We start from the raw sequence: 57,671 nt of genomic DNA on the forward strand, positions 1-57,671 counted from the left end.
AACAAAACGGTTTGAAACCATGAAATCTGTAGGAGGAAACTTGTAAACTTTTTGAGGAAAATCCAAACGACTTCAATCTGATATAAAACGACAGAGGCCATCTCAATTCATTTTGAGACGGCCTCTTTTTTATTTGTGTCTTTTCACGTATACAGGGTATTCTCTTCATTTGATTTGCGAGACTAATAGTCATTTCCCGCGGCTTTAAGGAGAAATTATATAAGCCGTTAATGGTATTTTGATCTTTTTTCTTTCATCTGCCCTGTTGCACAGTTTTTATCGGAGACGCATACAAGACATTCAGTCGTATGCTCAAGAAATAAGAAGGTATCATTCCGTTGGATTTATTACCTTCCGGTATCAAATGCAGCAAAAGGCTGGGCTGTAGGTGTCGTATGGCCGAAAATCTCGGGTAAACACTTTCCAAAGGGAATGTAACTTGTCAAATGATATGCAAGTAGTAATAAATATGGATGGAAATGAGGCTTTATATTACAAAAGAATGAAAAAATTGTTCATTTTGATATTCCTTTCTTGATATACGTCAATAAATGATAGGGTGTAAGTGATTTTTTCTTTAGTTTGTTTTTATGTTGTTCAACATGTTCTTATATTTGCATCGGTAAAAAAAGAAAGCTCGAGCTAAGCTAGATTATTAAGGTAACAAAGTTTTTTAGGTAAAAGATTTAAAGGTATGAAAAGATTAGGATTAACATTGGTAGCCGCATTGGCATTCTCAGTTTCTATGTTTGCAGAAGGTGTAAACGAAAACAACAACGCACAGAAGTGGAATGGTTCAATCAACAAGTCTAAACTGACTCAGTATTTGAATCTGTCATCTACTCAGAACGAGAAAGTTGCTGACATTTGTGACTACTTTGAACAGGAAATGACTCGTGCCAATTATGCTAAGACTGATCACAAGGAAAAAGTTCGTAAGGCAGTCTATGGCAACCTGAAACTGATGAAACAGACACTGGATGACAAGCAGTACTCAAGCTATGTACGTTTGATGGCCATGACACTGCGCAATAAAGGCATCGACTTGAACGAAGCAAAATAATAAGAAGATATTTTGAACCAATCTGAAGTCCCGGAACTTGTAAAAGTTTGCGGGACTTTTTTTGTATGCAGATTTGTGATTGTTCAGAAGATGAGAACCTGATGGTATTTTTTGATGGGAAAATACATAAATATCCGATTACCAATATATTATAGGATGTCGTCAGAGTCTCGGAGAGGGAACTGAAAAAAACGTAAGTGCGTTTGGAATAAAACGCCTTTACGTTTTACTTCAAACGCACTTGCGTTTCAGACAAAACGCACTTACGTTTTAAATCAAACGCAAAGGCGTTTTTGGAAGGGTGGATTTTCATTCGTTATGATAGTCGTCTAACCGGTCATTCCAGAGATATTTTCGGGTCTCACTGACAATGACTCCCGAAAGCAATAGTAAGGAGATAAGGTTCGGAATGGCCATGAGCGCATTAAGTACATCGGCACAGTTCCATACGAGGGACAGGTTGACCACGGAACCGACATACACCATCACAATCCATATCACCCGATAGGTTCGCATGATTTTTCTTCCTCCTAAGTATTCTACGGCCTTCTGTGAATAATAGGTCCAGCCCAAAATGGTACTGAAGGCAAAGGTGATGATGCCGAATGAAAGGATAGGGGTACCGATGTAAGGAATCTTGGCAAAGGCCATCTTGGTAAGAGCTGCATCACTTGTGTAGTCGATGTCTGGATAGGCCAGGATGCTGCTCACCAGTACCAGTCCGGTTAAGGCGCAGATGACCACTGTATCCCAGAAAGTACCCGTGGAAGAAACCAGTGCCTGACGCACCGGGTTGCGCGTCTGGGCGGCTGCAGCCACGATAGGTGCCGATCCCAGTCCTGATTCGTTGGAGAAAAGTCCCCGGGCAATGCCGTAACGGGCTGCCATCATCACCGTGGTGCCCACAAAACCGCTTCCTGCCGCACGGGCCGAAAAAGCAGATTCTAAAATAAGGCGGATGGAAGCGCCCAGGTAGGCATGATTCACCATCAGGATGTAAAGGCAACCTGCCACATAGAGGAACGCCATGAGCGGGACCAGTCCCATACATACTTTGGCGATGCTTTTGACACCGCCAATCACAACAAGGGCAGTCAGGACACTCATCAGTATTCCCGTCAGGTGGGGAGATACCCCATAGGATTCGTTTAGCAGCAAGGAGATAGAATTGGCCTGCACCGTATTGCCGATGCCAAAAGCCGCCAGTGCGGTGAAGATACAGAACAAGATGCCCAGCCATTTCATGCCCAGTCCGCGTTCCAGAGCGTACATGGGTCCGCCAATCATTTCGCCTGATTTGTTCTTCACGCGGTATTTCACAGCGAGCAATCCTTCCGCATATTTTGTCGACATGCCAAGGACACCTGTAAGCCAGCACCAGAACACAGCGCCCGGTCCACCCATCGCTACGGCCGTAGCTACTCCGATAATGTTACCCGTACCAATGGTGGCTGCCAGGGAAGTGGCCAGTGCACCGAACTGGCTGACATCACCGCCCGCATCCCGGTCTTTACTGACGGAAAGTCGCAAGGCCTTGAGAATGTGCAACTGCGGGAAGCGTAACCGGACGGTCAGGTAAAGATGTGTGCCTAAAAGGAGGATGATCATAGGCCATCCCCACATGAACGAACTAATTTCCTGTACAATCTTTGTAATCTGTTCCATTTTCTGTTTGTCTTGATTTTAATTGCAAAAGTATGAATAATAAATTAAAACAAACAAAAATGTGACAGAAATGAATGTGATATCAGGATTTTTCTTTCAATAAGTCCTCCATTTTCAGCAGTTCGTCGCGATATTGTGCCGCTTCGATGAAGTCCAGCTTCTTGGCTGCTTCCTGCATAAGCTTGCGGGTCCGGTCGATGCTCTTCTGCAACTGTTCCTTCGACATGTACTGTACCACCGGGTCGGCTGCCGCATGCAGCTGGGCTTCCGTCTCGGTGTATGCCTTCGGAGCTTTCGGCTTGCTGTCGGCCGTTGCGGCAGAAGAAGACCGTTCGATGTCGAGCAGGGCATTGTTGCGCGAGCGCGTAATCTGTTTCGGCGTGATGCCGTGTGCCTCGTTGTAGGCCAGCTGTTTTTCTCGTCGGCGGTTGGTCTCGTCAATGGTCTGCCGCATGCTGTCCGTAATATGGTCGGCATACATGATGACTTTTCCATTGACGTTTCGGGCGGCACGTCCGGCTGTCTGGGTAAGCGAACGATGCGAACGGAGGAAACCTTCCTTGTCGGCATCCAGAATGGCTACCAGGGAAACTTCCGGCAGGTCCAGTCCTTCACGCAGCAGGTTCACACCGACCAGTACGTCATAGATGCCCTGTCGCAGGTCGTCCATGATTTTGATACGTTCCAGTGTATCCACGTCGCTGTGGATATAGGCGCATTGGATGCCGTTGTTGAGCAGGTATTCCGTCAGTTCCTCTGCCATACGCTTGGTCAGGGTGGTAACCAGCACACGTTCTTTGCTTTCGATACGCTGCTGTATTTCTTCCATCAGGTCGTCTATCTGGTTCAGGCTGGGACGTACTTCAATTACCGGATCCAACAGGCCTGTGGGGCGGATCACCTGTTCCACCACGATACCCTCACTCTGTTGCAGTTCATATTCGGCCGGAGTGGCACTCACGTAAATCACCTGCTTGGCCATCTGTTGGAATTCTTCGAACGTAAGCGGGCGGTTGTCCATGGCTGCCGGCAGACGGAAGCCGTATTCTACTAGGTTGGTCTTGCGGGCCCGGTCGCCGCCATACATGGCCCGGATTTGCGGCACGCTGACGTGGCTTTCGTCGATGACAATTAGGAAATCCTCCGGGAAGAAGTCGAGTAGGCAGTAGGGACGAGTACCTGGGGCGCGTCCGTCGAAATAGCGAGAGTAGTTCTCAATGCCCGAGCAATGTCCCAGTTCGCGCAGCATCTCCATGTCGTAGGTTACACGCTCGTACAAGCGTTTGGCTTCATAGGGCTTTCCAATTTCCTCAAAATAGGCCACTTGTTTGGTCAGGTCGTCCTCAATCTGATGGATGGCCCGGAGCGTACTCTCCTTGGTTGTCATGAAGAGGTTGGCTGGATAAATCTTATATTCGTCGAACGTGCCGAGTCGGTGTCCCGAAATCGGGTCTACTTCTTCGATTCCGTCTATTTCATCATCCCAGAACATTACCCGGAGCACACTGTCGGTATAGGCCAGGGAGATGTCCACCGTATCCCCTTTTACGCGGAAGTTACCACGATTCAGTTCGATGTCGTTGCGCACGTACAGGCTGTCCACCAGCCGGCGTAGGAATACGTTGCGGTCCAGCAGTTTTCCTTTCTTGATTTCAATCACGTTGTTGTAGAAATCCGCCGGGTTTCCCATACCGTAGATGCACGACACGGACGATACGACGATGACGTCTTTCCGTCCGGAGAGCAGGGCAGAGGTAGCTGCCAGTCGCAGTTTGTCAATTTCCTCGTTGATGGCTAAGTCCTTTTCTATATAAGTGTCGGTCGAAGGGATGTATGCCTCCGGCTGGTAATAATCGTAGTAAGACACGTAGTATTCTACGGCGTTGTGCGGGAAGAAATTCTTGAACTCCCCGTAGAGTTGTGCTGCCAACGTCTTGTTGTGACTCAGAATCAAGGTCGGCTTGTTGACATTCTTGATGACATTGGCAATGGTAAAGGTCTTTCCGGACCCGGTGACTCCCAGCAACGTCTGTGCAGGTATGTGTTGCTTGACGCCTTCGGTCAGCTGGGCGATGGCTTCCGGCTGGTCGCCGGTGGGCTGGTAGTCGGATATCAGTTCGAAATTCATGAAATCAGGAAATTGTTAATTGAAAACGGATGTAAAATTACATATTATTTTACACAACACTTTGCCCGTCTTGAAAAATTACATTAAAATATGCCCTATAGTTGCATTATTCGCTGGAAAAGAGTAATTTTGCGCAACTATCTTGATAAATATGAAGAAATACATAGTAATGGCCCTCCTTTCTGCGGGATTCTTGTCGTCCTGTGGAGAGTATAATAAGGTGCTGAAAAGCACAGACTACGAATACAAATACGAGGCGGCAAAAGCTTATTTTGCCAAAGGACAGAGTTCACGTGCGGCTACCATTCTCGAGGAACTGATTCCTATTCTGAAAGGTACGACCAACGGAGAAGAGTCTTTGTACATGTTGGGTATGACCTATTATAATCAGGGCGACTATGTAACGGCTTCACATTATTTTAATACTTATTACACGACTTATCCACGAGGTACTTATACGGAACTGGCGCGTTTCTACAGTGGAAAGGCACTCTATCTTGATACTCCGGAACCCCGTTTGGACCAGAGTAGTACCTACAAGGCCATTCAGGAACTGCAGATGTTCATGGAATATTTCCCGACAAGCGACCGGAAGGAACTGGCTCAGAACATGATTTTCGAGTTGCAGGATAAGTTGGTCGAGAAGGAATATCTTTCTGCAAAGTTGTATTACGACTTGGGTTCCTATTCTGGAAATGCGGTGTACAGCAGTACGGGTAACAATTATCTGGCTGCCATCGTGACGGCACAGAATGTACTGAAGGAATATCCTTATACAAAGATGCGGGAAGACCTTTCCATTCTGATTCTTCGCGCTAAATATCACATGGCCAAGGAAAGTGTGCTTGAAAAACGGGATGACCGTATGCGTGAGACCGTGGACGAATACTATGCGTTCAAGAATGAGTTTCCGGAAAGCAAGTATATGAAGGAAGTGGAAGACATTTTTGCCGATGTCAGCAAGTATGTCTCTACGGATGAAGAGGAATAATAAACGTTTATAATTATAAATAAGGAATTATGGATTACAAAAAGACAAACGCTCCTACAACTACCGTTACTCGTAATTTGATGGAACTCTGTGAGGACACAGGCAATATCTATGAAACAGTAGCTATCATCGGCAAACGTGCCAACCAAATTGCTGCAGAGATGAAGAATGACCTCTCCAAGAAATTACAGGAGTTTGCTTCTTATAACGATAATCTGGAAGAGGTGTTTGAAAACAGAGAGCAGATTGAAATCTCTCGCTATTACGAAAAACTCCCGAAACCGACATTGATTGCCACTCAGGAGTACATCGAAGGAAAAGTTTACTATCGTAACCCTGCAAAGGAAAAAGAAAAATTGCAGTAATCCTTATCGGAAAGAATTGAATGAATGCGTATAAGCGCATTTGGGCTTGTCATTCTGAGCGCATCCGGCAGAAACCGTCGCCCTCAGAATGACATTTATTTTTGAAACCTTTTTTTGGACAATTAAATTATGATACAGAGAATACAAACTGTTTATTTGCTGGTGGTGGCCATCCTGATGGTGGTGATGATGTCTGCTTCTGTAGGAAGTTTTTATACAGACAAGAGTATTTGTGAGATGACCAATCTTTACTATATGCTTCCGGATGGGAATGTGAACTATACGCCGTGGGCTTTGTTTGCGGTGTTAGTGGTAGTGGCCGTAGTGGCATTGGGTACTATCTTTCTCTATCGGAAACGGATGCTGCAGATTCGTCTCACGATTTTTAATACGATTGTATTGATTGGTTACTATCTGGTACTGACTTATTTTGTGGTGAATCCGGAAAAGGCTTTCGATGACTATAGCTTTATGCCTTCTTGGTCTGTCTGTCTTCCGTTGGTGAGCATCATTTTGAACTGGCTGGCCATCCGCGCCATTGGTAAGGACGAAATGCTGGTGAAAGCTTACGAAAGATTGCGCTGATACAGGCGTTGCAATATATTTAAGACGAGAGACGCCCTTCTTCCTGCTTCGGGAAAAAGGACGCCTCTCGTCTTTTTGTTTTCTTTGAGATATTATTCAAAGACATACATTTCGGAAGGACTGGTACGTCTCAATGGTACGACTTCCACATCTTTGCCAACAAGGATGTTTTCCTGTCGAAAGGCCAGTTCCACGGTCTTAAAAGCCAGTTCCGGATGGTTGTTGTCTTTGCTGAGGTGGCAGAGCCACAAGTATTTCAGGTCTTTGGGAAAATTCTTGCTCAGGTAATCAGCCATTTCATGGTTGCTCATGTGTCCGTTGGGGCCGGCGATGCGTTCCTTCAGGTGCTGTGGATAAGGTCCCATTTTCAGCATGGTGTCATCGTAGTTGGCTTCCATAATCAGATAGTTGCTCTGTTGGATATAACGGGCTGCTGTCGGGGTGATGTGTCCGATATCCGTCAGGAAAGAGAAGGTTTTGTCGCCCGCCGTGATGCAATAACCCACGTTGTCGGTACCGTCGTGCGGTACCTCAAAGCAGGTAATCTGGAAGTCGCCTAAGGTGAAGGTTTCCTCTTTCTGGATGAAATGTGTATGTTCCGGGCTCAGTCGTTCGGTCATACAGTAACTATGCCGCATGCCTTCGTGTATCTCATGAGTGGTATAGATGGGAAGGCCGTGCCGTTCGCCCAGATGACCGACGGCCTTGATGTGGTCGGCATGGTCATGGGTGACGAGTACACCTTGTATGCTTTCCAGATTGAGCATACGGTCTTTGAATACTTTTTTGATGGTACGGATACCGATGCCGGCATCAATCAATATAGCGGTGTGGTCGGTAGCCAGGTAGTAGCAGTTACCGCTGCTTCCGCTGGCCAGACTCATGAATCTTACTTTCATCTTCTTTTCATTTTTTGCTAAAGGAACGCAAAGTTACGAAAAAAAAGATAGAAATCAAACAAGGCCGTTCCTTTAGGGACGGCCTTGCAAAGGGTTTTTATGCGTTTTTTTACTAAATGTGAGGACTTAGAACTGGAAGAAGTTCTTGGCGTTGTAGTAGCTGATGTCTTCCACCATCTGCTGTACGCGTGGCATTTCGCTGACAGGGATTTCTCCGTTTTCTACGTCTTTACCCAGCAGATTGCAGAGCGTACGGCGGAAATATTCATGACGCGGATAGGAGAGGAATGAACGGGAGTCGGTGAGCATGCCCACAAAGCGACTCAACAGACCTAACAGGGAGAGTGCGTTCATCTGTTTCTCCATACCGTCTTTCTGGTCGAGGAACCACCAGCCTGAACCGAACTGAATCTTGCCCGGTATCGTGCCGTCTTGGAAGTTGCCCAGCATGGTGGCAATCACTTCGTTGGCACAAGGGTTCAGGTTGTAGAGGATGGTCTTGGTAAGCTTGCCTTCTGTATTCAGGCGGTCAAGGAACTTCGACATGGATTTGGCGGTATTGAATTCACCGATAGAGTCGAAGCCGGTATCCGGTCCAATCAGCTTGAACATCTTCGTGTTGTTGTTGCGGATGGCGCCGTAGTGGTATTGTTGTGTCCAACCGGTTTCATAGTCCATCTCACCAAATACAACCAACATGGCTGATTTGTATTTCAGAATTTCTTCGTGGGTTAACGGAGTTCCACCATATACCTTGTTAAAGATGGCACGGATTTCCGCATCGGTATAGTCTTCTGCATAAAACTCTTCCAGACCGTGGTCAGACAGCTTGCAACCTTGTGCCGCAAAGAATTCATGACGTTTACGCAGAGCCTCCACCATATTGTCAAAGCTGGAGATGCTGACACCGCTTACTTCACTCAGCTTTTCTACATAGGCGCGGAAGTCAGCCGGCACTTCCACAGCCATGGCTTTGTCCGGACGCCATGTCGGCAGCATCTTGATTTCAAAACCGCTTTCACGGGTAGCAATATGGTATTCCAGTGAATCAACCGGGTCATCGGTCGTGCAGACCGTTTCTACGTGGTAACGGCGCATTAGGTTGCGGGCAGAATATTCCGGTGTAGCCAGTTTGGCATTGCATTCGTCAAAGATTTCGCGGGCGGTAGACGGATTCAGAATCTTTTCGATGCCGAAAGCAGTCTTCAATTCCAAGTGTGTCCAGTGGTACAATGGGTTGCGGAGCGTGTAGGGAACGGTCTCGGCCCATTTCTCAAATTTTTCCCAGTCGGATGCATCACCGGTACAATAACGTTCAGCTACGCCGTTGCTTCGCATGGCACGCCATTTATAGTGGTCACCTCCCAGCCAGATTTCGGTGATAGACTTGAATTGGTAATCGTCGGCCACCATTTTCGGACTCAGGTGGCAGTGGTAGTCGATAATCGGCATCTTGGCCGCATGGTTGTGATATAATTCCTGTGCGGTTTCAGTTTGCAGCAGGAAGTTTTCATCCATAAATTTCTTCATGACGAATATGTTTTAAATGTTTGTAGAGTTGAACTTGTGCGTAAGGTTACAATTTATTTATGTTGGGCAACATAAAATATCGATTGCCCTTCCGTTATCGAACACGAAAGTAGAAATTTTCTTTGGAATAACAAAATATTTATTACCTTTGCAACACTCATTTATGAAAATTAATGTTGTCGGAGTGAATTTAATTGGCTGAAAAATAAATATTTATAGTTCTCCCTTAATGGCCTGTACGCCTGTTTCTTCCATAGATGAGTGAAAGAGGAACAATTTTGTGCATTAAAGATATAGTATGAAAGCATTGAACAAAGAGACCGCTCATAAGACGGTCCGTCCGGAAAGAATCATCCAGTTTGGTGAGGGAAACTTCCTCCGTGCATTCGTAGATTGGATTATTTACAACATGAATGAAAAAGCCGACTTCAACAGCAGTGTGGTTGTGGTACAGCCTATTGAAAAGGGAATGATTGACAAACTGAACGCTCAAGATTGCTTGTATCATGTCAACCTACAGGGATTAGAGAAAGGGCAGGCCGTGAATAGCCTGACGATGATTGATGTCATCAGCCGTGCCCTGAATCCTTACCATCAGTTCCAGGATTTCCTGAAGCTGGCTGAACAACCTGAAATGCGTTTCGTGATTTCTAATACAACGGAAGCGGGTATTGCTTTCGACCCTTCTTGCAAGCTTGACGATGCGCCGGCTTCTTCATATCCCGGAAAGCTGACACAGCTTTTGTATCATCGCTATCAGACCTTCCAAGGCGATATGTCGAAAGGGTTGATTATCTTCCCGTGTGAATTGATTTTCCTGAACGGACACAAGCTGAAGGAAACCATCTACCAGTACATCGAACTTTGGAACTTGGGCGACGGTTTCAAGAATTGGTTTGAAAAAGCCTGTGGTGTATATGCTACCTTGGTCGATCGTATCGTACCGGGATTTCCACGCAAGGACATCGACGCCATTAAGGAAAAGTTGCAGTATGACGATAACATGGTGGTACAGGCCGAGATTTTCCACTTGTGGGTCATCGAGGCACCGAAGGAAGTCGCTGCTGAATTCCCTGCCGACAAGGCCGGATTGAACGTGCTGTTTGTGCCGTCGGAAGCCCCGTATCACGAAAGGAAGGTAACCTTGCTGAACGGCCCGCATACCGTACTTTCTCCGGTGGCTTATCTTTCCGGCATCAATATCGTGCGCGATGCCTGCCAGCATCCGGTAGTAGGTAAATTCATCCATAAGGTAATGTTTGACGAGCTGATGGAAACTTTAAACCTGCCGAAAGAGGAACTGGAGAAATTTGCCCACGACGTGCTGGAACGCTTCAACAATCCGTTTGTTGACCATCAGGTGACTTCCATCATGCTGAATTCCTTCCCGAAATATCAGACCCGTGATCTGCCTGGTTTGAAGACTTATCTGCAGCGCAAGGGTAAACTGCCTGAAGGATTAGTTTTGGGACTTGCTGCCATTATTACTTACTATAAAGGAGGCGTACGTGCCGACGGGGCTGAAATCGTGCCCAACGACGCACCGGAAATCATGGATTTGCTGAAACAGTTGTGGGCTACGGGTGATACGGCCAAGATTGCGGAAGGTGTGCTGGGAGCAACCTCTATCTGGGGCGAAGATTTGAATCTGATTCCGGGATTGAAGGACGCTGTGAAGAAAGATTTGGACAGCATTCAGGAAAAAGGCATGCTGGAAACCGTAAAGACCATTCTTTGATAATTAATTGTTAGAATTCCATAGTCTTTTGACGGGAGGAAAGGCGGACAAAGGGCCGTTTCCTCCCGTTTTGCTTGTATAAACTTGCATTTTTGATTCTTTTTTTATATCTTGCCTTTCAAAGAAGGAGGCAGGTATGGAGATTACCGCACAAATACAGAAGGAATTGGAGCTTTTCAACCGTGGACGCATGCGTGACAATGGAGCCTATCTTATCAGTATGGCGACTGAGTATCGCCCCTATTATGCGCTGTGGCGCGAATTTCTTTCTCCTCATTCGTATCTCTTTGTCCGCACGCTGGGGGTAACGCTGGATGTGGCTTCGGCTCGTGCATTCTCGATGTTGCAGAACTGTAATGTGAGGTTGGAAACGGCCGACAATGAACGGTTTGAACCGTATTACGGTCTTCTGGATGACCTGATGCCTTTTGGCAAGTACAAAGGAAAGCATCTGGCAGAGATTTATTACATTGATCCTTCGTATATACTTTGGCTGGCCAATAAGTTTGAACCGCACAACCCGCGCTATGAACGTACAGTGGAACTGGCCAAGCGTTTTGCCGTGGTACACTTTGAACTGACCGTGCGCAAGCCGCGTATTGCTTCCGTCAGCCGATTTGTGCGGGAAGTGGGGGATACGTTGAAAGATTTGCAGGTGACGGTACTTCACGTGCGGTTGCAGGTAGATACTTATAAACCTGATTTTTTTGTCGACCAGAACGTGCTGGCAGCTGACCGCGACGGCAACCGTTTTACGTTTCTCGTCAAGGCCCGTGCCCGTAGCCTGAGCCCCAATGTGCTGAGTTGCCGTAGTCGGGCGATTGAACCGCAGCAGTTTCTGCATTTGCTGTCAGCCAAGGTGATGTCGCACTATGAATCACACGGGGTACGCTATACCCGGTTGGGGTATGTGAAACTGGCGTGAAGGAAGGCCCGGCGTACGTATTCTTTTTTCAAATCCAAGGGTTTGAGCACCTGCTGGTCGTAGGTCAGCAAGTCGATGTCGAGGGGGATGCGTCCTTCCTCTTTGCTTTGGGGCGTCCTACCGTTGCTCTGTTCGATTTCTTTCAGCAAGCTCCGTACCTCCATTATGGCCAGTGAGGTATGAAAACGGGCTGCCCGGTTCAGAAACGGTTGCGGGTTGCTCATCCTTTCCGGCTGTGTTTCGACGATTTCCCCCCATTCAATTCCCGGGAAAAGTCGTTGCAGCGACTCTTCTGCATTCTTCAGATGAAGCTGGGCGTCCAGGTTGGAGCCCATGCAGAGCAGGCAGGTATGAGATACATCAGTTTCGGGCATGACGGGTATGTGTTTTATGGAATACAAAATACAATCCTATGGCGATGAAGGGGAGGCTCAGAATTTGTCCCATGTCTATCGGAAGAGCATTTTCAAAGTCCACTTGTCTTTCCTTCAGGAATTCCACGAAGAAACGGAAGGTAAAAATCAGGGTGATGCACAGACCGAAATAAAATCCTTTCTGCACACGGTCTTTCCGTGTCCGGTAGACGACCAGCATAATCAGGAAGAAGACGAAATACGCCAGTGCCTCGTAGAGCTGGGCCGGATGGCGGGGTTGCATGTCCACACGTTCAAAGACGAAGGCCCAAGGCACATTCGTGGGCATGCCGATGATTTCAGAGTTCATCAGATTGGCCAGACGGATGAATCCGGCCCCCAAAGGAGCCGCGATGCCCATCATGTCGAGAATATCAAGGAAATGGATTTTCGTTTTCCGGCAGAAAAGGACCAGAGCTAAAATCAGTCCCAGCGTACCACCGTGGCTGGCCAGTCCGGCATATCCGGTGAACACCCATCCCCCTTGTGGCAGGAAGTGAACCGGAAGGATGATTTCCAGCGGATGGCTCAGGAAATACTGCGGGTCATAAAAGAGACAGTGTCCCAATCGTGCTCCGGCAAAAATCCCGATGAAACTGTAAGTGAACAGGGTCTGAAATGTATCCAGCGGAAGCCCTTTCTGTTTGTACAAACGGTAGACCACTTGCGTGCCGCTCAGGATGGCGATAACCCAGCACACGCTATACCATCGGAGTGTAAACCCTCCAAGGTGAAACAGAGCCGGGTCCGGGTTCCAGTGTATATAAAGTAATTCCCTCATCTTTCCCTTTTTGAATTGGCGCAAAGGTAAGGAAAAATGAGGGAATATGCGAATGAAAAAATAACTTACGAATTTTCTGCAGTAGATTGTGCTTGTTGGTAGGCTTCCATTTCTTTCCGGCTACGGCTGGAAGTAACCAGATAGACCCCGCCGAAAATCAGTACTACGGCAATGATTTTGGTCAGGTTGAAGGAATCCATGCCCCAGCATACGGCCACGATGCAGGCTACCAGCGGCTGGATGTAGTTGTACATACCGGCTACCGTCGGGCGAAGGTTCTTCTGTCCCACCACAATCAACATGTAGCTTACGAATGTGGCACCTACCACGATGAAGATCAAGCTGCCGATTTCAGTGGCCTGCAATCCGGCCCAGTCGGAATTCATCAAATCGCGGGCCGAGAAGGGAAGTGTGCAGATAAAGGAATAGGTGAACATCCATTTCATGATGGTGATGAGCGAATACTTGTTCACGAAATCCTTGAAGCGCACGATGTAGAAAGCATAGCAGAACTGGGCGAACAGTACCAGCAAATCTCCCCAGATGGCCGTGTGGCTGACAGAAGAAGCGGCCGGCTGGTTCTGACTGCTTCCTAAGATAAGCAGCAAGGCACCTCCCGCACCACAGGCAATACCCAGCACTTTTTTCCCGGTTATCGGTTCTTTCAAGATGAAGGCGGCCAGTACCATAGCCCAAAGCGGCATACTTGTTGTAATGATGGACGCATCGCCCGGTGAGCTCAGGCTCACGCCGAAGATAAACGAACCCTGATTGAACACGATGGCAAACAGGGAGGCGAAAAACAGTGTAATCAAATCCTTGTGGTTGACGTGTTCCGGTTTTTGAAACAAGGAAGCAATCCAGAACAATACCATGGCTCCCCCGATACGCAAGTCTGTAACGACCAACGGTGTGACGGCCCCTCCGGCCATCAGCAGTTTGGACATAGGCGACATCAGTCCCCACATTGTGTTGGCTCCCAGCATGGAAGCATGTCCTTTCCAGCTAAATTTTTCCATATAGTCTGTGTCTTAATTATTTTCAAAAAACGTTGCAAAGTTAGGAAGGAGTGAGGGATTAATATTGTATTTTTGTGCTATAATCATGAAGAATACGACTATGTGGAAGGAAAATCTGTATCAGCAGGTGGAGATTCTTTTAAGGGAGCATGATGAATTTCCAATCGGGGAGCACCAGCACTCGTTTTTTGAGATGGCCTATATCCTGGAGGGGAGCGGCACTTTCTGTGCCCATACGGTGGGCAGCGAGCGGGAGTGTCATACCTACGAGGCGGGCGACCTCTTCCTGATTCCGCCCAGCCGGATACACGTGTACACCATCCGCACGCACAGCCGTTATGTGTTCATCCGCTTTACGGAGAATTATGTGTTCGACAGCATCGGCCACTACGTGGGGCGCGCGCTTGAGGTGCAGTCGGGGTTCCGGATGCAGCCGGCTGCGGCCGACCGTGAAGCCATCCGTCGGCTTATGGAACTGCTGGTGGAAGAAGCCTCCGGCAAGCGTGCCTTGTCCGAGATGCTTTTGTCGAACTATGTGAACAGCCTCATTTTGCTGACTGCCCGGGGACTGGATGCCACGGAGACAGGCGTGAGGCCGGAAGGCGACAAGGCCCGGAACCTGCTGCTCTACATCGAGCAGCACATTGACCAGCCCGATGAGCTCCGGCTGGAAGCCCTTGCCGCCCGCTTTCAGTTGTCGCCCACCTACATCGGACGTTTCTTCAAGCGGAATTTCGGTGAAGATTTCCGGCTTTATGTCTCCAAGAACCGCCTGAAGCGGGTGGAGGAGTTGCTCACGGGCACCCGCATGAGTGTGAAGGAGATAGCCAGTCGGATGGGATACATCGACTCCTGCTACCTGAACAAACTTTTCCGGCAGCACCATGGGATGACGCCCATGGACTACCGGAAAGCGCATACACCCGAAACCGGCGGGCATCAGTTGTAAGTAATCTCGAAAGTAAGCGTGTCGTAGGCCTCCTTAGCGGTTTCCTTCACGTTCTTTTCTTCGTATTGATATCCCCTGTCCGGATTTTTGGGGTCAATCAGTTCCGTACCTACCACCACATCATATTCCCGTGTCACGACTTCGAAGTAGTCTTTGAAGAGAATCGACTGCAGGTTCTGTTCGTTGTCGAACGTATAATTAAGGTCACTAGGTTTTTGAATTTCCCGGATATACTTGGATGATTCATGTTCCGTGACCCCCGGAGTCAGATAGGCCTTTTGTGTGCTGCTCGCCTGATTCATGGCTTGACCCGAGAAATGTTCAGGCAAGTAGTCTCCTGTTTTGCCCATACGTCCGAGGTGGAATAAGAAATCAAAATCGTCGTCCGTCAGTAGATAGCCCATGATGTCGATGGGACCGCGGTTTGGATACTGATGGGTAAAGTCAGTGGTGGCGTCAAAGGTGTAAGAATAATTATCATTCGTATATTTCCCGTTGTAGTATTTGAAGGAAGCCAGTTTCCCGTCTGCATACGTGAACGTGTATTCCGAGCCTTCCTCTCCAGCGTCGGCATCCTTCATTTGAGCCAGGCGTCCGTCGTCCGTATAGGTGAAATTGATATAAGGAGTATAGTTTCCTGTTTCTTTCTCATCATGGAGAACACTTGTGACATTGCCGGCTTCATTCAGTTTGATGATGTAATGGGTTTCATAAGAATATGAACTGTAGGTTTCTTTCTCGTCCAGTGTGATTTCATTCTCGGACGTGTAGGTAAAGGTCCGGTTTACTTGTTGGCCTTCCTTTTGTATGGAAGTACCTATCATCCGGTTTTGGTCATCGTAACTGAATTGCCAGATCGTCACTTCCGGGGTAGTGGTGATTCCTAACAGTGTATTTCTCTGCCAATCTGCGGTGTAACGTATTTCTTTTACCAGCTTGGTGGTTGTTACTCCTTCGGAGCTGTCGCTTCCGGCTTGTTCTACGGTAATGGTGAGCGACTGTCCTCCACATTCAATGGTAATCACAGCTTTCCGGCTCGTAGTGCTTGTGTTGGGAGAGATGGTCAGCGTGAGACTTTGCTCACCGGCAGGACCGCTGTACGCACTGAGCGTAAGCCAGTCCACCTCACTGCCACCGCTCCGTTGGTCAGTAGCTGCCTTAATCCATGCCGTCCATGCCGAAGTGGCGGTAAATTTGATTTGCTCCTGCGTGTTGGTCGATGTCTTTGAGTCGAGTACCAAGGTGGGAGAAGTTCCTTCTGCCAGTTGGATGGTCTTTCCGTTGTCTTCGTTTTCACTGCTACATGCTCCGCACAATAATGCGGCAGATAACATAAGGGGAATCCAAGTTTTCATAAGAGAGAAGTTTTTAAGATTTATAAAGCAAAGGTAGGTAATCGGGATATACTATTTCTCACTGAAAACCGTGATTTCCACTGTCTTCTGAAGGTTTTTCAAAGGGGAAAAAAGGCCTAAAAAAAACGCAAGTGCGTTTGGAACAAAACGCCTTTACGTTTTACTCAAAACACAAGTGCATTTTACTTGAAACGCACTTGCGTTTTATCTAAAACGTCCTTGCGTTTTTTTGACCATTCGCAAGGGATTCTTTTTCAGGATATTACTGATACAGGAAACGTTTGATACTCTTCTTGGCCGTCTTTTCGAATTCTTCCGGATAGAGTCGAATGTGAGTTATTTGCGCATAGGCCGGAAGCATCTTGTTCAGTTCATTTCGATTCTGGTCAAGGGCCACTTCCAGTTGCTGTTTGCTCATCCCGTGAGAAAGCGCGTCGTCCATGTCCGGATAAATCAGGGCCACCAGTTTGTTGTCCTTCAGGATGACCAGCGATTCGTTCACATACGGCATGTTGTTGAGGCGTGCCTCGATTTCCTCCGGATAAATGTTCTGTCCCGAAGCCGTGAGCAACATGTTCTTGCAGCGTCCCTTGATGAAGATGTTTCCGTCGGCATCCTTGATGGCCATGTCGCCCGTGTGCAGCCAGCCGTCCTTGTCGATGGTCTGTGCAGTGGCAGCCTCGTTTTTGTAGTAGCCCAGCATCACGTTCATCCCGCGGCACACCAGTTCTCCGGGCACACGCTCCGGATTGCCGGAGAGCACTTTCGTCTCCATGTTGGCTACTGTCTTTCCGCACGAAGTGTACAGAATCTCATCCCAGCGGCTGTGGCAGATGAGCGGGGCACATTCCGTCATGCCGTAGGCAATGGTGTAGGGGAAATTGATTTTCCGCAGGAAAGCCTCCACTTCGGCGTTGAACGGCGCACCTCCCACCACAATCTCGATGAAATTCCCGCCGAACACCTCCATGGCCTGCTGGCGGATTTGTTCCTTGATTTTGTCGCTGATGATGGGCAGGTTCAGCAGCAGCTTGCCCAGCCGGTTGTCCACCTTCGGCAGAATGTTTTTCTTGAAAATCTTCTCCACGATGAGCGGTACGCAGGCAATGACCCGCGGACGGATGACGGCAAACGATTCCGCAATGATTTTCGGACTCGGCATGCGGGTGAGGAACCACAAGTGTGCGCCCACGGTGATGCCGTAAAGAAAATCGAACACCAGTCCGAAGATATGTCCCAGCGGAAGCATGGATACGATGCTGTCGCCCGCCTTCAGTCCCACCTTGTGATGGATGTGTACGATGTTGGAAATAATGCTCCGGTAGGGCAGCATCACCCCTTTGGAATAGCCCGTAGTTCCTGAAGTATAGTTGATGACGGCCAGTTCTTCCGGTTCTTCCCGGCGGTAGGAAACCTGCTCGGCACGGAAGCGGCAGGGATATTTCTTCCCGAATTCCTCGTTCAGGTGTTCGCGTGCATACGTCAGCCTTTCCGAACGTGACACTACCAGGTCGAAGTTCTTCAGTTCGATGATTCCCTCCAGATTGGGCATGGCCGCCTCGTTGAACATCTCCCACACCTGGTCGCCTACAAAAAGCATACGTGCCTCCGAATGGTTGACGATGTGGTGCACGTTGTCGGCCTTGAACTCGTGAAGGATAGGAACGGCTACTGCCCCGTAAGTTACGATGCTCAGGAAAGTGGCTGTCCAGTTGGCACTGTTGCGCCCGCACAGCGCGATTTTGTCCCCTTTCCGGATTCCTGCATGTTCGAACAGGATATGCATTTTCTCTATCTTTCTGGCCACGTCCTTATATTGCAGCGTAGCTCCTTTGTAGTCTGTCAGTGCATCACGGTCCCAGTTGGCGCGGATGCTTTCTTCAAGAAGTTGTATAAAACTGTCTTGTATTTCCATTTTCAAATTGCACAATGTTTGACACAATGTGTGCAAAAGTAATAAAAGTTAATAGAATTATCTCTATGAAAGTCCTTTTTTTGCTGGAATCTGATGTTTGTGCTATTTTTTCTTCCTTATTTGTTATTCCTTGAAAAAAGAGATTGGTTACCCGATCAGTGCATAGATGGCTGCTGCCAATGCCGCACTTACCGGGATGGTAAGCACCCAGGCTGTCATCAGGCTTCGGGTAACTCCCCAGCGCACTGCGGACAGGCGACGGGTGGCGCCCACTCCGATGATGGCTCCTGATATGGTGTGGGTGGTGCTGACCGGAATTTTCAGATATTCCGTAAAATAAAGCGTAAATGCACCGGCTGTTTCGGCTATGACACCTTCCAGCGGAGTAACTCTGGTAATCCGGTTTCCCATGGTGCGCACTATTTTCCATCCTCCCGACATGGTTCCCAGTGAGATTGCGGTAAAGCAGGAAAAAGCGACCCAGTCGGGTAAATCGCCTACGTTGTTTACCCCCATGCCAATGCCTTGCGAATGGGCTGCTATCAGGGCAGCTGCAATGATACCCATTACCTTTTGCGAGTCGTTAAGTCCATGCCCGATGCTGAACAGGGCGGATGAGAGCAACTGTAGTCTTTTAAACCATTTCTCTGCGGTGTGGGGATGGGCCTTACGGCACAGATTCAGCACTATCAGAGTGAAGAGGAAGGCTACAAGCATACCTATGACTGGAGCCAGAAAAATGAAAAGCACGATTTTCAGGATAACCGAACTTTGAATGGCACCAAATCCATAAGCAGCAATGGCGGCTCCCGCAAACCCGCCGATAAGTGTATGGGATGAAGAAGAAGGAATTCCTCTCCACCAGGTCCACAGGTTCCAGATGATGGCTGCAATCACTCCAGACAAGATGACTGGCAAAGTAATGTATTGCTCATAGACTGTTTTTGACACAGTGTTGGCAATGCCGAAATCACCGATAAGGTATTTAGCGATGAAAAACGCCAGAAAATTGAAAAAGGCAGCCCAGATTACAGCCTGGAGCGGAGTCAGCACCTTGGTAGAAACAATGGTAGCTATTGCGTTGGCTGCATCATGAAAACCGTTGATATAGTCAAAAATCAGGGCCAGTACAATGATGGTGATGAGTAATTCCATGTGCAATTCTTTTTTCAGGCATATTTTACGATAATGTTTCTCAGGAGCTTTCCTACATGGTCGGCGGCATCTGTCGTCTTTTCCAGTTCCTGCATGATTTCTTTTGTCTTGATCAGTTCAATGCAGTCGGTTTCTTCATTAAACAGTTGCATGATGAAAAGGTCATAGACTTCATCCGCATGGTTTTCTATCTCATGGAGCTTCTGACAGTAATCTTTCAGTCTGGACGGATTTTTGCTGAAGGTTTCCAGCTCATCCATGGCCTTGCAGATGATGGAGGCTCCTTGTTGTATGAGGACAGCCAGCTCTTTTCCGCTGTCTGAAATGGCGTGCGGCTTGTAGATGGCAATCCGCTTCGAGGCACTGTGAATGCGGTCGGTCACGTCATCGATGGAAAAGGCCAGGTCATGTATGTCTTCCCGGTCAAAGGGGGTGATAAAGGTCTGGCCTAGCTCCATGAAAATCTGCTGTGTTATCTGGTCGCCTTTTCTTTCAGCCTCCTTCACTTTGTGATAATACTCCTGCCATGTCTCTGGTGTGTCATGGTTCATGCTGTCAATCAGAAGTTCAGAAGCATTGAGTACGGTTTGTGACAATTGGTTTAATAAAGGAAAGAATTTGCTTTCTTTGGGTACAAATCGGTTTAACAGGGAATTTTTCATTCTGTTGTTCGTTTATTTTTTATTCGTATATATTCAATGAGGGCAGGGCAGAGTGAAACCAGTACGATGCCCATCAAAAGTATTTTGAGGTTTTGCTGCACAAAAGGGATGTTTCCAAAGAAATAGCCTGTCATGCAAAAAAGTAAGACCCAGACAGCTGCCCCGACAAGGTTGTAAATCATAAACAAGTAATAATTCATGTGTCCCATTCCGGAGACAAACGGTGCAAAAGTGCGGACAATGGGGACAAAACGGGCAATGATTATGGTTTTTCCGCCATATTTCTGGAAGAAATGATGGGTTTTCTCCAAATGACTTTGCTTGAAGATCTTTGAGTCTGGTTTGGAGAACAGTTTTTTCCCGAAATAATGTCCAATCAGGTAGTTGCAGGAATCACCAAGCACGGCTGCGATGAAAATAACCATCATCAGCAGGCTTATTTCCAGTGGCATCCCCGGAAGGGATGCCACTGCACCGGAGACAAACAGAAGGGAGTCTCCGGGCAGAAAGGGGGTGACTACAAGTCCGGTTTCACAGAAAATGATTAAAAACAACAAGGCATATGTCCATTCATGGTATTCCTGCACGAGTGTAATCAGATGCTGGTCTATATGTAGGAAAATATCAATGAAGAAATCCATGTGACGTATGCAGGTTTTTCATGAATGTACTGGCTTTTTCTCCTTTCAGGCAGCACAGTTCTGTGACTGGTTTATACAAGAAAGAACTATAGGTCAGCAGTTGAAATGCGGCATATTGGTTGTCTTTTGAGTGAACAATCAGCAAATACAGCTGCGGCTCTTCTCTTGACATGGCAGGCAGGTCACAATAATCTGCCAGGTATTTTTTCAAGCCTTGGAACTGTTCTTTGCTGAATGTCAGGCTTTTTTTGCATACCATGCTGCCTGTTCCTGCATAGGCCTGATAGCGGGCACGGAAAATCAGAAAATAGAATGAAATGACTGCCAGCAAGCTTCCGGCAGCGATTTTCAGGGCATTAATATTGGATTCTGAGGTGCTTTCCGGTAAGAAAAACAGACTGATACCGGCAGCCAGCAAACAAATTGAAAGGCCTATGGTGAGGAAACTGGTGCGTTTCCGTATATCCTGTGTGGGATATGACTGTGATAGATTAAATGTTTCCATGAATTTCTTGTTTTTGTAGTTGAAAATTAAAGAGAACTATTGGGTAGCCTGAAGCCCTTGCAGGGCCTGTCTGGCCGTAGCGTTTTCCGGATCAAGTTCCAGAATTTTGTTCCAGTATGCTTTAGACTTTTCATAGTCCTTTTGCAGGAAATAATAGTATCCCAGGTAACTTTCACATTCGATGAGGAGTGATTTGGACGCGTCTGCTTTCTTTTCCAGCAAGGCCAGAGCCGATTCGTAATAAGGCTTGGCCAGTCCTTCCGTACTTTCAGGGTCGGCCATGGCATTGGTGCGGGCTCTCCAGAAATAGCCCAGGTAATTGTCGGGTACACGTTGAGATACTTCTGCAAAGATTTCGTCGGCTTTCTTCAAATAAGCTTCTTTTTCGGTTTCATTGGCGGTACTGCTTCCGGCCGCTATGTAATACAGTCTTCCCATCAAGAACATGTCGCTCACCTCGGCCTTTCCTTTCAGCCCGTCCAGATACACTTGGTACAGGCGGATGGCTTCAGGGTAATTTTGCAATTTTTCGTGGGCGGCAGACGCTTCCTTGGCTATTTCCGGATGCTCATGTGCCGCATCCGCTTCGAGGGCTTTTTCAAACCATTGCATTGCCTCGTCGTTCCTCTGGTCTGCCAATGACAGACGTCCACGGTATAGAAAGTCCAGGTAGACGTAGTCGCTTCCGTCCGGACGGTCAAAAAAAGCGTCAGCAGCTTCAAGCCCTTCTTTATAGGCGGCAATTTCATACAAATCGTACATACGCAGACGTTTCAGGAGATGGTTGTCCTTGTCTGTAGCAAGCCCTTTCTCTACGGCCTTCAGTGATTGCGCATAGTCTTTGTTCAAATATAGCAGCATGGCGTAATGCCCGTAGTCTTGCGCATCAGGAGTTCCTTGTTGCATGAATTCGTCGTAAGCAGATTTTGCTTTGCCATAGTACCCTGCCTGATAGTACGCATTGGCTAATTCACGGTTTACTTCCAGCAGTTCAGGATGGTTTGCCTTCAATTTTGTCAGCATGTCAATAGAGAGCTGAGGGTTCACCCCGATGTAGGCACGTGCGTATTTGTAATAGGCATCGTAGCAATCTGCATCGAACAAAATGGCCTGTTCGTAATATCCGCATGCCGTGCCTACATTTTTCTGTGCCAGGGCAATGTCACCTGCCAGCATATATACCGGAGCCGATTTGGAGTCTGTTTTCATGGCACGGTCAGCATAAACTTGTGCTTCAGCCGGGCGGTTATGATCCAGATAGGCGTTGCCTATGGCAACCAGCAAGGAGATGTTTTTCTTGTTTTTCCCCTTTAGTAACTCGCTGAATTCTTTGGCGGCTGTTTCCGGTGTTTCATTGATACCGGAAGCTATCTGTGTAATTAGCCTGTGGGTTTCAGCTGTAAGAGTTTCCTGGGCATAGCAGTATGAGGCAGAAAATATCATTCCGCTGCATACAAAGCATAAAATTTTATTTTTCATCATAAATTGCTCATTAAATTAGAAATCATCTTTTACGTTTACAATCCGGACTGGCTGTGTAGCCGGTATCAGTCCTGACTTGAGGATAATCCGTTGTCCGCGCTCTCCTGTCAGAAACGTCATCAGTCCGGTAGGGAGTGCTCCTTTGGGGTCATTGATAAGGATGTACACCTCATTCGTCAGCGGATATTGTTTTAAAGCCAGATAAGCCTGATAAGGTCTGTAACTGTTTTCTGGAGTAGCTTCACTGCTTTCCGAAACCGACATGACCCTGACTCTTTGGTTGAAGGAGAGCCGTGTCGTATCTGCCTTGTTGCCTATCCAGTTGGCACCGATAATGCCAATGGCATCCGGTGTGGCAGCTACATAATCAATTACTTCTTCATTGCTTTTCCGTGCCTTTAATGAGGAAGAAAGAGGTTTCCCTTGGCAGATGGAGTCGATGACATAATGTACGGTTCCTGAGTTCGGATTGTCGAACACTACTTGCATGCGTCCCAGCCTTGACTTTGGGTTTAACTCTTTCCATTCCGTGATTTCTCCGGTGGCGATGCGCCGGAAGTCTTCCACTGTAATGAGTGAGTCGGGATTGCAATGGTGGGTAATCAGTGCGATTCCGCTGGAAGCCATTTGAATGGATTCCGGAAAGAATTTGCGTGTATGAAAAGAAATTAATTCCTTTTCTGTCAGCCGGCGGTTGGTGATTGCCAGACGTACGCTGTCTTTCAGCAACAGGTTGACAGCTTCTACCTCACTGCAATAAACCGGGGTGATTGAAGCCTCGGGAGTCAGTGCCTGATATACTTGCAGCTCTTCTTCCATGATAGGCTTGAACGATTCGTCTACGGCAATGCGGATTTCTCCCGAATACAAGGTTTCCTCTTTACCGTTTTTCCCGGAGGAATTACAAGCCGAGAACGTGAGCATGCACAACAGATATAGCATTAATTTCTTTTTCATACACTTGGTGATTACTGTAATTTAAAAACAATAGGGCAGGTATAATAAACCGGTACGTTACGCCCGTTCTGTTTCCCGGGAATCCATTGTGGCAGCGATTTTACCACGCGTATCGCTTCTTTGTCGCAATAAGGATCCAGTGAACGGAGCACCTTGACATTTTCCACATGGCCTTGTGCATTGACAACAAAACGCAGAATGACTTTTCCTTGTATGCCATTCTCTTGTGCAATGACCGGATACTTCAGGTTTTTGGCTATGTATTTAAGAAGCTCTGCAGGCCCTCCCGGAAATTGTGGCATCTGTTCTACCATCATGTAAGGCTCTTCTTCTTGAGCTTCTGGTGCCTGGGTAATGACTTCCTGCAAGTCGGCAATGTCTTTTCCGTTCAGTTCGTCATTGCCTTTCACGTCGGCGATGGATATTTGTACCTTGGTCTCTGTCAGCTCATCCTGGCTCTTGAGCTCATCGTCATCGTGCACTTCCTCGTCTTTCTTGATGACCGGTACCGTGAATTTGATGGTACTCTTGAGAGCCGGAGGGGGTGGGGCAATGGGTTCTACCTTTTTCAATGTTTCTTCTTTCACTTCCGGCTCCTCCAGGGCAGAAAGCTGTGTCACTTCCACCATTTCTTCTTTCTGTTCCGGCATAACCATTTTGACAAGACGGGGTAAGGTGAATCCGGCAAATGCCACAACTGTGACAATAACCAGAGAGGCCGTCTGCCGTCTTCCCAGGTCACGGCGCATTTTATAGGCACCGTAATTTTTATTTCTGTCTTTGAAAATGAGTTCGCACCATTCCAAAGAAGTTAAATCAACCTTTGACATTTTTCCCTTTTTTGAAGTTATACATTCCTATCTGTCGCTTTTTGACTTAACTCACCATGAGAGAGGTAGTTGTCTATCAGGAAACGGTCGCCGTCCGTAATGTCGACAATTACGTATTTCCCTATGCTGCAAATCTGCATTTCGTCCAGCGCATCTATCAGATTCTTATAAGTCGACTTGTCCATTGCCTTAATGATGACGGTAGGAGTGTTTTTTCCCGATTTCACGCTGGCAATTTCCTTCTTACATTCCTCTTCGGTGATTTCAAGCCTTGCTTTCTTATCCTTAAGCTCACGTACTTTCTTGACTGCTTCGTAGTTTTTGCTGAGCAATAGTTTACGCAATCCGCTGGCTTCGTAGGTGGTTTCTTTTAGTGAAGCATAGTTCTTGTAGTCCGGTTCGCCTTCGTAATAATAGAGTTTTCCGTCCTCGCCCAGCAATAAAGTCAGTGCCTGAGAGGCCTTGACTTTATTCTGTTGCTCTTCGGTGATGTTTTTATCATTGGATGGCATGCTGATTTCCATTGTTTGCGGCTTGCTCAATGAAGTACACAGCATGAAAAAAGTAATCAGCAGCATATTCATGTCGACCATGGGAGTGAAATCCACGCGGATATTCATTTTTTTCTGCTTGTTACCTTTCTTTTCTTTATTGTTGTTTTCTTGAATTTCAGCCATATTTCTTTTTCTTTATTCTTCCGGACCCGATTTTAAGGAGGTAATCAGATTGTATCTGTTTTCCTTGAGGTCTTGAAGAGAGTTCATCACTTTTTTTATGACCGCGTAGGGTGTTTGCTGGTCGGCCTTGATGGCAATGCGCAAGTCATGGTTCGTGGCACGTGCATTGCGCACCCATGCTTTGAACTGGTTGTCGATACTGTCACAAGGGATTCCCTGGTTTTTTAAGGTGCGGTCCTGCTGTTCTGTGCTAAGGGCCAGGAAAGATTTCATGTGGCTTATTGGTACTCCGAAAGTCTGGCACAAAGAAAATTTCTTTATTTCTTGCGGGGTAAATGAAAGCCCGTATTCCTTTCCCATTGCTTCTAATGTGGCTGCCATGTCACTTTGCTTGTCAAGACTCATAAAGATTTTTCCATCAGGGCCTACCAGGATGGACATGATGTTTGTTTCGGGTATCTTTATTTCAGAAATTGATGCGGGAGTGACAACCTGCACAGGCTCTTTTTTCACAAAACTGGCTGTCAGCATGAAAAAAGTAAGCAGCAGTACGGTTACATCGCTCATGGCTGTCATGTCGATGAACATGCTTTTCTTCTGAATTTTAGCTCTACTCATAATTGAAAATTTTAAATCAAACTTCTGTTTCTGTCTGCATGAGGAAAACCTCGGCTGGCAGAATTAATGAGTAGCTGCGAAAGTCTGTACAATGGAGAAGCCCACTTCGTCAAGGCTGTACGTCAGCTTGTCTATCTTGTTGGTGTAATAGTTATAGGAAATAACGGCCAGTGCACCGGTCAAGATACCAAATGCGGTGTTAATCAAGGCTTCAGAGATACCTGTAGACAATGCAACTGAGTCAGTACCTCCTCCGGCAGAAAGCGCGGCAAATGAACGGATCATACCGATTACGGTTCCCAGCAATCCCATCAAGGTGCCTAAGGTAGTGATGGTAGCGATGATAGGCAAGTTCTGCTGCATCATGGGAAGCTCAAGTGCGGTGGCTTCTTCCAGCTCTTTTTGTATGGCAAGAATTTTCTGGTCTTTCGCCAGTTCATTGTTCTGCTCCATTTCGCGGTATTTACGGAGAGTGGAGCTCACTACATTGGCCACTGAGCCGCGCTGCTTGTCACATAATTCTTGTGCTTTCTCCATGTCTCCTTTATTCAAGGCATCTTTAATCTGCGCCACGAATTTGGAGAGCTTGCTTCTTCCGAAAGAGGCGCGAAGGGTAAAATAACGTTCTACGCTTAAGGTGAGCACAGTCAACAAAAGAGTTTGGATAACAGGCACAATGATACCTCCTTTATAGATAGTTCCCAACATGTTTCCTGGAAGCGGATGATTGTTAGGGTCATTGTTCATGAAGTTGGCCGGGTTTCCAAACACAAAATGATAAATGCAAATGGCTACGATGAAACATGCGATGATGATTAAACCTGCGGATTCTATTCCTTTGAAAGATTGTTTTGAGTTATTCGTTTTCATAATTTAATCGTTTTATAGAGTTTTGTTTTTTTTGAAAAGTTTAGACAATAAGTAACTGGCTTGCGTCAAGCATGTGAAGCAAGAAATCCATATCCACTCCGACACTTTGCAAGGGTGCCGGAGCAGTGAAAAACAACTAACCTATAAAACGGCTAAATAATGATTTTCCTCATGGCAAATACATAGTATTCGCATGAAGGAATCACACAATGAATGTTTGTTGAAGGGTAAAGGCTCTCCTTGTCCTTCAATAAACCTACCTCACGTAGGGAATGATAGAATAATAATAAACGTAAGGAAAACTTGATGTTTTGTTCATCATTGCGCATCACACGTTCATCTAGCAATTTGTTGAATGAATGGTCGTGGGTAAGCGTGCCGAACAAATCATGCGTTTTATCCAGAGTCGCATGGATAAAATGGAAGGTTTCGTCTGCATCCGTCTGGTTTGATACCGCAGATGAGGTCTGGGCATCATGGAACGCATGGTTACATGAAACAGCCCCTGCCATCTCTACTCTCATAAAGATGACCGCCAGTAACAGCATTATTTTAAATATGGTCTGTTTCATATATTCAATTTCTATTTTTACTAAAACTCCGGCAAATATAGATAATATTCTTAATCTGGGCAAAATATTGCTGGAATATTTCCTTTTAGTTTCAAGATTGAGAAGCTTGAATACCTCATACTTTGCTATAATGACATTTCTTTTTGCTGAAATGTTCGCTGGAATGGAAACTTTCTCGCAAAAAATACTGAAAAATGCGTACCTTTGCAAAAAATACAAGAAAAGAATGAATTTTCAGAAACTGACTCCTATCGTAAACAAACCAAACGCCTGGGCCTTAAGCCCGCTGGTGGTCTTTTTATGTATTTATCTGTTAACTTCTCTTCTCATCAATGATTTCTACAAGATTCCTATCACAGTGGCATTTATGTTTTCTTCGATTTATGCCGTGGCCATTACGAAAGGGCTGAGCCTGAACGACCGTTTGCTACAGTATTCTACAGGGGCGGCCAACAAGAACATCATGCTGATGATTTGGATTTTCATTCTGGCTGGTGCCTTTGCACAGTCGGCACAGGCGATGGGGGCTATTGATGCGACGGTAAATCTGACTTTACAGCTGCTTCCGGGCAATCTGCTGTTGGCTGGAATCTTTCTGGCATCATGTTTCATATCCCTGTCCATCGGTACCTCGGTCGGCACGATTGTAGCACTGACCCCTGTGGCTGTGGGTATTGCGGCCAAGACGGATGTCAGTGTGGTCTTCATGACGGCGATAGTCGTGGGAGGTGCCTTTTTCGGTGATAACTTGTCTTTTATTTCCGATACGACCATTGCAGCGACCCGTACGCAAGGATGTGTGATGCGCGACAAGTTCCGGGTGAATTCATTGATTGCCCTTCCGGCTGCCTTGCTGGTATTCGTGTATTATGTTATATATGGAAGCCATATTGAGGTGGTGCAGGATATTCCCCATGTAGAATGGATGAAAGTCATACCTTATATAATTGTGCTTGGAACGGCAGTGGCTGGTGTCAACGTATTGCTGGTACTGTTGCTGGGTCTGGTTTCTACGGGTATTGTAGGCATGGCATACGGTACATTCGATGTGTTCGGATGGTTTGGGGCTTTGGGTAAAGGGATGACGGGAATGGGTGAACTTATCATCATAACCCTGATGGCCGGAGGAATGCTGGAGCTGATACGTTTTAACGGAGGTGTGGATTATGTGCTGCACCGTCTGACTCAGCATGTAAGAGGAAAACGAGGAGCCGAACTAAGTATCGCCGCACTGGTGAGCCTGGCCAATATCTGTACGGCCAATAATACGATTGCCATTATCACTGTGGGCCCATTGGCAAATGACATTGCCGAACAGTTCCGGGTAGACAAACGGAAGAGTGCCAGTATTCTCGATACCTTTTCGTGTGTGATTCAGGGTATTATCCCTTATGGTGCGCAACTCTTGATTGCGGCCGAGCTTTCGGGTTTATCTCCTATCCACATCATAGGATACCTTTATTATCCCATGGCACTGGGAGTGGCGGCTGTGCTGAGCATTCTGTTGCGTTATCCTCGCCGGTATTCCTGATCAGGTTGTTTTCATCGTATTGTATAATTTTGTAATCGGATTAAAATAAGAAGATATATGCTGATTTATAATACTACTTTTCATGTAGAGATGGGTGATGCCCGTAATTTTGTGATATGGTTGAATGAATTCTACATTCCGGAAGTGGAAAAATCGGGTGAACTGAAAAATCCCCGTATCCTGCGTATCTTGAGCCATAAGGAGCAGGACAGTGAATGCTTTTCACTCCAGTGGGAAGTGGAAGACAGCGCGACGTTGCATCGTTGGCATGTAAAGCAGGGGGCTGCCTTGAATACGGAGATGATGAAAGTGTTCAAGGATAAGGTCATCGGTTTCCCCACATTAATGGAGGTAATAAGGTGATACAGCCGGTTAAGGAAAAAATCATTCTCGGTATCGACCCGGGTACGAACATCATGGGATACGGGGTACTGAAGGTGACGGGTGTCAAACCGGAAGTGATGACACTCGGCGTCATCGACCTGCGTAAATGCGGCGACTCGTATCTGAAGCTGAAACACATTTATGAGCGCGTGCAGGGTATCATTTCTTCGTACCTGCCCGATGAACTGGCCATCGAGGCGCCGTTTTTCGGAAAGAACGTACAGTCCATGCTGAAGCTGGGACGGGCGCAGGGGGTGGCCATCGTGGCAGCCCTGATGCGCGATATTCCGGTGACGGAGTATGCACCGCTGAAAATCAAGATGGCCATCACCGGCAACGGGCAGGCCAGCAAGGAGCAGGTGGCCGACATGCTGAAACGGATGTTGCACATTCCCGATTCGGAGATGGGACCTTTCATGGATGCCACCGATGCGTTGGGAGCAGCTTACTGCCATTACCTGCAGATGGGACGTCCGGAAATGCCGAAAGCGTATTCCAGTTGGAAAGATTTTATTGCCAAGAATCCGGAACGCATTAAAAAATAGGAGAAAAGAAATATGAAACTGAAGCATCTTGTCGTAATGTCAATGATGACAGTGGCAGCGGGATGTACATCCTCGCACCAGGATGCACAGACGACGTTCGACAAATATCCGGTGTACGACGGTGAATGGGAGGAAATGGTGTATGCCCCTTCCGTCACGAAGTTTTCGCTTTGGGCACCTACGGCACAGGAGGTGCGGGTGTTGCTCTATGAGAAAGGGCAGGGAGGCTCGGCCTACCGGATGGTGAAGATGGAGCCGGCATCCGACGGGATGTGGCAGGCCCGGGTGGACGAAGACCTGAAAGGGAAGTTCTATACGTTCAACGTGAAGATTGACGACGTATGGCAGGGAGATACTCCCGGACTGCTGGCCAAGGCGGTGGGGGTGAACGGCGACCGGGCAGCCATCATCGACTGGGGTGCGACGAACCCGAAGGGGTGGAACGAAGATAAGCGTCCGCTGTTGAAGCGTTTTTCGGATATCATCATTTATGAATTGCACCACCGGGATTTTTCCATCGATACGGTGGCGGGTATTCATAACCGGGGCAAGTTTCTGGCACTCACGGAAGAGGGTACAAAGACTTATCTGGGGGAGAAGACGGGGCTCGACCATCTGAAGGAACTGGGGGTGACTCACGTACAGCTGTTGCCGTCGTTCGACTTTTCGTCGGTGGACGAAACGAAGCTCGATAAGCCGCAGTACAACTGGGGTTATGACCCGAAAAACTATAACGTGCCGGAAGGTTCGTATGCCACCGATCCTTATAAGCCGGATGTGCGTATCCGGGAATTCAAGCAGATGGTGATGGCCCTTCACCGGGCGGGTATCCGGGTGGTGATGGATGTGGTGTACAACCATACCGCGATTATAAAAGGAAGCAACTTCGAACGCACGGTACCTGGGTATTTTTATCGGACGGATGACGAAGGGAAATGGGCCAATGCTTCGGGCTGCGGCAATGAGACGGCCAGTGAGCGTCCCATGATGCGGCGTTTCATGATTGAGTCGGTCTGCTATTGGGCCAGGGAATACCATATCGACGGTTTCCGCTTCGACCTGATGGGCATCCATGACATCGAAACGATGAACGAAATTCGCCGGGCACTCGACCGGATTGATCCTACGATTTATATTTATGGAGAAGGCTGGGCAGCCAATCGTCCGCAATTGCCAGACAGCCTGCTGGCCATGAAGAAGAACGCGCCGCAGCTTCCGCATATCGGTATGTTTTGTGACGAGATGCGCGATGCATTGCGTGGTCCTTGGAACGATGAATCCAAAGGTGCGTTTGTCATCGGCCGTATGGGGCATGCGGCGGGTGTGAAGTTCGGATTGGTAGGAGGCACTGCCCATCCGCAGCTGTCGGTAAAGCATGCAGCTGCATCTGTGCAGAGTACAACCCTTGCGGATAGTCTGACGGAAGATTCACTGGCCACGGTAAAGGCGGAGAGGGAGCTTCATTTTTGGGCTACGCAGCCCGACCAGCTCATCAGTTACGTGAGCTGTCACGACGACCTCTGCCTGGCTGATCGATTGAAAACGACCTTGCCGGGACTTTCGGAGCAGGAGATGAATGCACTGGCCAAGCTGGCGGCTACGGCGGTATTCACGTCGCAGGGCATTCCGTTCTGGTATGCAGGGGATGAGATTCTGCGTGATAAGCAGGGAGTGGTCAATTCTTACAAGAGCCCGGATGCCGTCAATGCCATCGACTGGCGGAGAAAGACTTCACATCATGATTTCTTTGATTACGTGCGCGGATTGATAGCCATGCGTAAGGCGCATCCTTCATTCTGTATGGGTGATGCTTCACTGATAGCCAAGCACTTGGAGTTCTTGCCGACACCAGCCAGCAATGTAGTGGCTTTTCGTATCAAGGGAAGTCCGGCGGGTGATTCGTGGCTGAATACGGTGGTGGTGCTTAACGCACGTACGGAACCAGTGCAGGTCAATGTGCCCGAAGGACGTTATTGGATAGCCTGTCGCGACGGACGTGTGGACAATGTGCTGGGACTGGGTACGCTGACGGGCAATGTGCTCACGGTAGCTCCCCGTACGGCCATGATTGTGCATCAGTAAGAAACAACGACATAGAAACAATTATAAAACTAAAAAAGACAATGCAGAATGTAATTACAATTGAGAACGGGGTGACTCGCCATCCGCTTTACCGGATGAAGGAGCCCATCAACCTGCAGATAGCTGCGGGAGAACATGTGGCCATAGTGGGACCGAATGGAGCTGGAAAGAGTTTGCTGGTCGACACAATTACCGGCCGCTATCCGTTGCTGATGAATGAGGTGAAGTATGATTTTTCTCCCTCAAAATCAAAAATGGCTTGTGACAACATCAAATACATCACTTTCCGCGATTCGTATGGAGATGCCGACGGAAATTATTATTACCAGCAGCGATGGAACTCGCACGACTTGGACGATACGCCCATCGTGGCCGATTTACTGCCGGAGTGCAAGGATGAACAGCTCCGGAAGACACTCTATGACTTGTTTGGTATCGAAGAAATGCTGGGTAAGCATATCATTTTGCTTTCCAGTGGAGAACTCCGCAAGTTCCAGCTGACCAAGACGTTGCTGAGCGGTCCGCGGGTGTTGATTATGGACAATCCTTTCATCGGTCTGGATGCACGGACACGTGGCTTGTTGCATACGTTGCTGGGCAAGCTGACGGAGATGACGGACTTGCAGGTGATTTTGGTCTTGTCGAAGACGGACGATATCCCGACATTCATTACGCACGTGATACCGGTGGAAGACCGTCACTGTGGACCGAAAATCACGTTGCAGGAATATCTGGCTCACCGGGAACCGGCGCCGGCCCATGTGCTGTCCGACGAGAAACGGCAGCGGATATTGGATTTGCCGTATGCGGACAACCTGTATCATACGGAACACATTGTGGATTTGAACAAGGTAAGCATCCGTTACGGGGAACGGGTGATTCTGAAAGATCTTGACTGGACGGTGAAGTGTGGAGAGAAATGGGCACTCAGCGGGGAGAACGGAGCTGGAAAGTCTACGTTGCTGAGCTTGATTTGTGCCGATAATCCGCAGAGTTATGCCTGCGACATTACGTTGTTTGGACGTAAACGGGGCAGTGGTGAGAGTATCTGGGAAATCAAGAAGCACATCGGTTATGTAAGTCCGGAAATGCACCGTGCCTATTTGAAGAATCTGCCGGCCATTGACATTGTGGCCAGCGGTCTGCACGATTCCATCGGCTTGTATCGCAAGACACAGGCAAAGGATGTGGACACGTGCGTGTGGTGGATGGACATCTTTGGCGTTGCCGACCTGAAAGACCGCAGTTTCCTGCAACTCTCCAGTGGAGAACAGCGTATGGTGTTGTTGGCCCGTGCGTTTGTCAAAGACCCTGAACTGCTGATTCTGGACGAGCCTTTGCACGGTTTGGATATGCGTAACCGCCGGTTGGTGAAGGATGTCATCGAGGCTTTCTGTGGCCGGAAGGACAAGACCTTGATTATGGTGACGCACTATCAGGAGGAACTTCCGTCTACCATTACCAACTCGTTGTTCTTGAAGCGGAACAAATAAGCGAGTGGGCTTCTTTTTGAATATCTCCAACAAGGTTTTTTGATATAGGAATCCCCTTATTTTTCTCTTTCTTATTAAAAGGAAGGTGGAAAAATAAGGGGATTCCTTTGTAAATATCCTCGAATTCAGAAGCCTTTAAGACCTTTTACCAGCCTTGTTTGTCCTGTAGTTGGCGGAGTGCCTTGCGGTAATCCTCCACCAGCTCTGTCATTACCTCATCCACGGTTTGTAACTGGTGAATCTGAGAGGCGGCTTGTCCGATTTCCAGCTCTCCTTCATAGATATCGCCTTCAAAAATGCCTTTTTTAGCCCGGCCCTTTCCTAACAGCAGTCTCATTTCATCGACGGTAGCTCCTTTCTGTTCTGCCTCTACTATTTGTTTGTAGAAGTCATTCTTGACCAGACGGGTAGGAGAAAGCTGCTTGAGGGTCAGTTGGGTATCTCCTTCGTTCAGTCGCAGGCATCGGTCCTTGAAAGTGAAGTGGGCTGAACTCTCTTCTGTCAAAGCAAAGCGGGTACCCATCTGTACTCCTTCTGCGCCCAAGGCTTCCGCAGCCAGGATACCTTCTCCCGACACGATGCCTCCTGCGGCAATGAGGGGCACAGTGCATACCTTTTTCACTGCCGGAATCAGGCAGAAGGTGGTAGTTTCTTCCCGCCCGTTATGTCCGCCAGCCTCAAAGCCTTCGGCTACAATGGCATCTACGCCAGCTTCCTCGCATTTCATGGCAAAACGACTGGAAGATACTACATGGGCTACTTTAATGCCTGCCTGTTGGAGTTTGGAAGTCCATGTTTTGGGATTACCGGCAGAAGTAAACACGATTTTCACTTCCTCCTCCTGGATGATGTCCATCAGCGTTTCAATTTCAGGATACATCAGTGGCACATTGACGCCAAACGGCTTGTCAGTAGCAGCTTTGCATTTGCGGATGTGTTCGCGCAGGGTTTCCGGATGCATGGAGCCGGCTCCTAACAATCCCAGTCCACCTGCGTTGCTGACGGCTGAGGCCAGTCGCCAGCCGCTACACCACACCATTCCTCCTTGAATGATGGGATAGCGGATACCGAAAAGATGACAGATTCTATTGTTCATAGGCTATTATTTATTGTATTTTTCCAGTAGGCTCTTGGCTACGGTATCGCCCAATTTAACGGCCTTTTCCAAGTTGGCCAGCCCTTCTTTTTTCTTGTTTTGCTGTAACTGACAGTAGCCAAGCATACGATAAGCGGCTGAATTCTGTGCATCCAGTTCAATGGCTTTGTTCAGGGCCTCGATGGCTTCATTCAGCTGGTTGACACGGAGATGTACACCTCCTTTCTCTGCCCAATAGTTCGCATTTTTAGGCTCCATTTCGATGGCTTGGTTGATGTCGTTGATGGCCTGCTGGTACATGCGGCATTGCATTTCCGCTTGTTCACGGATAGAGTAGAATTCTGCGGAAACTTGTCCCATCATGGCATCGTAGAAAAGATTGTAATCTGCTACGGCTTCCCGGAACTGGTTGTCTTCCGCTTTCATGCGAGCCCGTTCGAAGAGATAAGGAGCTGCATCTTTTCCGTAGGGTGGATTGTATTTAGCTACAGCACTGTCCATCAATGCAATTGCTTCTTTCTTGGAGGAACCTTCAATCAGTTCCTTCGTTTTGGCAGCTGCATAATAAGTAGCAGCAGAGGCAATTGGGGAGCGATTCACTTCTTCGTAGCTGGCGAAGGCTTCCGGGTATTTCTGCATGGCGAAATAAATGTCGCCTTGCAGCTGGTAATACAATCCTTGCTTGTCGCTCTCAAGGGCTGTATTGATTTCCTTCAGCGCCCGTTCCAGTGTCCAGTCGCCATAAGGTTTGGCACCCTGCAATCCCAATACATAGTTATACAGCAGTTTGGAGCGATTATAGTAAGCATCAGCTTTGTTGTCAGAAACCTCCACCATGGCCTCCAAGTCTTTCTCAGCCAATGCATAGTGGGTATCGTCACCATATCCAATGTAGCAGGTAGCTCGGCGGGAGTAACCTTCGCTGTTTTTGGGGAACTTTTGGATGAATTCATTCAGCAGGTTCAAGTACTCATCCTGATTCAGGCTAGACGAAGCCATGTATACATACACCAGAGCCTGTGATTCATCTTCCGGTAATCCTTTGCGGATGCCGATGGTATTCAGTGCAAAGTCATTGGCCGACAAAGCGCTGATGGAAAGGCTCTTGGCATATCCGATGCCGATGGCATAGCTCGAAGTACTTTCCTTATCACTGTTTTTCTGTACCAATCCTATCACTTCTCCTTCTGCGTTCATTACGGGGCAGCTGACGGTCTTGTCGCCTGTCTTCATGTTCAGAGTATAGTAAAAAGAATTGTGGCTGATGGTGTCAATCTTGGCAATGGTGCCGTGCGTACCTGTCGTTGCTTTCTGTGTAGAGTAGGGCAGTACATACACGGTCTCGTTCACTGTTCCTGGGCGAGAGGTGGGCTGCAAGGCTTCAATCTTTTTATCGGAAGCCGTTTTGAACTTCACTACGTCGTACATGTCATTGGCTCCTAAAATGTATTCTACAGGAAGTTCTTTTCCTTCGGCAGTGACTACGACGGCGCGTTCAGCCCCTTTAAATAAGGTATAATCCGAAACACCCGTACCGTTCTCATCAATGTAGAATCCATTACCAGTATTGAGAATCTGATTGTCTTTGTCATACGTGACGACGGAAAATACCGCTTTCCGGGCTTTATTGGCCCATTTGGGAAGTTCCTGGGCAAACCCCATCTGGAAAGCCGTTCCGCAGCACGTCAGGATAAGGGTAAATTTTCTTATGTTCATGGTAGTCTATGTTTTATTATTTTTATTCTTCTCCGAAACCTCTTTGTTTTACGGCTTCATAGATCAATATACCTGCTGCTACGGATACGTTCAGTGATTCAATGTTTCCAAACAAAGGAATCTTGATCCATTCGTCGCAAAGGGCCAGGTGGTCGTAAGGCACACCTGTATCTTCTGCTCCCATGATGATGCACGTGGGACTCTTGTAATCGGCCTTGGTATAATCGTAATCACCTTTCTCTGTGGCTGCTACAATTTTGAATCCGCTGTCTTTCAGAAATTTGATGGTATTTGTAATGTTGCTTTCCCGACAGACAGGGATTGTGTGCAGAGCCCCTGCGGAAGTTTTGATGGCATCCGCATTCACACTGACACTGTTCTTGGAGGGGATAATGATAGCATCTACTCCGGCGCATTCACACGTACGTGCAATGGCTCCGAAATTGCGTACGTCGGTCAGCCCGTCCAGCAGAATGAGCAACGGATTCTTTCCCTGTTCAAATAGGAAAGGTACGATGTCTTCCGTACGCTGGTAAGTGATGGGCGAGATAAAAGCCACCACCCCTTGATGGTTCTTCTTGGTGATACGGTTGATGCGTTCCACCGGCACTCGTTGTACGGGTATAAAAGTATCTTTCAATACTGCAAAGAGTTCCTTCGACAAGTCACTCTGGATGTCTTTTTTGATTAATACCTTGTCAATTTCTTTTCCGGCCTGGATAGCCTCGATGACGGCGCGTACGCCGAAAATCATTTCGTTCTTTTCTATCATGGTCTTGTAGTTTCTTGTTATGAGTTAAAGCCTAACAGGGCACGCGCATTCTGTACGGCTGCATCTGTAAGCGTACTGCCGCTGAGCATGTGGGCGATTTCCTGTACCCGTTCCTCGTCCGACAACCGCCGGATGTGGCTGTTGGTTCCGGTCTCGGTGTCTTCCTTGTACACCTTGTAGTGCGCGATGCCGCGGGCGGCAATCTGTGGCAGGTGGGTGATACTGATGACTTGTCGATTCTGTCTTCCCATATCCTGCATAATGAGTGCCATTTTCTCTGCAATGGAACCCGAAACCCCAGTGTCAATCTCATCGAAAATGATGGTAGGGAGTTTTACAGCTCCTGCAATCATGGCCTTGAGCGAGAGCATTACGCGGGCAATCTCACCGCCCGAAGCAATGGAAGCTACATTCTGTAGCGTACCGTTTTTGTTGGCTGAGAAGAGGAAATTCACACTGTCCATCCCTCTGCTGTCCGGTTCTTTGCGGGCTGTCAATTCCACGGCAAATCGTACGTTGGGCATTCCTAATGGAATGAGTAGAGATTCCATTTGCGATTCGATGTGACGGGCCGACTGGGTGCGGAGTTGAGTCAGCACCTTAGCCTGTTTCAGTACTTCAGTGTAAAGTCCTTTCTTTTCTTCTTCCAGTTTCGCAATCCGGTCATCGAAAGAAGTAATGGCATTCAATTGGTTGCGGTAGTTGTCTGTTAGTTCCAGCAGTTCCTCTACCGTTTGTACGTGATGTTTCTGTTGCAAAGAGTAAATCAGGTTCAGCCGTTCGTTTACGAAATCGAGACGAGAGGGATTGAATTCCACTTCTTCTTCCGCATTGCCAATTTCGCGGGCGAGATCCTTCAGCTCGATGTAGCAGCTGTTCAGTCTTTCCATCCATTCCCGTGCAGGAGCATAGACCTGTGTGAGCCCTTGGAGTGTTTGCATACATTCCTTGGTGAGTGATACCGTACCACCTTCTTCGCCGTTAATCAGTTGGCTGGCCTTGTAGAGTCCGGCCTTGATGTCTTCTGCATGGCTCAAGGTTTCTGCTTCCTGTTCCAAGTCTGTCTGTTCGTTTTCCTTCAGTCCGGCTTCCTCTAATTGCTCCAGTTGGAAACGGATATAGTCTTCATCCTGTCGGCTCTTTTCGGCCTGTGCAATGAAATCTTCCAGTTCTTTCGTTACCTTTTTATACGCCTGATAGACGGCCTGATAGGCAGAGAGCTGTGCTTCGTCTTGCGCCAGAATATCGAGGATATTCAATTGAAATCCCTCTTTATTCAGCAGCAGATTCTGATGCTGGCTATGCACATCGATTAGTTTTTCGCCCAGCACTTTCATTTGTGCAAGTGAAGCTGGAGTGTCGTTGATGAACGCCCGGCTTTTCCCGTTGGCCGATACTTCACGGCGCAGAATACATTCATCCGGTTCGTATTCAATGTCGTTTTCCCGGAAGAACGGTTCCATGCCATAGTTGGCAATCCGGAAGGTCGCTTCCACAATGCACTTCGAAGCCCCCTTTTTGATGGCTTTCACGTCGGCCCGTTGTCCTAACAAAAGCCCGATAGCCCCCAAGATGATGGACTTTCCCGCCCCGGTTTCACCGGTAATGACCGAAAAACCGGAAGTGAAGCTGATGTCCAGCTTGTCAATCAAGGCATAGTTTTGTATGAAAATAGACTGTAGCATGGTATTTAAGAATGAAACAGACTCGAAAGTTTGTCTACAATGTCTTCGGCCACTTCTTTCTTGCTTTTCAGTGGATAAGAAATGGCTTCTGAACGGTCGATAATCGTAATTTTATTGGTATCACAACGAAAGCCGGCTCCTTTGTCGTTCAGCGAGTTAAGCACGATGAAATCGAAGTTTTTCCTTGTCAGTTTGTCCTGGGCATGACTTACTTCGTCGCAGGTTTCTAAGGCAAATCCCACCAGTACTTGTCCTGGCCGTTTTTCCTTTCCGAGCGAGGCGGCTATGTCGCAGGTCGGCTTCAATCGCAGTACGAGGTCATCTTTCTCCCGTTTGATTTTCTGTCCGGCTACCTGCTCTGGTGTGAAGTCGGCTACGGCCGCACAAAGGATTCCGGCGTCGGCCTCCTTAAAGGCTTTTGTGGCAGCCTGATGCATTTCCGCCGCACTTTCCACGTCAATGCGGTGAATGTGCGGATGAACGGTATGCAGGGTGACAGGCCCACTTACCAAAGTCACTTCTGCTCCTCGTGAGGCACAAGCTTCGGCCAGGGCATATCCCATCTTTCCGGAAGAATAGTTGCCGATAAAGCGTACCGGATCAATTTTTTCATATGTAGGGCCCGCCGTGATGACGATTTTCCGTCCAGCCAAGTCCTGTTGGCGGGTGAAGAATTCTTCCAATACCTCTACAATCTTCTCCGGCTCCTCCATGCGCCCTTTACCTACCAGGTGGCTGGCCAGTTCGCCAGAGGCCGGTTCGATGATGTGGTTACCGTAGCTGCGCAGAATGTCCAGGTTATGCTGAGTAGAAGGGTGGGCAAACATGTCCAAGTCCATGGCTGGAGCCACGAAAACCGGAGCCTTCATCGACAAGTAAGTCGTGACCAGCATGTTGTCGGCGATTCCGTGTGCCATCTTTCCGATGGTGGAAGCTGTAGCCGGAGCGATGACCATGGCGTCGGCCCACAATCCCAAGTCCACGTGACTATGCCACGTGCCGTCGCGCTGTGAGAAGAACTCACTGATGACCGGTTTGCTGGTCAGTGCTGACAGCGTGATAGGAGTGATAAATTCCTTTCCTGCCGGAGTGATGACAATCTGCACTTCCGCTCCTTTTTTGATGAGTCCGCGAGTTAATACTGCTGCCTTATAGGCTGCAATACTGCCCGTGATGCCCAGTACGATTTTCTTTCCTTTTAGTGTGCTCATGTACCGTCCGTTTTACTTCACCAAACCTGTTTCGCGCAGACGGATTTTAGTCAGCACATTTTTGGTGTTCAAGGTAAAGTCTCCGTTCATAATCCAACCATAGTATCCCATGTCTTTCTTGAGCACTTCGGCTACAGGAATTCCTTTGTATTTTCCGAAGTTGAAAACTTCCACTCCCTTGTCGTCATAAATGATTCTTCCGGCAAAGTCCACATTCTTGCTGTAGCTGGAGTAATCCGACAGAAAATTGATGTCGTTTTGCAATACATCCGGATAATGGTCAAGCTGTGCTTTCAGTACTTCATACGTAGCTCGTGTATCGGCTTCGGCAGTATGCGCATCTTCCAGATTCTTGCCACAATAGAACTTGTAGGCAGCCGAAAGTGTGCGCTGTTCCAGCTTGTGGTAAATCACCTGCACGTCGATGAATTTCCGTTTGGTCAGGTCGATGTCAATGCCTGCCCGCAGAAATTCTTCCACCAATACGGGTACATCGAAACGGTTGGAATTGAATCCGGCAATGTCTGCCCCTTCAATATCTTTGGCAATATCCTTTGCCACCTCCTTGAAAGTCGGGCAGTCGGCCACATCTTCATCGTGAATGCCATGGATGGCTGTGGATGCCTCTGGAATGTGCATTTCCGGGTTGATACGGAGTGTTTTGGCTTCCTCGTTTCCGTTGGGATATACTTTCAAGTAACAGATTTCAACGATACGGTCTGTATTGATATTGGTGCCCGTGGTCTCCAGGTCGAAGAACACGAGCGGATTTTTCAGATTCAGTTTCATAAGTTAGGTATACAAATGAGTAATTAGTCATTTAACATCATCGGCATCAACAGCATCAGCAGGTCTTCATTCTCTTCCTGTTCTTCCGGAACGATGACTCCTGCACGTGACGGATCAGCCAGTTCGATAATGATATTTTGTGCAGAGATATTGTTCAGAATGTCAATCAGGAACGATGACTTGAAGCCGATGCTCATCGGATTTCCGTCATACTGGCAAACGATGGTTTCTTCGGCAGATGTAGAAAAATCAATATCCTGTGCAGAAATCTTCATCTGGTTTTCTGACAAGCTTAGTTTAATCAAACTGCTTGACTGAGAAGAGAACACTGACACACGGCGCAAGGCACTGATGAACAATGCGCGGTCGATGATGGCGCGGTGCGGGTTGTTTTGCGGAATCACTGAGTTGTAGTTCGGATAACGTCCTTCAATCAGGCGGCAAATCATCTGGTAGTTTTCCAAGGTGAACATGGCGTTGCGGTCGTCAAAACCGATTTGTACGTCTCCCTGTTCCTTCGGCAGCAAGCCCTTCAGTAGGTTGGCGGGCTTTTTCGGGAGGATGAAGGCTGCTTTCTCAGCTCCGTGTGCTGCATAAGTCTTGCAACGCACCAGTTTGTGCCCGTCGCTGGCAACTAAGGTGATGTCTTCTGTGCTTATATCAAAATAAATACCGTTCATTACCGGACGAAGTTCATCGTCGGCCGTGGCAAACAAGCTGCGGTTTACTCCGTTCATTAAAATGTCTGCTCCTATGGTTACTTGTACGGCGTTGCTGCCCAATTCCTGTGCTTGCGGATATTCGTCGGCATTCTGTCCCATCAGGCTGTATTTACCGTTCTGGTACTGTACGGTGATTTCCATGTTGCTGGTTTCAATATGGAAACTCAACGGTTGTTCAGGGATTTCCTTCAATGCTTCCAGCAAAGTCTTGGAAGAAACGGCAAAGCGGCCGTCGCTGTCGGATTCGTTCACTTCGATAGAAGTGGACAGGGTTGTATCGTTGTCCGAAGCAGTCATAAAGAGTGTACCGTCTCTCAGTTCGAAAAGGAAACAGTCTAAAATAGGTAATGAATTTCTGGAGTTGATGACTCGGCTGATAGCCTGCAAATGGCTGAATAAAGCAGTACTTGAAACGATAAACTTCATAGTTGTTTTATATTTATTTTTGTTTTGTTTTTGTTCTTAGAAAGCATCTGGGGATGCTTTAAACCAATTGCCAAAGTTACGAAAAGATTGCATACAGCCCATAAAAAAAGGTCCTAAAAATTAGTTTTCTTCTGTGGAAAATCGTAATTTCGTCACCGAATTTAAAAACAATATTTATGGAATTAGCAGGAAGAGTGATTGCAGTTTTGGAGCCGAAAGGCGGTACTTCACGTAATGGAAATGAATGGAAAGTTCAAGAATATGTGATTGAAACACACGATCAATATCCGCGTCGTATGTGCTTTGATGTATTCGGTGATGATAAAATCAAACAGTTTAATATTCAGATAGGAGAGGAACTGAATGTGTCTTTCGACATTGACGCCCGCGAATGGCAGGGGCGCTGGTTCAACAGTATTCGTGCCTGGAAAGTAGAACGGGTAGGGGCAGCTCCTCAGATACCTCCTACGGAAGCTCCTTTCCCTCCGGTAAATGCGGCTCCGGCTGATTTCTCTGCCACAGATGAGAAAGACGATCTGCCGTTTTAAAAAAGAGAAGAATATCAGAAAAGGTGCCCGAAGCGGTACCTTTTTTTTGTGTCCGAAGAAAAGAAAAACTCCCCTGTGTGCATAAGTGGCACAGGGGAGTTTCCTTCTTTTTATAGCTGATTCTCAAGAATTCATACTCATCAGGAATTCGTCGTTGTCCTTGGTCTTTTCCAGACGGTCTTTTACGAAGTCCATGGCTTCTATCGGGTTCATGTCCGCCAGGTACTTGCGGAGAATCCACATGCGGTCGAGTGTAGTCTTGTCCAGCAACAGGTCGTCGCGACGAGTACTTGATGCCACGATGTTGACAGCCGGGAAGATACGTTTATTGCTCAGGTTGCGGTCGAGCTGCAGTTCCATGTTACCTGTTCCCTTGAATTCTTCGAAGATTACTTCATCCATTTTGGAGCCGGTATCAATTAGTGCGGTGGCTACAATGGTCAATGAACCACCTCCTTCAATGTTACGGGCAGCACCGAAGAAACGTTTGGGTTTGTGTAGTGCGTTGGCATCCACACCTCCTGACAGCACTTTGCCCGATGCCGGGGAAACGGTGTTGTAGGCACGTGCCAGACGAGTGATAGAGTCGAGGAAGATGACCACATCGTGTCCGCATTCTACCATGCGTTTTGCCTTTTCTAATACGATGCCTGCAATTTTTACGTGGCGTTCAGCCGGTTCATCAAAAGTAGAAGCAATTACTTCGGCTTTTACGCTGCGGGCCATGTCGGTCACTTCTTCCGGACGCTCGTCGATGAGCAGCATAATCATGTACACTTCCGGATGGTTGGCGGCAATGGCATTGGCAATGTCTTTCATCAAAATAGTCTTACCGGTCTTGGGCTGTGCCACAATCAGTGCACGCTGTCCTTTACCGATTGGAGCAAACAAATCTACCACACGGGCTGAAAGGTTGTCGTTATATCCCTTGCACAATTTGAATTTCTCGTCAGGGAAAAGAGGAGTAAGATGATCAAATGGAATACGGTCGCGCACCAAAGCCGGGTCGAGTCCGTTGATTTTGGATACTTTGACCAGCGGGAAATATTTTTCACCTTCTTTCGGTGGGCGGATAGTGCCTTCAACCACGTCGCCGGTTTTCAAGCCAAGCAGTTTGATTTGTGATTGAGATACGTAAATATCGTCGGGTGAAGAAAGATAGTTGTAATCGGAAGAGCGGAGGAAGCCATAACCGTCGGGCATAATCTCCAGTACTCCAGTCCCTTGAAGAATATCGTCAAAATCGTATGCTTTTTCTGCAGGCTTTTGTGCAGAAGCCGTATTGGTCTGGTTGTCTGTAGCGGCTGCAGTCGGTTGTCCTGCAGGGGTGTTTGGAGCAGCTGCTTGCGTGTTATTGTCTTTTCCTTGATTATTATTGTTATTGGGACGGTTGTTCCGGTTATTCTGGCGAGCCTGGCGCTGTGGAAATTTTTGTTTGGGTTCTTTAGCGGCAGGAGCGGGTGCTTCCACTTTAGTCGCTTCAAATTTGCCGAGCAGTTCTGAAGGTATCTCAAATTTTTCCGATGGCAGGTCTTCTATAGGGATAAAGTCGTTGTTGCTCAAATCCAATGGAGGAAGTTCCATGTCGTCATCGATGGGAAGTGGAGCAGCTGCTGTCGTTTCTTCTTTTTGTTGTTTTTCTGCTTCCTGCGCTTCTTTAGCCAGTGTCGATTTGTTTTTAGAACCCGGTTTACGTCCGCGTTTTGCTTTGGGCTTTTCTTCTGCGGCTGTAGTTTCAACAGGAATCGTTTCTCCCTCCGCAGGTGCCGTTTCTGTAATTGTTGTGTTTTCGGATGGAGCAGGTATTTCTTTAAATAAAGGTGCCGGAGCCGGGAGAACAGGGGTGTTGGCTTCCAGTTTCTGCGCTTTGTCTTTGGTAGCTGTATACACTTTATCCCCTTCTTTTTTTATGCTGATGCGTGAACGCTTGCGTGGCTGCCCTTCTTTGCGTTCTTCATTGTTTTGTTGGGCGGCCACTTTTTTGGTGGCACCGACAATAGCTTGTTCGTCCAGAATGCGGTATACCAATTCTTCTTTTCGCAGCGAATCGGTTTTTTTCAGACCCAACTCTTTGGCAATCTGCTGCAATTCCGACAAATCTTTGTCGTTTAATTGAATGATATTGTACATAAAATAGGTTAAATGATATAATTAATATTGGTCGTGTGAAACATGACAAACCATCGAGAGGTCTCTTTCCTCTTTCACACGTATTTGAATTTCGAAAGATTTTGATTGTTGTTTTTGATTTGGGAATAGGATGCGATGTACGTTTCCAGATACCCTTTTGTTTCATTGCGAGGACAAAAGTAAGTGTTTTTTGTGATAATCACGAATAAATGGTGACTTTTTTTCATATTTCTCTCTCCCGATTGAAAGAAATGTGCTAATTTAGCCGTTGAAAATACAATTTAAATGATTGATTAACTCTTATGAAAAAAGTAATTTTTACAGAAAAAGCTCCTGCTGCCATTGGCCCATACAGCCAGGCTGTGGAAGTAAACGGTATGGTATTCTTGTCTGGACAGATTCCGGTAGATCCGGCTACAGGCGAGGTAGTAGAAGGTGGAATCAAGGAACAAACCACACGGGTGTTTGAAAACATCAAGAACGTGCTGGCTGAAGCTGGACTGACTACTGCCAATGTAGTAAAGACTACGGTATTCCTGTCTGATATGGCCTTGTTTGGCGACATGAATGCTGTGTATGCCCGGTATTTTGAGGGCGATTTCCCAGCTCGTTCGGCTGTAGCCGTAAAGGCTTTGCCAAAGGGAGTGCTGGTAGAAATAGAAAGTATTGCGGTAAGATAACCGCAGGCCGGAGCAGGCACGGGGGGAAGTTTTTATCCGGGGCTGCTCCGGTATTTTTTTAATGGGTAATTTTGTGATGATGTTACTGAGAAAGTTTAAAATCAGGAAAGAGAATAAATGGAAGCTGGCCACTTTCGTGTTGGCCGTGCTGGTTGCCATTGCTACGACTTTGTATATTTTTAGGTATGAACCTTTTTCATCCGGACTGGAAATTACCGATGAACTGGGTGGAAATATCTTCCCCGTTACGATTCTTTCCACTGCTACGACGGATGCCCAGTTGATTGTGCCGGGCGACAGTACCTATTTGGGTAATCCTAAATCGTGTATCGCCATCAAGATACGCAGCCCTCATGCCAATAGCAAACTTCACATTGAATTAGCGGAGACGCCGTTTTTTGCCCATTCTATTTCTGAATTCATTTTGCCGGAGTCGGGGAAGGAATACTTGATTTTTCCGGACGTAATATGGAACTATCAGGCGTTGCTGGAGAACACACAGGCCATGCCGGTCACGGTGTCGGTACAGGCGAAGCTGAACAACGGGCGAGTATATTCGGCGGTACATACCTATTCTGTGCGCAGCATCAACGAATGTCTGTTGGGCTATATTGACAGCAACATGAAGTTTCACGACACGGGTGAGTTCTTTGCCGCATATGTGAATGAGGATAACCCGAACATCAGTCAGGTGTTGCGCGAGGCTCTTGATTCGCGCATCGTCAACCGTTTCTGGGGGTATCAGAGCAAGGACACGATAGTGGTCGACAAGCAGGTGTATGCACTGTGGTATGTGTTGCAGAAAAGAGGGTTCAAGTACAGTTCCATCAGCAACAGCAGCCTTTCTTCGAACGTGGTGTTCACCCAGCGGGTGCGGACGTTCGACGATGCCCTGAAATCAGCCCAGATTAACTGTGTGGACGGAAGCGTGCTGTTTGCCTCTTTGCTGAAAGCTGTCAATATCAACCCGATTCTGGTGCGGGTGCCGGGCCACATGTTCGTAGGTTATTATACAGACCGTCTGCATCGGAACATTCATTTCTTGGAAACGTCCATGATTGGTGACGTGAACCTGGATGACTTCTTCCCGGAAGAAAAACTGGATTCTACCATGATGGGAAAGTCGCAGGAGAGTGTGTCGAAGTTCATGTTCGAGAAATCCAAGGAATATGCTACCCGTATTTACAACGAACATAAAGACCTGATTCATTCGGGAAAGGTGAACTACATGTTCTTGGAAATAGACAAGGCCACGCGGGCATACGTACAACCCATAGCTGGAAAATAAACCTCATGAAACTGGTGTATCTGTATCATAGCGGCTTTGCCCTGCTGGGCGAAGGCTATACTATCGTATTTGATTATTTTGAAGATTCCCGGTCGGCCGACAAGGGGATTCTGCACGAAGAAATCCTTTCACGGGAAGGACAACTGTATGTGTTGGCCAGCCATTCCCATTATGACCATTTCAACCGGGAGGTGTTGTCGTGGAGCGCACGCCGGCCGGACATCGTCTATGTGTTTTCGCGCGACATTCAGCTTTCTGCTGGAAATACCCACTTGCGGACGATACACTGGATGGAGAAAGGCGATGTGTTTCAGGATGATTTTCTGGAAATACGAGCCTTTGGTTCGACTGATATCGGCGTTTCGTTCTTGGTGAAGGTGGAAGGAAAAACGGTGTTCCACGCCGGTGACCTGAACAACTGGCACTGGATGGACGAGAGTCCCGAAGCTGAATGGAAGCGCGATGAAGCTTTCTTTCTGAGAGAATTGGAAGATATTGCTGCTTATACTGACCGGATGGATGTGGTGATGTTTCCGGTGGACCCCCGGCTGGGAAAGGAATACATGCGCGGCCCTGTGCAGTTTGTGAAACGGATAAAAACTGCTATCTTTGTACCGATGCATTTCGACGAAGCCTATGCAAAGGCTGAGGATTTCGTCCCGTTGGCCGCACAGGAGGGTACACGTGTGTGGGTACCTGTCCGCAGGGGCCAGCAGACAGACTTGGATAATATGACTATAGAAAACTAAAATAGAAAAAGACATGGAAATAAAAGGAAGATTTGACCATTTCAATATCAACGTGACCAACCTCGAAAAAAGTATCCAATTTTATGAGAAGGCGCTGGGCTTGCACGAGTCTCACCGCAAGGAAGCGGCCGACGGTTCGTTCATTTTGGTGTATCTCACCGACGGCAGTTCAAATTTCCTGCTGGAACTGACTTGGTTGCGCGACCATACACAGGCCTATGAACTGGGTGAAAATGAAAGTCATTTGTGTCTGCGTGTGGCAGGCGATTACGACGAGGCCCGTAAGTTCCATAAGGAAATGGGATGTGTCTGCTTCGAAAACGAACAGATGGGACTGTATTTCATCAACGACCCGGATGATTATTGGATTGAGATTCTTCCGCTGAAGTAAATCAGTCCGATGGGTATACGAACATAAAACAAACATATCATGAAAAAATATATCTCTCCGGGGGCGTGGTTTTCACTGGAGTACCCCGACAACTGGTGTGAATTTGAGGATACGGAAGACAGCTTCCTGTTTTATAATCCGAACAAGTGGAGCGGCAATTTCCGCATTTCGGCCTATCGGGGCGAAGGGTCGGATTATGCTGCGGCGTGTATGGAAGATGAATTGCGCAAAGTGCGCGGAGCCAAGAAAGTAAAGTTGGGAAGTTGGGACTGTGTCTATTCGGCCGAGAGCTTTCAGGAAAACAATGTGTGGTACACTACGCACATCTGGGTGACCGGGCGAGGTGAGATTTCGGTGGAATGTTCGTTTACCGTAATCAAAGGAGAGAGCCCGAAAGCCGGAGAGGCAATTGTGGCCTCGTTGAAGGTACGTACTGCCTCCGACAAGCCGGTGAAAGCCGTCATTCCGGTGCGGGTGTTAGAAATCAACCAGATAAACGAAGATTACGATTGGGCCGTTTCCACGGTCAAGAAGCAGTTGACCAAGGACTTTACGGGCACGGAGGCCGATTTGGCAAACTTGCAGAAGGTGATGGACAGCGGGCGCTTCAACCCCAAGCAGCGTCAGGCATGGGAAGGATTCGGTACGGCTTTCGGCGTGATACTGGTCAATGAGATGGACGGCATGGAATGGGTGACGGTCATCGACGGACCGAAAGAATATCCGGCCTTGCAGTTCGGTGGCTCGAAGGTAAGAGTGAATCCAGTGGCCCTGATTTGGGACAAGGTGCGCAACGGACAGCCGTGCAACCTGAAAGCGGAATTCGAACGGATTAAGAACGAGGTGGAAGCGGCCATGGATTGAGCTTTCGGCTTATGTACTTTAGAAGCAATCAATTATGACTCCTTATTTACAAGTAGAAAACCTGACCAAGTCGTTCGGCGACTTGGTGCTTTTTAATGAAATATCTTTTGGCATTGCGGAAGGACAGCGCATCGGACTGATTGCCAAGAACGGTTCGGGCAAGACCACCTTGCTGAACATCTTGGCGGGAAAGGAAGGCTATGACGAAGGAAAAATCACTTTCCGTCGCGACCTGCGCGTGGGTTATCTGGAACAGAGTCCGAAGTATCCGGAAGAGCTGACCGTGCTCGAGGCATGTTTCTATCATGGCAACTCCACGGTAGAACTGATCAAGGAATACGAACGGTGCATGGAAACGCCCGGCAATCCCGGACTGGATGACCTGCTGGCACGGATGGAGCACGAGAAGGCGTGGGATTACGAACGACGGGCCAAGCAGATTCTCTCGCAGCTGAAAATCCGCGACTTTTCCCAAAAAATCGGACACTTGTCCGGCGGACAGTTGAAGCGGGTGGCATTGGCCAATGTGCTGATTACGGAACCGGACCTGCTGATTTTAGACGAGCCGACCAACCACCTCGACCTGGACATGACCGAGTGGCTGGAGGAATACCTGAACCGCGGAAGCCTGAGTCTGCTCATGGTGACGCACGACCGTTATTTCCTGGACCGGGTATGCTCGGAGATCATAGAGATAGACAACCGCCAGCTGTATTCTTATAAAGGCAATTACAGTTATTACCTGGAAAAACGTCAGGAGCGCATCGAGGCGACCAATGCGGAGATTGCTCGTGCCAACAACCTGTATCGCACGGAGTTGGAATGGATGCGACGGATGCCGCAGGCCCGCGGTCACAAGGCCCGCTATCGGGAAGAAGCTTTCTATGAATTGGAGAAAGTGGCCAAGCAGCGGAGCTATGACTCGAACGTGAAACTGGATGTCAAGGCGTCGTACATCGGTTCGAAGATTTTCGAGGCCGACCATCTCTGCAAGCGTTTCGGCGACCTGGTGATACTGGACGATTTCTCGTACGTCTTTGCCCGTTATGAGAAGATGGGTATCGTGGGTAACAACGGTACCGGCAAGTCGACGTTCATCAAGATTCTGATGGGACTGGAGAAGGCGGATAGCGGGACGCTGGACATCGGCGAGACCGTCCGTTTCGGTTATTACTCGCAGGAGGGGCTGAAGTTCAATGAGCAGATGAAGGTGATTGACGTGATTACCGACATTGCCGAGGTGATAGAGTTGGGCAATGGCAAACGGCTTACGGCTTCGCAGTTCCTGCAGCATTTTCTGTTCACTCCCGAAACACAGCACAGCTATGTGTACAAGTTGAGCGGGGGAGAACGCCGCCGTCTGTATCTCTGTACGGTGCTGATGCGGAACCCGAACTTCCTGGTGCTTGACGAGCCGACTAACGACTTGGACATCGTGACCTTGCAGGTGCTGGAGGAATATTTGCAGAACTTCAAGGGATGCGTCATCGTGGTGAGCCACGACCGTTATTTCATGGACAAGGTGGTCGACCATCTGCTGGTGTTCAAAGGTCAGGGTGACATCCGTGATTTCCCTGGCAACTATTCCGACTACCGTGACTGGAAGCTGGCCAAGGCGGAATACGACAAGGAGGCCGCCAAACCGAAGGAGGAAAAGACCCAGCGTGTCCGTTTGAACGAAAAACGTCGCCTGACGTTCAAGGAGCGGAAAGAGTTGGAGCAATTGGAAAAAGACATTGCTGCCTTGGAGGAGGAAAAGAAGCAGTTGGAAGCCTCCTTGTGCAGTGGCACCTTGAGTGTGGACGAACTGACCGAGAAGTCGAAACGTCTGCCAGTCCTAAATGACGAGCTCGACGAGAAGAGTATGCGCTGGCTGGAATTAAGTGAAATTGAGGGCTAAAAAACGCCTTTACGTTTGGACTTAAACGCAAGTGCGTTTTGATCCAAACGCAAGGACGTTTTAGGTAAAACGCAAGTACGTTTAAGAGCAAACGCACTTGCGTTTTTTTATGTTGTTTTTGGCGTGAAAGTAAGAATTTATAGATGATAGATTAATTTGTTGTATATCAATTATTTATCTAATCTTGAAAAATCGGTAACGAAATGGGGTGTACGGTGGAAGGAATTTCCGTGAACAGAAGAAAACCGGATGAGGGATTTTTTTCTGAAGCTGCTCTGCCCGACAAAAAAGCCCGGATAAATACCTGACCTTATTTGCATGGCACTTATCCGGGCTTTTAGTAGAAGAACACGTACGGATGGATTTAATTCTTCACTGTTCGTTCACCTTGTTTTTTCGGTTGGTTGCCTCCCTTTTTCTTCCATCCGCCTTTTTTGTTGCGGGAGAAATTCTTGACCTGCTTGTTGCCTCCGCTTTTCTTGGAAGTGCGGGGAGCGTAAGCCGGACCTTCGCCCACTTCTTCGGGCAAGGGGAGCTTGTAAATATCTTTTCCCAGGAAATTCTCAATCTGTTTGAAGCGGGTCTGTTCCGTTTCACTCACAAACGTGATGGCACATCCGTCGTTGTTGGCGCGGGCCGTACGTCCGATGCGGTGTACATAGTCCTCGCTGTCGTGCGGCACGTCGTAGTTGATGACCAGGCGGATGTCGTCGATGTCGATACCGCGAGCCACAATGTCGGTGGCTACCAGGATGTCAATGCGGCGGTTGCGGAACTCGTGCATGATTTCTTCTCGCTGGCTCTGTTCCAAATCGGAGTGCATTTCGCCTACGTTCAGCTTCATTCGTTTCAGGGCCTTGGTTACTTCTTTCACTTTTAGTTTGGAAGAAGCAAAGATAATCACGCGCTCCGGTTCCTGTGACTGGAAGAGCGACTGGATAATACCCAGTTTCTGTGCCTCGTAGCAGATGTAGGCTGCTTGGATAATCTTGTCTGCCGGTTTCGATACCGCCAGTTTGACTTCCACCGGGTCGTGAAGGATGGTTTTGGCCAGTTGTTGGATTTTGGCCGGCATGGTGGCCGAGAACATGATGGTCTGCCGTTCCTTGGGCAGATATTTGACAATCTGCATGATGTCTTCCGCAAATCCCATGTCGAGCATGCGGTCGGCCTCGTCGAGGATGAAGAACGATACTCTTGACAAATCCACGTATCCCAGGCTCAGGTGACTAATGAGTCGGCCGGGAGTGGCGATGACTACGTCGGCTCCCAGGGTCAGTCCCTTTTTCTCCTGTTCAAAACGGATACCGTCGTTTCCTCCGTATACCGCTACGCTTGAAACGGGCATGAAATACGAAAAGCCCTCCATCTGCTGGTCAATCTGCATGGCCAGTTCGCGGGTAGGCGACATGATGATACAATTGATGGCATCTTCCGGGTAACCTCCCTTGCTCAACTGGTTCAACACCGGGAGCAGATAGGCGGCTGTTTTTCCCGTACCTGTCTGGGCCACGCCAATCAGGTCTTTTCCTTCCAGGATGACCGGAATGGTATGCTCCTGCACGGGCGTACATTCCTGGAAATTCATGGCGTCCAATGCATCGAGGACGCTATCTTCTAAGTTCAGTTCTGAAAACTTCATATCTTGGTTTTATACTTTTCATTATAATTTTCCCCGTTCATCGAGGTAAGAATCCTTGAATCCCAGGAAGTAGAGCACTCCGTCAATGCCGATGGTGTTGATGGACTGCTGGGCGTTGGCCACTACTTTCGGTTTGGCGTGGAAGGCGATTCCCAATCCGGCTATGGAGAGCATCGGAAGGTCGTTGGCTCCGTCACCCACGGCGATGGTCTGTGCGATGTCCACTTTCTCCACCTGTGCCAGCAATTGCAGGAGTTCGGCTTTCCGCTTGCCGTCGACGATATCGCCCAGATAACGTCCGGTCAGTTTTCCGTCCACGATTTCCAGCTGGTTGGCATAGACGTAGTCGATGCCGAACTTCTCTTTCAGGTAATTGCCGAAGTAGGTGAATCCTCCCGACAGGATGGCAATCTTGTACCCGTAACGTTTGAGCACGTACATCAGGCGTTCCACTCCTTCTGTAATGGGGAGATGTTCGGCGATGTCGCGCATCACGCTTTCATCCAACCCTTTGAGTAGAGCCACCCGTTCCTTGAAGCTTTCGCAGAAGTCGATTTCTCCGCGCATGGCTCTTTCGGTGATGGCTTTCACCTGGTCGCCCACGCCGGCACGCATGGCCAGTTCGTCGATGACTTCCGTTTCAATCAGGGTAGAATCCATATCGAAGCAGATGAGTCTTCGCATGCGGCGATACATGTTGTCTTGCTGGAACGAGAAATCCATGCCCAGCGAGGCGCTTAACTTCATCAACTCGCGTTGCAGGGCCTCACGGTCTTTCGGAGTGCCTCTGACCGAGAATTCGATACAGGCTCGCACATTGGCCTTTTTTTCGTCGAGCGGAATACGGCCAGTCAACCGGTGGATGCCATCGATATTCAACTCTTGGTCGGCGAGGATGCGGGTAGCACCGGCTATCTGTTCGGCGGTCAACTTCCGTCCAAGCAGGGTCAGAATGTAGCGGTTTTTTCCTTGCAGGCTGACCCATGTTTCATACTCTTCTGCACTGATGGGGTAGAAACGGATGTTGATACCCAAGTCTGATGCCTTGAAAAGCAACTCCTTCATGATATTTCCCGAATCTTTTTCAGCGCTTTTAAAGAGGATACCCAGTGACAAAGTACTGTGAATATCGGCCTGTCCGATGTCCATAATATCTACCTGATATTTCGATAAGATTGCGGTTATTGATGCGGTTAGCCCCGGTCTGTCCACTCCGCTGATACGGATTAATATCAATTCAGTTTTGTTTTCCATGGTCGTTTGTTAGCGTGATATCTTTGCAAATGTACAAATTATCTTCTATCCGAGGCTATAAAAGGCACAAAAAAAGCCATCCCTGCGGGCTTGCAGGAATGGCTTTCCTTATTTTAAAGGGTTAATTAAATCATTTCTACGCTTCGTTTCACGAAGTTGGTCAAGGCTTCCCCTTTCAACATGTTGTTCTGTAACAGGGCCAGGTCGATGAGCTGGTGAACCACTTTGTTGTCGGCGGCATAGCCGTTGAGGATGTTTTCCTTTTCAGCTTTCTGGGCATCGATTTTCTTTTCTACATCCTTCAGCTCGTCTTTCTCCGTGGTCGGAATTTCTTCGTCCTTCTTGCCTTCCTGTGCCTTGTGCAATTCGTTACGGCGCAAAGTCAGCATGGCAAGTTCAGACTCTACCGGTACCAGTTTCTCGGCACAAGCGCTTTCTGCTTCGCTCAATACCTGTTTGATCAGACGATGGTCGGTATTCAGTACCAAGTTGAACATATCCGGCATCTCGCCATAGAAACTCATACCCGGCTGGATGCTGGCCATATCCTTCATACGGCGCATGTATTCGGCCTGTGTGATGACAATCGGAGCCGCGCTTTCGCCTAAGGCGTGTGCCTCTACGTGGAACTCGGTCTTCTTCACCTTCGGCATCTGGCCTTTGAACAAGGTGCTGAGCACTTCCTGCTTGTCTTGCGGAAGTTCTTCGCCATTCTGTTCTTCCTTCACAATCAGGCGGTCGATGATGTCACTGTCCACACGGGTGAAGTGGCTCTTCTCGAACTTCTGTTCCAGCATGTTGATCATCGGTACATCCAGTTGGCCGTCGAGCAACAACACGTTGTAACCCTTGTTCTTGGCGGCATCAATGTAGGTATATTGTTCGTCGGCGTTGTTGGCATACAGATAAATCAAGTTGCCGTCCTTGTCGGTCTGGCTATCCTTGATCAAGGTCTGGTATTCCTCGAACGTATAGTATTTGTTGTCTGTATCTTTGAACAGGGCAAACTTGGAAGCCTTTTCGTAGAAGTCTTCCTGCGTCAGCATACCGTAGTTGATGAAGATTTTCAAGTCGTCCCATTTCTCTTCAAATTCTTTCCGGTCGTTCTTGAAGATAGATTGCAAACGGTCGGCCACCTTCTTGGTGATGTAAGTCGAAATCTTCTTCACGTTCGAATCGCTCTGCAAGTAAGAACGAGAAACGTTCAACGGAATATCCGGTGAATCGATGACACCGTGAAGCAGGGTCAGGAAGTCTGGTACGATACCTTCTACAGAGTCAGTAACATAGACTTGGTTGCAATACAACTGGATTTTGTTACGTTGCAAGTCGATGTTGCTCTTGATTTTCGGGAAGTAAAGTACACCGGTCAGGTTGAACGGATAGTCTACGTTCAAGTGAATCCAGAACAACGGTTCGTCGGACATCGGATACAAGTCACGGTAGAATTTCTTGTAGTCCTCTTCTTTCAATTCCGACGGTTTCTTGGTCCAGATAGGACAAGTGTCGTTGATGATGTTGTCTTCTTCTGTTTCTACCTGCTTGCCGTCTTTCCATTCTTTCTTCTTGCCGAAAGCTACCGGTACCGGAAGGAAGTGGCAATATTTGGTCAGCAGGCCGTGCAGACGGGAGTCTTCCAGGAATTCCTTGCAATCGTCGTCCACATACAGGATGATGTCGGTACCCCGGTCGTTACGTTCCGTTTCTTCGAGGGTGAACTCCGGACTACCGTCGCAACTCCATTTCATGGCCTTGGCATCGTCCTTATAAGAACGGGTGATGATTTCCACTTTCTTGGCGACCATGAAGGCAGAATAGAATCCCAGACCGAAGTGACCGATGATGGCGTTGGCATCGTCTTTATATTTCTCCAGGAAGTCGTTGGCACCGGAGAAGGCAATCTGGTTGATGTATTTGTCAATTTCCTCGGCCGTCATACCCAGACCACGATCGCTGATGGTGATGGTACCTTTGTCCTTGTCGGCTTTGACGCGGACGGTCAAATCGCCCAGTTCTCCTTTGAACTCACCCGTAGCCGCCAATGTTTTCAATTTCTGAGTGGCATCTACGGCATTTGAAACCAGCTCGCGGAGGAATATTTCATGATCACTGTACAAAAACTTCTTGATGATGGGGAAGATGTTCTCTGTTGTAACCCCGATATTACCTTTTTGCATATCTCTTTATTTTATTTTTTATGATTGTCGAATAAAAATTTTTCTCCGGTCTTTTCACAAAAAAAATGCCAGATACGTTCGTACCTGACATTTTGTCTGTATTCCGAAATTCTGACAGAGAATCCCGTTTATTTCTTTGTGGCTTTTTCCACTTTCATCTCCAGTCCGTCGCCCTGTGCATTGAGCGATACGTGTAAGGTGTCGCCCGGTTCCGGCTCCTCGTTGAGGATGAGTTCCGCCAAACCGTCTTCCAGGTGATTCTGGATGGCACGCTTCAACGGACGGGCACCGAATTGTACGTCGTAACCCTTTTCGGCCACAAAGCGTTTGGCTTCCGGGTCGAGCAGGAGCCGATAGCCACAACCTTCGATGCGGTCGTAGAGTCCCTTCAGTTCAATGTCGATGATTTTCTCCAAAGAGTCGATGTCCAGTTGGTCGAACATCACAATCTCATCCAGACGGTTGATGAATTCTGGCGCGAACGACTTGTTTAAGGCCTTGCGGATGACGCTATTGGCATGTTCCTTCTCGTTCTCACTGGTTTGTGCCGTGAAACCGATGCCCTTGCCGAATTCCTTCAACTGGCGGGTACCGATGTTGGACGTCAGGATGATGACCGTGTTCTTGAAGTCGACGGTGCGTCCTAAGCTATCCGTCAAGCGGCCTTCGTCCATTACTTGAAGGAGCATGTTGAACACGTCGGGATGCGCCTTTTCAATCTCATCCAGCAAGACGATGGAGTAGGGACGACGGCGTACTTTTTCCGTCAGCTGACCGCCTTCTTCGTAGCCCACGTAGCCCGGAGGAGCTCCTACTAGACGAGACACGGTGAATTTCTCCATGTACTCGCTCATATCGATGCGGATAATGGCATCGGTCGAACCAAACAGGTTCTTGGCCAGTTCCTTGGCCAGGTGTGTCTTGCCCACGCCCGTCGGTCCCAAGAAGAGGAACGTACCAATCGGTTTGTTCGGGTCTTTCAGGCCCACACGGCTCCGCTGGATGCTTCTCACCAAGGTATCGACCGCCTTGTCCTGTCCGATGACCTTGGATAAGAGGGCTTGTTTCATGCCTTTCAACCGAACCCCTTCCGACTGGGCCATACGTTGTACGGGCACACCGGAAATCATAGATACCACATCCTCAATCTGGCGAGCATCTACCGTTTCCCGGTTGTCTTTCAACTTCTCTTGCCATTCCGTTTTCAGGCGTTCCAATTGTTCGTTGTACTGGTTCTCCCGGTCGCGGAAGCTGGCCGCCAGTTCAAAGTTCTGAAGGCGGATGGCCTCGTTCTTATGTTGCTGGGCTTCTTCAATCAGCCGTTCCTGCTCTTCGATTTCCTTGGGCACGGAAATGTGGGTCAGGTGGATGCGGGAGCCCGCTTCGTCCAATGCATCAATGGCCTTGTCCGGGAAATAACGGTCGGTCACATAGCGGTCGGTCAAGCGTACGCAAGCCTCCAGTGCCTCGTCGGTATAGACCACGTTGTGGTGTTCTTCGTATTTGTCCTTGATGTTCCGGAGAATCTGGAGTGTCTCTTCGGGAGTGGTCGGTTCCACCAGTACTTTTTGGAAACGACGCTCCAAGGCTCCGTCCTTTTCGATGTTCTTCCGGTACTCGTCGAGTGTGGTAGCTCCGATACATTGTATTTCTCCACGGGCCAGTGCCGGTTTCAGCATGTTGGCCGCATCCATCGAGCCTGCCGCCGATCCGGCTCCCACGATGGTGTGAATCTCGTCGATAAACAAGATGACGTCCGGATTCTTCTTGACTTCTGTCAGAATGGCACGCATACGCTCTTCAAACTCTCCACGGAATTTCGTACCGGCCACTACCGCGGTCATGTCGAGCGAAACGATTCGCTTGTCGAACAAGGCGCGTGATACCTTTTTCTCAAGGATACGCAAGGCCAGTCCTTCCGCAATGGCTGATTTTCCCACTCCCGGTTCACCAATCAGAATCGGGTTGTTTTTCTTCCGGCGGCTCAGAATCTGTGCGATTCGTTCAATTTCCTTTTCCCGTCCTACTACCGGATCCAGTTTCCCGCTTCTGGCCGCTTGTGTCAGGTCGATTCCGAATTTGTTCAAGTTGGGTGTATCTCCTTCCAGATGCTTGGGAGGGGCGGCCTGTGCGGTCTGACGATTGTTTTGGGCACTTGTCCCGCCGTCGTTCCGGCCTGAAGTGTCCCGGCGTCCGATGCCCTCGTCTTCCTCGTCGTCATTGAAATCCAGTCCGTCGAGAATCATGTCTTCCGGTTGCAGGCGTTCGGCGATTTTGGCGTACGTCACATCGTTTTCTTCCAATAC

At 48.1% G+C, this 57,671-nt stretch carries 51 protein-coding genes (1 of these 51 running past the window's edge); 19 read left to right on the forward strand and 32 right to left on the reverse strand.

What is annotated here, in order from left to right:
* Positions 1-694: 694 nt before the first annotated feature.
* On the forward strand, positions 695-1,063 hold the full coding sequence (locus H6A28_RS08260; RefSeq protein WP_204473956.1) for a hypothetical protein: 369 nt from the start codon (positions 695-697) through the stop codon (positions 1,061-1,063).
* A gap of 309 nt (positions 1,064-1,372) precedes the next feature.
* Here the strand turns inward: H6A28_RS08260 and H6A28_RS08265 are convergent, their stop codons facing one another.
* Together H6A28_RS08265 and uvrB are read right to left on the reverse strand one after the other, a co-directional pair.
* The gene (locus tag H6A28_RS08265) at positions 1,373-2,728 is read right to left on the reverse strand and encodes an alanine/glycine:cation symporter family protein (RefSeq protein ID WP_204479767.1); all 1,356 of its coding nucleotides are present in this window, start codon (positions 2,726-2,728) and stop codon (positions 1,373-1,375) included.
* A gap of 82 nt (positions 2,729-2,810) precedes the next feature.
* Positions 2,811-4,856, reverse strand: coding sequence for an excinuclease ABC subunit UvrB (uvrB, locus tag H6A28_RS08270; RefSeq protein ID WP_204479768.1), 2,046 nt, complete (start codon positions 4,854-4,856; stop codon positions 2,811-2,813).
* A 151-nt stretch (positions 4,857-5,007) separates the two neighbouring features.
* On the opposite strand from uvrB, the gene H6A28_RS08275 reads away from it, so the two are divergent.
* The 3 genes from H6A28_RS08275 (at position 5,008) to H6A28_RS08285 (ending at position 6,797) form a co-directional block, all read left to right on the forward strand.
* Positions 5,008-5,847, forward strand: a complete 840-nt coding sequence (locus H6A28_RS08275; RefSeq protein ID WP_204473950.1) for an outer membrane protein assembly factor BamD — start codon at positions 5,008-5,010, stop codon at positions 5,845-5,847.
* Positions 5,848-5,876: 29 nt separating this feature from the next.
* Positions 5,877-6,212 (forward strand): DNA-directed RNA polymerase subunit omega, encoded by a 336-nt coding sequence (locus tag H6A28_RS08280; RefSeq protein WP_022353325.1) that lies wholly within the window; start codon positions 5,877-5,879, stop codon positions 6,210-6,212.
* A gap of 129 nt (positions 6,213-6,341) precedes the next feature.
* Entirely contained in the window at positions 6,342-6,797 is a 456-nt protein-coding gene (locus H6A28_RS08285; RefSeq protein ID WP_204473947.1) for a DUF4293 domain-containing protein, read from the forward strand.
* A 92-nt stretch (positions 6,798-6,889) separates the two neighbouring features.
* Here H6A28_RS08285 and H6A28_RS08290 read toward each other — a convergent pair whose 3' ends face one another.
* Complete coding sequence (locus H6A28_RS08290) at positions 6,890-7,696, reverse strand: MBL fold metallo-hydrolase (RefSeq protein ID WP_204473946.1); 807 nt, start codon at positions 7,694-7,696, stop codon at positions 6,890-6,892.
* A 126-nt stretch (positions 7,697-7,822) separates the two neighbouring features.
* Positions 7,823-9,226, reverse strand: a complete 1,404-nt coding sequence (gene uxaC / locus H6A28_RS08295; protein WP_204473941.1) for a glucuronate isomerase — start codon at positions 9,224-9,226, stop codon at positions 7,823-7,825.
* Between the two features lie 298 nt (positions 9,227-9,524).
* Here uxaC and H6A28_RS08300 point away from each other — a divergent pair, with 298 nt between their 5' ends.
* Positions 9,525-10,964 carry a tagaturonate reductase gene (locus H6A28_RS08300; protein ID WP_204479770.1) on the forward strand — a complete coding sequence of 480 codons (1,440 nt, stop codon included), beginning with the start codon at positions 9,525-9,527 and terminating at the stop codon, positions 10,962-10,964.
* A 136-nt stretch (positions 10,965-11,100) separates the two neighbouring features.
* Positions 11,101-11,889 carry a hypothetical protein gene (locus H6A28_RS08305; RefSeq protein ID WP_204473934.1) on the forward strand — a complete coding sequence of 263 codons (789 nt, stop codon included), beginning with the start codon at positions 11,101-11,103 and terminating at the stop codon, positions 11,887-11,889.
* Here H6A28_RS08305 and H6A28_RS08310 read toward each other — a convergent pair.
* The 3 genes from H6A28_RS08310 to H6A28_RS08320 all read right to left on the reverse strand — a co-directional run bounded on the left by H6A28_RS08310 (position 11,856) and on the right by H6A28_RS08320 (position 14,102).
* Positions 11,856-12,263 carry a 2-amino-4-hydroxy-6-hydroxymethyldihydropteridine diphosphokinase gene (locus tag H6A28_RS08310; protein WP_204473932.1) on the reverse strand — a complete coding sequence of 136 codons (408 nt, stop codon included), beginning with the start codon at positions 12,261-12,263 and terminating at the stop codon, positions 11,856-11,858. The genes H6A28_RS08305 and H6A28_RS08310 overlap by 34 nt on opposite strands.
* Positions 12,250-13,083, reverse strand: a complete 834-nt coding sequence (lgt, locus tag H6A28_RS08315) for a prolipoprotein diacylglyceryl transferase (RefSeq protein WP_204479772.1) — start codon at positions 13,081-13,083, stop codon at positions 12,250-12,252. Before lgt ends, H6A28_RS08310 begins: the two co-directional genes overlap by 14 nt.
* 65 nt (positions 13,084-13,148) lie before the next feature.
* Positions 13,149-14,102, reverse strand: a complete 954-nt coding sequence (locus tag H6A28_RS08320; protein ID WP_204479773.1) for a DMT family transporter — start codon at positions 14,100-14,102, stop codon at positions 13,149-13,151.
* 85 nt (positions 14,103-14,187) lie between these two features.
* On the opposite strand from H6A28_RS08320, the gene H6A28_RS08325 reads away from it, so the two are divergent.
* The gene (locus H6A28_RS08325) at positions 14,188-15,051 is read left to right on the forward strand and encodes an AraC family transcriptional regulator (RefSeq protein WP_239465311.1); all 864 of its coding nucleotides are present in this window, start codon (positions 14,188-14,190) and stop codon (positions 15,049-15,051) included.
* Here H6A28_RS08325 and H6A28_RS08330 read toward each other — a convergent pair.
* The 13 genes from H6A28_RS08330 to H6A28_RS08390 form a co-directional block, all read right to left on the reverse strand.
* Positions 15,042-16,406 carry a BACON domain-containing protein gene (locus tag H6A28_RS08330; RefSeq protein ID WP_204479775.1) on the reverse strand — a complete coding sequence of 455 codons (1,365 nt, stop codon included), beginning with the start codon at positions 16,404-16,406 and terminating at the stop codon, positions 15,042-15,044. The two genes, H6A28_RS08325 and H6A28_RS08330, sit on opposite strands and share 10 nt — an antisense overlap.
* Positions 16,407-16,668: 262 nt before the next feature.
* Positions 16,669-18,321 carry an AMP-binding protein gene (locus H6A28_RS08335; RefSeq protein WP_204479777.1) on the reverse strand — a complete coding sequence of 551 codons (1,653 nt, stop codon included), beginning with the start codon at positions 18,319-18,321 and terminating at the stop codon, positions 16,669-16,671.
* Positions 18,322-18,468: 147 nt separating this feature from the next.
* Positions 18,469-19,476: an inorganic phosphate transporter gene (locus H6A28_RS08340; RefSeq protein ID WP_117748390.1), complete on the reverse strand. Its 1,008-nt coding sequence runs from the start codon at positions 19,474-19,476 to the stop codon at positions 18,469-18,471.
* 14 nt (positions 19,477-19,490) lie between these two features.
* Complete coding sequence (locus tag H6A28_RS08345; protein ID WP_071150661.1) at positions 19,491-20,138, reverse strand: DUF47 domain-containing protein; 648 nt, start codon at positions 20,136-20,138, stop codon at positions 19,491-19,493.
* The gene (locus tag H6A28_RS08350; protein WP_204479779.1) at positions 20,135-20,779 is read right to left on the reverse strand and encodes a DedA family protein; all 645 of its coding nucleotides are present in this window, start codon (positions 20,777-20,779) and stop codon (positions 20,135-20,137) included. Before H6A28_RS08350 ends, H6A28_RS08345 begins: the two co-directional genes overlap by 4 nt.
* Complete coding sequence (locus H6A28_RS08355) at positions 20,763-21,284, reverse strand: DUF2207 domain-containing protein (protein ID WP_148329162.1); 522 nt, start codon at positions 21,282-21,284, stop codon at positions 20,763-20,765. Before H6A28_RS08355 ends, H6A28_RS08350 begins: the two co-directional genes overlap by 17 nt.
* A gap of 36 nt (positions 21,285-21,320) precedes the next feature.
* Positions 21,321-22,766 (reverse strand): tetratricopeptide repeat protein, encoded by a 1,446-nt coding sequence (locus H6A28_RS08360; protein ID WP_239465312.1) that lies wholly within the window; start codon positions 22,764-22,766, stop codon positions 21,321-21,323.
* A gap of 15 nt (positions 22,767-22,781) precedes the next feature.
* Positions 22,782-23,723 carry a PstS family phosphate ABC transporter substrate-binding protein gene (locus H6A28_RS08365; protein ID WP_022054407.1) on the reverse strand — a complete coding sequence of 314 codons (942 nt, stop codon included), beginning with the start codon at positions 23,721-23,723 and terminating at the stop codon, positions 22,782-22,784.
* 11 nt (positions 23,724-23,734) lie between these two features.
* On the reverse strand, positions 23,735-24,553 hold the full coding sequence (locus H6A28_RS08370; RefSeq protein WP_204479781.1) for an energy transducer TonB: 819 nt from the start codon (positions 24,551-24,553) through the stop codon (positions 23,735-23,737).
* 17 nt (positions 24,554-24,570) lie between these two features.
* Positions 24,571-25,230, reverse strand: coding sequence for an ExbD/TolR family protein (locus H6A28_RS08375; protein ID WP_022054409.1), 660 nt, complete (start codon positions 25,228-25,230; stop codon positions 24,571-24,573).
* Positions 25,231-25,242: 12 nt separating this feature from the next.
* Complete coding sequence (locus H6A28_RS08380; protein WP_071150658.1) at positions 25,243-25,848, reverse strand: ExbD/TolR family protein; 606 nt, start codon at positions 25,846-25,848, stop codon at positions 25,243-25,245.
* Positions 25,849-25,911: 63 nt separating this feature from the next.
* A complete protein-coding gene (locus H6A28_RS08385) occupies positions 25,912-26,718 on the reverse strand; it encodes a MotA/TolQ/ExbB proton channel family protein (RefSeq protein WP_204473923.1) in 807 nt (268 codons plus the stop codon).
* Between the two features lie 152 nt (positions 26,719-26,870).
* Positions 26,871-27,290 (reverse strand): hypothetical protein, encoded by a 420-nt coding sequence (locus tag H6A28_RS08390; RefSeq protein ID WP_204473922.1) that lies wholly within the window; start codon positions 27,288-27,290, stop codon positions 26,871-26,873.
* Here H6A28_RS08390 and H6A28_RS08395 point away from each other — a divergent pair.
* Genes H6A28_RS08395 through H6A28_RS08415 form a run of 5 tightly spaced genes read left to right on the forward strand, consistent with a single transcriptional unit; the run spans position 27,277 to position 33,325 of the window.
* Positions 27,277-28,821, forward strand: coding sequence for a Na+/H+ antiporter NhaC family protein (locus H6A28_RS08395; RefSeq protein ID WP_262896962.1), 1,545 nt, complete (start codon positions 27,277-27,279; stop codon positions 28,819-28,821). The two genes, H6A28_RS08390 and H6A28_RS08395, sit on opposite strands and share 14 nt — an antisense overlap.
* Before the next feature lie 57 nt (positions 28,822-28,878).
* Positions 28,879-29,184: a DUF4286 family protein gene (locus H6A28_RS08400; RefSeq protein ID WP_022054414.1), complete on the forward strand. Its 306-nt coding sequence runs from the start codon at positions 28,879-28,881 to the stop codon at positions 29,182-29,184.
* A complete protein-coding gene (gene ruvC, locus H6A28_RS08405) occupies positions 29,181-29,750 on the forward strand; it encodes a crossover junction endodeoxyribonuclease RuvC (protein ID WP_148329154.1) in 570 nt (189 codons plus the stop codon). Before H6A28_RS08400 ends, ruvC begins: the two co-directional genes overlap by 4 nt.
* Positions 29,751-29,762: 12 nt before the next feature.
* Positions 29,763-31,832 carry a type I pullulanase gene (pulA, locus tag H6A28_RS08410; protein ID WP_204473919.1) on the forward strand — a complete coding sequence of 690 codons (2,070 nt, stop codon included), beginning with the start codon at positions 29,763-29,765 and terminating at the stop codon, positions 31,830-31,832.
* A 41-nt stretch (positions 31,833-31,873) separates the two neighbouring features.
* Positions 31,874-33,325, forward strand: a complete 1,452-nt coding sequence (locus H6A28_RS08415) for an ATP-binding cassette domain-containing protein (protein WP_204479783.1) — start codon at positions 31,874-31,876, stop codon at positions 33,323-33,325.
* A gap of 145 nt (positions 33,326-33,470) precedes the next feature.
* On the opposite strand, the gene H6A28_RS08420 is transcribed toward H6A28_RS08415, so the two are convergent.
* Genes H6A28_RS08420 through dnaN form a run of 7 tightly spaced genes read right to left on the reverse strand, consistent with a single transcriptional unit; the run spans position 33,471 to position 41,742 of the window.
* Entirely contained in the window at positions 33,471-34,421 is a 951-nt protein-coding gene (locus tag H6A28_RS08420) for an NAD(P)H-dependent flavin oxidoreductase (RefSeq protein WP_204473910.1), read from the reverse strand.
* Between the two features lie 6 nt (positions 34,422-34,427).
* Complete coding sequence (locus H6A28_RS08425) at positions 34,428-36,137, reverse strand: tetratricopeptide repeat protein (RefSeq protein ID WP_204473908.1); 1,710 nt, start codon at positions 36,135-36,137, stop codon at positions 34,428-34,430.
* Between the two features lie 22 nt (positions 36,138-36,159).
* The gene (gene rlmB / locus H6A28_RS08430; RefSeq protein ID WP_204473906.1) at positions 36,160-36,909 is read right to left on the reverse strand and encodes a 23S rRNA (guanosine(2251)-2'-O)-methyltransferase RlmB; all 750 of its coding nucleotides are present in this window, start codon (positions 36,907-36,909) and stop codon (positions 36,160-36,162) included.
* A gap of 17 nt (positions 36,910-36,926) precedes the next feature.
* Positions 36,927-38,594: a DNA repair protein RecN gene (gene recN / locus H6A28_RS08435; protein WP_204473904.1), complete on the reverse strand. Its 1,668-nt coding sequence runs from the start codon at positions 38,592-38,594 to the stop codon at positions 36,927-36,929.
* A gap of 5 nt (positions 38,595-38,599) precedes the next feature.
* Positions 38,600-39,805, reverse strand: coding sequence for a bifunctional phosphopantothenoylcysteine decarboxylase/phosphopantothenate--cysteine ligase CoaBC (gene coaBC, locus H6A28_RS08440; RefSeq protein ID WP_204479785.1), 1,206 nt, complete (start codon positions 39,803-39,805; stop codon positions 38,600-38,602).
* Between the two features lie 12 nt (positions 39,806-39,817).
* The gene (locus H6A28_RS08445; RefSeq protein WP_204473896.1) at positions 39,818-40,594 is read right to left on the reverse strand and encodes a 3'-5' exonuclease; all 777 of its coding nucleotides are present in this window, start codon (positions 40,592-40,594) and stop codon (positions 39,818-39,820) included.
* 23 nt (positions 40,595-40,617) lie between these two features.
* Entirely contained in the window at positions 40,618-41,742 is a 1,125-nt protein-coding gene (dnaN, locus tag H6A28_RS08450; protein WP_204473895.1) for a DNA polymerase III subunit beta, read from the reverse strand.
* A gap of 176 nt (positions 41,743-41,918) precedes the next feature.
* Between dnaN and H6A28_RS08455 the strand changes: the two genes are divergently transcribed.
* Positions 41,919-42,290 (forward strand): DUF3127 domain-containing protein, encoded by a 372-nt coding sequence (locus tag H6A28_RS08455; RefSeq protein ID WP_204473893.1) that lies wholly within the window; start codon positions 41,919-41,921, stop codon positions 42,288-42,290.
* 123 nt (positions 42,291-42,413) lie between these two features.
* Here H6A28_RS08455 and rho read toward each other — a convergent pair whose 3' ends face one another.
* Complete coding sequence (rho, locus tag H6A28_RS08460; RefSeq protein WP_204479787.1) at positions 42,414-44,420, reverse strand: transcription termination factor Rho; 2,007 nt, start codon at positions 44,418-44,420, stop codon at positions 42,414-42,416.
* 302 nt (positions 44,421-44,722) lie between these two features.
* Between rho and H6A28_RS08465 the strand changes: the two genes are divergently transcribed.
* The 6 genes from H6A28_RS08465 (at position 44,723) to abc-f (ending at position 50,292) form a co-directional block, all read left to right on the forward strand.
* The gene (locus H6A28_RS08465) at positions 44,723-45,100 is read left to right on the forward strand and encodes a RidA family protein (protein ID WP_204479788.1); all 378 of its coding nucleotides are present in this window, start codon (positions 44,723-44,725) and stop codon (positions 45,098-45,100) included.
* 79 nt (positions 45,101-45,179) lie between these two features.
* On the forward strand, positions 45,180-46,388 hold the full coding sequence (locus H6A28_RS08470) for a hypothetical protein (protein ID WP_239465315.1): 1,209 nt from the start codon (positions 45,180-45,182) through the stop codon (positions 46,386-46,388).
* A gap of 5 nt (positions 46,389-46,393) precedes the next feature.
* On the forward strand, positions 46,394-47,137 hold the full coding sequence (locus H6A28_RS08475) for an MBL fold metallo-hydrolase (RefSeq protein WP_204479790.1): 744 nt from the start codon (positions 46,394-46,396) through the stop codon (positions 47,135-47,137).
* A gap of 13 nt (positions 47,138-47,150) precedes the next feature.
* Entirely contained in the window at positions 47,151-47,528 is a 378-nt protein-coding gene (locus tag H6A28_RS08480) for a VOC family protein (protein WP_204473887.1), read from the forward strand.
* 39 nt (positions 47,529-47,567) lie between these two features.
* Positions 47,568-48,392 (forward strand): DUF3805 domain-containing protein, encoded by an 825-nt coding sequence (locus H6A28_RS08485; RefSeq protein WP_204473881.1) that lies wholly within the window; start codon positions 47,568-47,570, stop codon positions 48,390-48,392.
* A 34-nt stretch (positions 48,393-48,426) separates the two neighbouring features.
* Complete coding sequence (gene abc-f / locus H6A28_RS08490) at positions 48,427-50,292, forward strand: ribosomal protection-like ABC-F family protein (RefSeq protein WP_204479792.1); 1,866 nt, start codon at positions 48,427-48,429, stop codon at positions 50,290-50,292.
* 364 nt (positions 50,293-50,656) lie between these two features.
* Here abc-f and H6A28_RS08495 read toward each other — a convergent pair whose 3' ends face one another.
* From H6A28_RS08495 to H6A28_RS08510, 4 genes are all read right to left on the reverse strand, one after another.
* Positions 50,657-51,934 (reverse strand): DEAD/DEAH box helicase, encoded by a 1,278-nt coding sequence (locus H6A28_RS08495; RefSeq protein WP_204479793.1) that lies wholly within the window; start codon positions 51,932-51,934, stop codon positions 50,657-50,659.
* A 21-nt stretch (positions 51,935-51,955) separates the two neighbouring features.
* Positions 51,956-53,188, reverse strand: a complete 1,233-nt coding sequence (gene serB, locus H6A28_RS08500) for a phosphoserine phosphatase SerB (RefSeq protein ID WP_204473872.1) — start codon at positions 53,186-53,188, stop codon at positions 51,956-51,958.
* 125 nt (positions 53,189-53,313) lie between these two features.
* The gene (htpG, locus tag H6A28_RS08505; RefSeq protein ID WP_204479795.1) at positions 53,314-55,365 is read right to left on the reverse strand and encodes a molecular chaperone HtpG; all 2,052 of its coding nucleotides are present in this window, start codon (positions 55,363-55,365) and stop codon (positions 53,314-53,316) included.
* Between the two features lie 128 nt (positions 55,366-55,493).
* A protein-coding gene (locus H6A28_RS08510; protein ID WP_204479797.1) for an ATP-dependent Clp protease ATP-binding subunit crosses the window boundary here: on the reverse strand, positions 55,494-57,671 show its 3' portion. The gene runs 372 nt beyond the window's last position; the window shows 2,178 of its 2,550 coding nt (coding positions 373-2,550); its start codon lies off the right edge, out of view — the gene reads right to left on this strand; its stop codon occupies positions 55,494-55,496.

Source organism: Bacteroides mediterraneensis (assembly GCF_016900355.1).
Taxonomy (GTDB): Bacteria; Bacteroidota; Bacteroidia; order Bacteroidales; family Bacteroidaceae; genus Phocaeicola.

What these genes read in the sequence shown, in the direction of transcription:
- H6A28_RS08280 (WP_022353325.1), top strand. Translation starts at nt 5,877, where the DNA reads ATGGATTACAAAAAGACAAACGCTCCTACAACTACCGTTACTCGTAAT.
- coaBC (WP_204479785.1), bottom strand. Translation starts at nt 39,805, where the DNA reads ATGAGCACACTAAAAGGAAAGAAAATCGTACTGGGCATCACGGGCAGT.
- H6A28_RS08350 (WP_204479779.1), bottom strand. Translation starts at nt 20,779, where the DNA reads ATGGATTTCTTCATTGATATTTTCCTACATATAGACCAGCATCTGATT.
- abc-f (WP_204479792.1), top strand. Translation starts at nt 48,427, where the DNA reads ATGACTCCTTATTTACAAGTAGAAAACCTGACCAAGTCGTTCGGCGAC.
- H6A28_RS08390 (WP_204473922.1), bottom strand. Translation starts at nt 27,290, where the DNA reads ATGAAACAGACCATATTTAAAATAATGCTGTTACTGGCGGTCATCTTT.
- H6A28_RS08325 (WP_239465311.1), top strand. Translation starts at nt 14,188, where the DNA reads ATGAAGAATACGACTATGTGGAAGGAAAATCTGTATCAGCAGGTGGAG.
- dnaN (WP_204473895.1), bottom strand. Translation starts at nt 41,742, where the DNA reads ATGAAGTTTATCGTTTCAAGTACTGCTTTATTCAGCCATTTGCAGGCT.
- H6A28_RS08275 (WP_204473950.1), top strand. Translation starts at nt 5,008, where the DNA reads ATGAAGAAATACATAGTAATGGCCCTCCTTTCTGCGGGATTCTTGTCG.
- H6A28_RS08305 (WP_204473934.1), top strand. Translation starts at nt 11,101, where the DNA reads ATGGAGATTACCGCACAAATACAGAAGGAATTGGAGCTTTTCAACCGT.
- serB (WP_204473872.1), bottom strand. Translation starts at nt 53,188, where the DNA reads ATGGAAAACAAAACTGAATTGATATTAATCCGTATCAGCGGAGTGGAC.
- H6A28_RS08355 (WP_148329162.1), bottom strand. Translation starts at nt 21,284, where the DNA reads ATGGAAACATTTAATCTATCACAGTCATATCCCACACAGGATATACGG.
- H6A28_RS08495 (WP_204479793.1), bottom strand. Translation starts at nt 51,934, where the DNA reads ATGAAGTTTTCAGAACTGAACTTAGAAGATAGCGTCCTCGATGCATTG.
- H6A28_RS08370 (WP_204479781.1), bottom strand. Translation starts at nt 24,553, where the DNA reads ATGTCAAAGGTTGATTTAACTTCTTTGGAATGGTGCGAACTCATTTTC.
- H6A28_RS08485 (WP_204473881.1), top strand. Translation starts at nt 47,568, where the DNA reads ATGAAAAAATATATCTCTCCGGGGGCGTGGTTTTCACTGGAGTACCCC.
- H6A28_RS08420 (WP_204473910.1), bottom strand. Translation starts at nt 34,421, where the DNA reads ATGAACAATAGAATCTGTCATCTTTTCGGTATCCGCTATCCCATCATT.
- uxaC (WP_204473941.1), bottom strand. Translation starts at nt 9,226, where the DNA reads ATGAAGAAATTTATGGATGAAAACTTCCTGCTGCAAACTGAAACCGCA.
- pulA (WP_204473919.1), top strand. Translation starts at nt 29,763, where the DNA reads ATGAAACTGAAGCATCTTGTCGTAATGTCAATGATGACAGTGGCAGCG.
- uvrB (WP_204479768.1), bottom strand. Translation starts at nt 4,856, where the DNA reads ATGAATTTCGAACTGATATCCGACTACCAGCCCACCGGCGACCAGCCG.
- H6A28_RS08345 (WP_071150661.1), bottom strand. Translation starts at nt 20,138, where the DNA reads ATGAAAAATTCCCTGTTAAACCGATTTGTACCCAAAGAAAGCAAATTC.
- H6A28_RS08340 (WP_117748390.1), bottom strand. Translation starts at nt 19,476, where the DNA reads ATGGAATTACTCATCACCATCATTGTACTGGCCCTGATTTTTGACTAT.
- H6A28_RS08400 (WP_022054414.1), top strand. Translation starts at nt 28,879, where the DNA reads ATGCTGATTTATAATACTACTTTTCATGTAGAGATGGGTGATGCCCGT.
- recN (WP_204473904.1), bottom strand. Translation starts at nt 38,594, where the DNA reads ATGCTACAGTCTATTTTCATACAAAACTATGCCTTGATTGACAAGCTG.
- H6A28_RS08300 (WP_204479770.1), top strand. Translation starts at nt 9,525, where the DNA reads ATGAAAGCATTGAACAAAGAGACCGCTCATAAGACGGTCCGTCCGGAA.
- H6A28_RS08360 (WP_239465312.1), bottom strand. Translation starts at nt 22,766, where the DNA reads ATGATGAAAAATAAAATTTTATGCTTTGTATGCAGCGGAATGATATTT.
- H6A28_RS08365 (WP_022054407.1), bottom strand. Translation starts at nt 23,723, where the DNA reads ATGAAAAAGAAATTAATGCTATATCTGTTGTGCATGCTCACGTTCTCG.
- H6A28_RS08310 (WP_204473932.1), bottom strand. Translation starts at nt 12,263, where the DNA reads ATGCCCGAAACTGATGTATCTCATACCTGCCTGCTCTGCATGGGCTCC.
- H6A28_RS08395 (WP_262896962.1), top strand. Translation starts at nt 27,277, where the DNA reads ATGGTCTGTTTCATATATTCAATTTCTATTTTTACTAAAACTCCGGCA.
- H6A28_RS08375 (WP_022054409.1), bottom strand. Translation starts at nt 25,230, where the DNA reads ATGGCTGAAATTCAAGAAAACAACAATAAAGAAAAGAAAGGTAACAAG.
- H6A28_RS08455 (WP_204473893.1), top strand. Translation starts at nt 41,919, where the DNA reads ATGGAATTAGCAGGAAGAGTGATTGCAGTTTTGGAGCCGAAAGGCGGT.
- H6A28_RS08265 (WP_204479767.1), bottom strand. Translation starts at nt 2,728, where the DNA reads ATGGAACAGATTACAAAGATTGTACAGGAAATTAGTTCGTTCATGTGG.
- H6A28_RS08385 (WP_204473923.1), bottom strand. Translation starts at nt 26,718, where the DNA reads ATGAAAACGAATAACTCAAAACAATCTTTCAAAGGAATAGAATCCGCA.
- H6A28_RS08480 (WP_204473887.1), top strand. Translation starts at nt 47,151, where the DNA reads ATGGAAATAAAAGGAAGATTTGACCATTTCAATATCAACGTGACCAAC.
- H6A28_RS08285 (WP_204473947.1), top strand. Translation starts at nt 6,342, where the DNA reads ATGATACAGAGAATACAAACTGTTTATTTGCTGGTGGTGGCCATCCTG.
- rlmB (WP_204473906.1), bottom strand. Translation starts at nt 36,909, where the DNA reads ATGATAGAAAAGAACGAAATGATTTTCGGCGTACGCGCCGTCATCGAG.
- H6A28_RS08415 (WP_204479783.1), top strand. Translation starts at nt 31,874, where the DNA reads ATGCAGAATGTAATTACAATTGAGAACGGGGTGACTCGCCATCCGCTT.
- H6A28_RS08445 (WP_204473896.1), bottom strand. Translation starts at nt 40,594, where the DNA reads ATGAAACTGAATCTGAAAAATCCGCTCGTGTTCTTCGACCTGGAGACC.
- rho (WP_204479787.1), bottom strand. Translation starts at nt 44,420, where the DNA reads ATGTACAATATCATTCAATTAAACGACAAAGATTTGTCGGAATTGCAG.
- H6A28_RS08475 (WP_204479790.1), top strand. Translation starts at nt 46,394, where the DNA reads ATGAAACTGGTGTATCTGTATCATAGCGGCTTTGCCCTGCTGGGCGAA.
- H6A28_RS08320 (WP_204479773.1), bottom strand. Translation starts at nt 14,102, where the DNA reads ATGGAAAAATTTAGCTGGAAAGGACATGCTTCCATGCTGGGAGCCAAC.
- H6A28_RS08425 (WP_204473908.1), bottom strand. Translation starts at nt 36,137, where the DNA reads ATGAACATAAGAAAATTTACCCTTATCCTGACGTGCTGCGGAACGGCT.
- H6A28_RS08465 (WP_204479788.1), top strand. Translation starts at nt 44,723, where the DNA reads ATGAAAAAAGTAATTTTTACAGAAAAAGCTCCTGCTGCCATTGGCCCA.
- H6A28_RS08260 (WP_204473956.1), top strand. Translation starts at nt 695, where the DNA reads ATGAAAAGATTAGGATTAACATTGGTAGCCGCATTGGCATTCTCAGTT.
- H6A28_RS08290 (WP_204473946.1), bottom strand. Translation starts at nt 7,696, where the DNA reads ATGAAAGTAAGATTCATGAGTCTGGCCAGCGGAAGCAGCGGTAACTGC.
- H6A28_RS08330 (WP_204479775.1), bottom strand. Translation starts at nt 16,406, where the DNA reads ATGAAAACTTGGATTCCCCTTATGTTATCTGCCGCATTATTGTGCGGA.
- H6A28_RS08380 (WP_071150658.1), bottom strand. Translation starts at nt 25,848, where the DNA reads ATGAGTAGAGCTAAAATTCAGAAGAAAAGCATGTTCATCGACATGACA.
- lgt (WP_204479772.1), bottom strand. Translation starts at nt 13,083, where the DNA reads ATGAGGGAATTACTTTATATACACTGGAACCCGGACCCGGCTCTGTTT.
- htpG (WP_204479795.1), bottom strand. Translation starts at nt 55,365, where the DNA reads ATGCAAAAAGGTAATATCGGGGTTACAACAGAGAACATCTTCCCCATC.
- H6A28_RS08470 (WP_239465315.1), top strand. Translation starts at nt 45,180, where the DNA reads ATGTTACTGAGAAAGTTTAAAATCAGGAAAGAGAATAAATGGAAGCTG.
- H6A28_RS08335 (WP_204479777.1), bottom strand. Translation starts at nt 18,321, where the DNA reads ATGGAAATACAAGACAGTTTTATACAACTTCTTGAAGAAAGCATCCGC.